Annotated in this window: 45 protein-coding genes, 2 tRNA genes, 1 other RNA gene and 5 pseudogenes (2 of these 53 running past the window's edge); 29 read left to right on the forward strand and 24 right to left on the reverse strand. The window is 68.5% G+C overall.

The window, feature by feature from the left end:
- Positions 1–242: the 3' portion of an AzlC family ABC transporter permease gene (locus tag HUJ41_RS05515; protein WP_179873678.1), read on the forward strand. The gene continues 526 nt to the left of window position 1, outside the view; the window shows 242 of its 768 coding nt (coding positions 527–768); its start codon lies beyond the left edge, outside the window; the stop codon is at positions 240–242.
- Positions 239–553: an AzlD domain-containing protein gene (locus tag HUJ41_RS05520; RefSeq protein ID WP_179873679.1), complete on the forward strand. Its 315-nt coding sequence runs from the start codon at positions 239–241 to the stop codon at positions 551–553. Before HUJ41_RS05515 ends, HUJ41_RS05520 begins: the two co-directional genes overlap by 4 nt.
- Positions 554–590: 37 nt before the next feature.
- Here the strand turns inward: HUJ41_RS05520 and def are convergent, their stop codons facing one another.
- A complete protein-coding gene (gene def, locus HUJ41_RS05525) occupies positions 591–1,157 on the reverse strand; it encodes a peptide deformylase (protein ID WP_179873680.1) in 567 nt (188 codons plus the stop codon).
- Positions 1,158–1,198: 41 nt separating this feature from the next.
- On the opposite strand from def, the gene HUJ41_RS05530 reads away from it, so the two are divergent.
- The 6 genes from HUJ41_RS05530 (at position 1,199) to HUJ41_RS05555 (ending at position 7,220) form a co-directional block, all read left to right on the forward strand.
- The gene (locus HUJ41_RS05530) at positions 1,199–2,116 is read left to right on the forward strand and encodes a DMT family transporter (RefSeq protein ID WP_179873681.1); all 918 of its coding nucleotides are present in this window, start codon (positions 1,199–1,201) and stop codon (positions 2,114–2,116) included.
- A 106-nt stretch (positions 2,117–2,222) separates the two neighbouring features.
- Positions 2,223–3,488: a glycosyltransferase gene (locus HUJ41_RS05535; protein WP_246299335.1), complete on the forward strand. Its 1,266-nt coding sequence runs from the start codon at positions 2,223–2,225 to the stop codon at positions 3,486–3,488.
- Between the two features lie 55 nt (positions 3,489–3,543).
- Positions 3,544–3,617: transfer RNA gene (locus HUJ41_RS05540), tRNA-Ile, on the forward strand.
- Positions 3,618–3,644: 27 nt separating this feature from the next.
- Positions 3,645–4,415: a hypothetical protein gene (locus HUJ41_RS05545; protein WP_179873682.1), complete on the forward strand. Its 771-nt coding sequence runs from the start codon at positions 3,645–3,647 to the stop codon at positions 4,413–4,415.
- Between the two features lie 53 nt (positions 4,416–4,468).
- Complete coding sequence (locus HUJ41_RS05550) at positions 4,469–5,293, forward strand: DUF1684 domain-containing protein (RefSeq protein ID WP_179873683.1); 825 nt, start codon at positions 4,469–4,471, stop codon at positions 5,291–5,293.
- Between the two features lie 217 nt (positions 5,294–5,510).
- Positions 5,511–7,220 (forward strand): bifunctional 3'-5' exonuclease/DNA polymerase, encoded by a 1,710-nt coding sequence (locus tag HUJ41_RS05555; protein ID WP_179873684.1) that lies wholly within the window; start codon positions 5,511–5,513, stop codon positions 7,218–7,220.
- A 12-nt stretch (positions 7,221–7,232) separates the two neighbouring features.
- Here the strand turns inward: HUJ41_RS05555 and HUJ41_RS05560 are convergent, their stop codons facing one another.
- Positions 7,233–7,787 (reverse strand): PadR family transcriptional regulator, encoded by a 555-nt coding sequence (locus tag HUJ41_RS05560; RefSeq protein ID WP_179873685.1) that lies wholly within the window; start codon positions 7,785–7,787, stop codon positions 7,233–7,235.
- A 175-nt stretch (positions 7,788–7,962) separates the two neighbouring features.
- Here HUJ41_RS05560 and HUJ41_RS05565 point away from each other — a divergent pair, with 175 nt between their 5' ends.
- Entirely contained in the window at positions 7,963–8,472 is a 510-nt protein-coding gene (locus tag HUJ41_RS05565; protein ID WP_179873686.1) for a DUF3145 domain-containing protein, read from the forward strand.
- A 211-nt stretch (positions 8,473–8,683) separates the two neighbouring features.
- Here HUJ41_RS05565 and HUJ41_RS05570 read toward each other — a convergent pair whose 3' ends face one another.
- From HUJ41_RS05570 to aceE, 6 genes are all read right to left on the reverse strand, one after another.
- Entirely contained in the window at positions 8,684–9,916 is a 1,233-nt protein-coding gene (locus tag HUJ41_RS05570) for a beta-ketoacyl-[acyl-carrier-protein] synthase family protein (RefSeq protein WP_179873687.1), read from the reverse strand.
- A gap of 98 nt (positions 9,917–10,014) precedes the next feature.
- The gene (locus HUJ41_RS05575) at positions 10,015–10,263 is read right to left on the reverse strand and encodes an acyl carrier protein (RefSeq protein WP_152584058.1); all 249 of its coding nucleotides are present in this window, start codon (positions 10,261–10,263) and stop codon (positions 10,015–10,017) included.
- A gap of 82 nt (positions 10,264–10,345) precedes the next feature.
- Positions 10,346–11,353, reverse strand: coding sequence for a beta-ketoacyl-ACP synthase III (locus HUJ41_RS05580; RefSeq protein ID WP_179873688.1), 1,008 nt, complete (start codon positions 11,351–11,353; stop codon positions 10,346–10,348).
- Positions 11,350–12,264, reverse strand: a complete 915-nt coding sequence (locus HUJ41_RS05585) for an ACP S-malonyltransferase (RefSeq protein WP_179873689.1) — start codon at positions 12,262–12,264, stop codon at positions 11,350–11,352. Before HUJ41_RS05585 ends, HUJ41_RS05580 begins: the two co-directional genes overlap by 4 nt.
- A gap of 112 nt (positions 12,265–12,376) precedes the next feature.
- Entirely contained in the window at positions 12,377–13,552 is a 1,176-nt protein-coding gene (locus HUJ41_RS05590) for a PucR family transcriptional regulator (protein WP_179873888.1), read from the reverse strand.
- A gap of 73 nt (positions 13,553–13,625) precedes the next feature.
- Complete coding sequence (aceE, locus tag HUJ41_RS05595; RefSeq protein WP_179873690.1) at positions 13,626–16,352, reverse strand: pyruvate dehydrogenase (acetyl-transferring), homodimeric type; 2,727 nt, start codon at positions 16,350–16,352, stop codon at positions 13,626–13,628.
- A gap of 168 nt (positions 16,353–16,520) precedes the next feature.
- Here aceE and HUJ41_RS05600 point away from each other — a divergent pair.
- Positions 16,521–16,593, forward strand: a tRNA-Val gene (locus HUJ41_RS05600).
- On the opposite strand, the gene HUJ41_RS05605 is transcribed toward HUJ41_RS05600, so the two are convergent.
- Both HUJ41_RS05605 and HUJ41_RS05610 read right to left on the reverse strand, forming a co-directional pair.
- Positions 16,553–18,253, reverse strand: coding sequence for a recombinase family protein (locus tag HUJ41_RS05605; protein ID WP_179873889.1), 1,701 nt, complete (start codon positions 18,251–18,253; stop codon positions 16,553–16,555). The genes HUJ41_RS05600 and HUJ41_RS05605 overlap by 41 nt on opposite strands.
- 193 nt (positions 18,254–18,446) lie before the next feature.
- A protein-coding gene (locus tag HUJ41_RS05610; protein WP_179873113.1) for an IS3 family transposase occupies positions 18,447–19,612 on the reverse strand; the annotation gives its coding sequence in 2 pieces (ribosomal slippage) (positions 18,447–19,325 and positions 19,328–19,612; 1,164 coding nt in all).
- Positions 19,613–19,814: 202 nt separating this feature from the next.
- Here HUJ41_RS05610 and mobF point away from each other — a divergent pair.
- Positions 19,815–21,635: pseudogene (mobF, locus tag HUJ41_RS05615) on the forward strand (MobF family relaxase); the annotation flags it as partial.
- Positions 21,636–21,651: 16 nt separating this feature from the next.
- Here the strand turns inward: mobF and HUJ41_RS05620 are convergent.
- A pseudogene (locus HUJ41_RS05620) lies at positions 21,652–22,797 on the reverse strand (IS3 family transposase); the annotation flags it as partial.
- A gap of 60 nt (positions 22,798–22,857) precedes the next feature.
- Here HUJ41_RS05620 and HUJ41_RS05625 point away from each other — a divergent pair.
- The 4 genes and pseudogenes from HUJ41_RS05625 to HUJ41_RS05640 form a co-directional block, all read left to right on the forward strand.
- A pseudogene (locus tag HUJ41_RS05625) lies at positions 22,858–23,271 on the forward strand (AAA family ATPase); the annotation flags it as partial.
- Between the two features lie 121 nt (positions 23,272–23,392).
- Positions 23,393–24,640, forward strand: a complete 1,248-nt coding sequence (locus HUJ41_RS05630) for an IS256 family transposase (protein WP_179872331.1) — start codon at positions 23,393–23,395, stop codon at positions 24,638–24,640.
- 84 nt (positions 24,641–24,724) lie between these two features.
- Positions 24,725–26,017, forward strand: a complete 1,293-nt coding sequence (locus HUJ41_RS05635) for a TrwC relaxase (protein ID WP_179873692.1) — start codon at positions 24,725–24,727, stop codon at positions 26,015–26,017.
- Between the two features lie 152 nt (positions 26,018–26,169).
- Positions 26,170–26,397: pseudogene (locus HUJ41_RS05640) on the forward strand (sulfate permease); the annotation flags it as partial.
- Here HUJ41_RS05640 and HUJ41_RS05645 read toward each other — a convergent pair.
- From HUJ41_RS05645 to HUJ41_RS12900, 4 genes and pseudogenes are all read right to left on the reverse strand, one after another.
- Positions 26,369–27,559 (reverse strand): annotated as a pseudogene (locus tag HUJ41_RS05645) (IS3 family transposase). The pseudogenes HUJ41_RS05640 and HUJ41_RS05645 sit on opposite strands and share 29 nt — an antisense overlap.
- Before the next feature lie 341 nt (positions 27,560–27,900).
- Positions 27,901–30,417, reverse strand: coding sequence for a S8 family peptidase (locus HUJ41_RS05650; RefSeq protein WP_179873694.1), 2,517 nt, complete (start codon positions 30,415–30,417; stop codon positions 27,901–27,903).
- Positions 30,417–31,394, reverse strand: a complete 978-nt coding sequence (locus HUJ41_RS05655) for an AAA family ATPase (protein ID WP_179873695.1) — start codon at positions 31,392–31,394, stop codon at positions 30,417–30,419. Before HUJ41_RS05655 ends, HUJ41_RS05650 begins: the two co-directional genes overlap by 1 nt.
- Before the next feature lie 276 nt (positions 31,395–31,670).
- Positions 31,671–32,168, reverse strand: coding sequence for a helix-turn-helix domain-containing protein (locus HUJ41_RS12900; protein ID WP_348531843.1), 498 nt, complete (start codon positions 32,166–32,168; stop codon positions 31,671–31,673).
- Between the two features lie 92 nt (positions 32,169–32,260).
- On the opposite strand from HUJ41_RS12900, the gene HUJ41_RS05660 reads away from it, so the two are divergent.
- Positions 32,261–33,202: a hypothetical protein gene (locus tag HUJ41_RS05660; protein WP_179873696.1), complete on the forward strand. Its 942-nt coding sequence runs from the start codon at positions 32,261–32,263 to the stop codon at positions 33,200–33,202.
- 247 nt (positions 33,203–33,449) lie between these two features.
- Here HUJ41_RS05660 and HUJ41_RS05665 read toward each other — a convergent pair whose 3' ends face one another.
- The gene (locus HUJ41_RS05665) at positions 33,450–34,946 is read right to left on the reverse strand and encodes an IS1182 family transposase (RefSeq protein WP_179873697.1); all 1,497 of its coding nucleotides are present in this window, start codon (positions 34,944–34,946) and stop codon (positions 33,450–33,452) included.
- Positions 34,947–35,018: 72 nt separating this feature from the next.
- Here HUJ41_RS05665 and HUJ41_RS05670 point away from each other — a divergent pair.
- Positions 35,019–36,271 (forward strand): IS3 family transposase gene (locus HUJ41_RS05670; RefSeq protein WP_179872076.1). Its coding sequence is split into 2 segments (ribosomal slippage): positions 35,019–35,301 and positions 35,301–36,271, totalling 1,254 coding nucleotides; the frame shifts between segments, so codons are not numbered across the junction.
- Between the two features lie 154 nt (positions 36,272–36,425).
- Here the strand turns inward: HUJ41_RS05670 and HUJ41_RS05675 are convergent.
- Positions 36,426–36,797, reverse strand: coding sequence for a hypothetical protein (locus HUJ41_RS05675; protein WP_179873698.1), 372 nt, complete (start codon positions 36,795–36,797; stop codon positions 36,426–36,428).
- Between the two features lie 49 nt (positions 36,798–36,846).
- On the opposite strand from HUJ41_RS05675, the gene HUJ41_RS05680 reads away from it, so the two are divergent.
- The 7 genes from HUJ41_RS05680 to HUJ41_RS05705 all read left to right on the forward strand — a co-directional run bounded on the left by HUJ41_RS05680 (position 36,847) and on the right by HUJ41_RS05705 (position 44,608).
- Positions 36,847–37,737 carry a DMT family transporter gene (locus HUJ41_RS05680; RefSeq protein ID WP_179873699.1) on the forward strand — a complete coding sequence of 297 codons (891 nt, stop codon included), beginning with the start codon at positions 36,847–36,849 and terminating at the stop codon, positions 37,735–37,737.
- Positions 37,738–38,397: 660 nt separating this feature from the next.
- The gene (locus HUJ41_RS12755; protein ID WP_246299337.1) at positions 38,398–40,884 is read left to right on the forward strand and encodes a purine-cytosine permease family protein; all 2,487 of its coding nucleotides are present in this window, start codon (positions 38,398–38,400) and stop codon (positions 40,882–40,884) included.
- Positions 40,881–41,738, forward strand: coding sequence for a Nif3-like dinuclear metal center hexameric protein (locus tag HUJ41_RS05685; RefSeq protein WP_246299338.1), 858 nt, complete (start codon positions 40,881–40,883; stop codon positions 41,736–41,738). The genes HUJ41_RS12755 and HUJ41_RS05685 overlap by 4 nt, the downstream gene beginning before the upstream one ends.
- Positions 41,739–41,742: 4 nt before the next feature.
- Positions 41,743–42,483 (forward strand): zinc ribbon domain-containing protein, encoded by a 741-nt coding sequence (locus HUJ41_RS05690; RefSeq protein ID WP_179873701.1) that lies wholly within the window; start codon positions 41,743–41,745, stop codon positions 42,481–42,483.
- Positions 42,480–42,902: a reverse transcriptase-like protein gene (locus HUJ41_RS05695; RefSeq protein ID WP_179873702.1), complete on the forward strand. Its 423-nt coding sequence runs from the start codon at positions 42,480–42,482 to the stop codon at positions 42,900–42,902. Before HUJ41_RS05690 ends, HUJ41_RS05695 begins: the two co-directional genes overlap by 4 nt.
- 64 nt (positions 42,903–42,966) lie before the next feature.
- Positions 42,967–43,349: RNase P RNA component class A (gene rnpB, locus HUJ41_RS05700), an RNA gene on the forward strand.
- 155 nt (positions 43,350–43,504) lie between these two features.
- The gene (locus tag HUJ41_RS05705; RefSeq protein WP_179873703.1) at positions 43,505–44,608 is read left to right on the forward strand and encodes a fatty acid desaturase family protein; all 1,104 of its coding nucleotides are present in this window, start codon (positions 43,505–43,507) and stop codon (positions 44,606–44,608) included.
- 37 nt (positions 44,609–44,645) lie between these two features.
- Here the strand turns inward: HUJ41_RS05705 and ppgK are convergent, their stop codons facing one another.
- Together ppgK and map are read right to left on the reverse strand one after the other, a co-directional pair.
- Complete coding sequence (gene ppgK, locus HUJ41_RS05710) at positions 44,646–45,398, reverse strand: polyphosphate--glucose phosphotransferase (RefSeq protein ID WP_179873704.1); 753 nt, start codon at positions 45,396–45,398, stop codon at positions 44,646–44,648.
- Between the two features lie 31 nt (positions 45,399–45,429).
- Complete coding sequence (gene map / locus HUJ41_RS05715; protein WP_179873705.1) at positions 45,430–46,296, reverse strand: type I methionyl aminopeptidase; 867 nt, start codon at positions 46,294–46,296, stop codon at positions 45,430–45,432.
- 33 nt (positions 46,297–46,329) lie between these two features.
- Here map and HUJ41_RS05720 point away from each other — a divergent pair, with 33 nt between their 5' ends.
- Entirely contained in the window at positions 46,330–46,518 is a 189-nt protein-coding gene (locus HUJ41_RS05720) for a methionine aminopeptidase (protein ID WP_179873706.1), read from the forward strand.
- Positions 46,519–46,612: 94 nt separating this feature from the next.
- Here the strand turns inward: HUJ41_RS05720 and panB are convergent, their stop codons facing one another.
- Together panB and HUJ41_RS05730 are read right to left on the reverse strand one after the other, a co-directional pair.
- Positions 46,613–47,464: a 3-methyl-2-oxobutanoate hydroxymethyltransferase gene (panB, locus tag HUJ41_RS05725; protein WP_179873707.1), complete on the reverse strand. Its 852-nt coding sequence runs from the start codon at positions 47,462–47,464 to the stop codon at positions 46,613–46,615.
- A gap of 75 nt (positions 47,465–47,539) precedes the next feature.
- Positions 47,540–49,273, reverse strand: a complete 1,734-nt coding sequence (locus HUJ41_RS05730) for an NAD+ synthase (protein ID WP_179873708.1) — start codon at positions 49,271–49,273, stop codon at positions 47,540–47,542.
- 57 nt (positions 49,274–49,330) lie between these two features.
- On the opposite strand from HUJ41_RS05730, the gene HUJ41_RS05735 reads away from it, so the two are divergent.
- Positions 49,331–50,668: a glutamine synthetase family protein gene (locus HUJ41_RS05735; protein ID WP_179873709.1), complete on the forward strand. Its 1,338-nt coding sequence runs from the start codon at positions 49,331–49,333 to the stop codon at positions 50,666–50,668.
- An 18-nt stretch (positions 50,669–50,686) separates the two neighbouring features.
- Positions 50,687–53,605 carry a bifunctional [glutamine synthetase] adenylyltransferase/[glutamine synthetase]-adenylyl-L-tyrosine phosphorylase gene (locus HUJ41_RS05740; RefSeq protein ID WP_179873710.1) on the forward strand — a complete coding sequence of 973 codons (2,919 nt, stop codon included), beginning with the start codon at positions 50,687–50,689 and terminating at the stop codon, positions 53,603–53,605.
- Between the two features lie 143 nt (positions 53,606–53,748).
- Here the strand turns inward: HUJ41_RS05740 and HUJ41_RS05745 are convergent, their stop codons facing one another.
- Positions 53,749–54,171 (reverse strand): DoxX family protein, encoded by a 423-nt coding sequence (locus HUJ41_RS05745; protein WP_179873711.1) that lies wholly within the window; start codon positions 54,169–54,171, stop codon positions 53,749–53,751.
- A 189-nt stretch (positions 54,172–54,360) separates the two neighbouring features.
- On the opposite strand from HUJ41_RS05745, the gene HUJ41_RS05750 reads away from it, so the two are divergent.
- Both HUJ41_RS05750 and HUJ41_RS05755 read left to right on the forward strand, forming a co-directional pair.
- Positions 54,361–54,702: a winged helix-turn-helix transcriptional regulator gene (locus HUJ41_RS05750; RefSeq protein ID WP_224744598.1), complete on the forward strand. Its 342-nt coding sequence runs from the start codon at positions 54,361–54,363 to the stop codon at positions 54,700–54,702.
- A gap of 287 nt (positions 54,703–54,989) precedes the next feature.
- Positions 54,990–55,388: a hypothetical protein gene (locus HUJ41_RS05755; protein WP_179873713.1), complete on the forward strand. Its 399-nt coding sequence runs from the start codon at positions 54,990–54,992 to the stop codon at positions 55,386–55,388.
- Between the two features lie 390 nt (positions 55,389–55,778).
- Here the strand turns inward: HUJ41_RS05755 and glnA are convergent, their stop codons facing one another.
- The gene (gene glnA / locus HUJ41_RS05760; protein WP_179873714.1) at positions 55,779–57,203 is read right to left on the reverse strand and encodes a type I glutamate--ammonia ligase; all 1,425 of its coding nucleotides are present in this window, start codon (positions 57,201–57,203) and stop codon (positions 55,779–55,781) included.
- A 153-nt stretch (positions 57,204–57,356) separates the two neighbouring features.
- On the reverse strand, positions 57,357–57,671 hold the end of the coding sequence (lipA, locus tag HUJ41_RS05765) for a lipoyl synthase (RefSeq protein WP_179873715.1). Its footprint extends 687 nt past the window's final position; the window shows 315 of its 1,002 coding nt (coding positions 688–1,002); its start codon lies beyond the right edge, outside the window; it ends in the stop codon at positions 57,357–57,359.

Raw genomic sequence — 57,671 nt, forward strand, 5'->3', positions numbered from 1 at the left:
GGCCGCGCCTGAGCGCTCTGCAGCCTGTCGTCGTGGCGGTGGCCGCGGCGGTCGTCGCCGCTGTGGCGATCCCTGTGCTGCCGCCGGGCCTCCCGGTGCTCGTCGCCGCGCTCGTCGCACTCGTGGTGGGCCTGCCCGACCTGTTCGGGCGCCGCCCCGGTGCTGAGCCGCTGCCTGTGCACGATGCGGCGCTCGACGAGCACGGCCCGCCAGCGCCCGATGCGGGGGAGGCCCACCGATGACGCTCTGGCAGATCATCCTGCTCGCCTCGATCGCGGTGCTCGCGCTCAAGCTCGTCGGCTATCTCGTGCCTCCGCGCGTGCTCGAGACCCCGACGGCCGCGCGCACGGCGAATCTCACGACGGTCGCGCTCCTGTCGGCGCTCATCGTCGTCCAGACGGTGAGCGCGGGGCAGCAGCTCGTGCTCGACGCGCGGCTGCCGGCCCTCGTGGTCGCGGCGGGGCTCCTCGCGGTGCGTGCGCCGTTCATCCTCGTCATTCTCGCGGCGGCCCTCGCCGCGGCCCTCCTGCGGATGCTCGGCTGGGCCGCCTGACACGCCCGCGTCTCGGCGGCGCGCGGTGCGGTCTCGCTCAGTCCTCGAGGTGATCGCGGCCGGGCAGCCAGCTCTGCCCCGGCGAGCCCCACGACTGCCTCTTGATGGCCTTGAGAGCGGCCTTGCCGTGCGGATGCGCGAGGCGGTCGACGTACAGGATGCCCTGCAGGTGGTCGTACTCGTGCTGCAGGATGCGGGCGAGCCAGCCCTCCGCCTCGAGCTCGAACCGGCGCCCCTCGAGGTCGGTCGCGCGCAGGAGCGCGTGCTCCGATCGCCGGAGGGGGAACCGCTCGCCGGGCACCGAGAGGCAGCCCTCGGAGTCCTCGTCCTCGTCCGCCTCCCCGAGAGGGGGAGGGCTCACGAGCAGCTCCGGATCGATGGCCGTGCCGTGATGCCGCTCGCCGTTCTCGTCGAGCCAGTCGTAGACGAAGATGCGCGCATCCACCCCCACCTGCGGAGCGGCGAGACCCACGCCGGGAGCGGCCTTCATGGTCTCGATCATGTCGGCGACGAGGGTGCGCACCTCGGCGGTGATGGCGCCCACGGGAGCGGCGGGAGAGTGCAGTACCGGCTCGCCGGTGATGCAGATGGGAAGCACGGCCATGCTGCTCAGAATATCGAGTGCGGGAGCGGTAGATTGACCGGGTGCCGCCCGAGCTGAGTGAGTTGACCGAGCAGATCAGCCTCACCCCTTTTCAGGCCATCGGCATCCCGATCGCGCTCGTCGGCGCCGTGTTCCTCTCGCTCGGCGCGCAGTTTCAGCACCGCGGGGTCGGCAAGGTCGAGGCGATGCACGGCGACGGCACCAAGTCGGGTCTGAGCCTCCGGCAGATTCTGCACCTGCTCGCGCGCCCCTCCTGGGTGCTCGGTTCGCTCATGCTCGCCCTCGCGGTCGTCTTCCAGCTCACGGCTCTCGGTTTCGCGCCGCTCATCGTGGTGCAGCCACTGGGCGTCGTCGCGCTCGTCATCACCGCGATCGTCAACGCCCGGGTGTCGAGAATTCAGCTCGACCGCCGTGCCATCCGGGCCATCGTCCTGTGCGTGGGCGGAGTCGGCGTCTTCGTGACGATCGCGGCGGTGTACGCGGTGGAGCAGGAGATCACGCAGACGCAGCTGCTCATCGTGCTCGGCGTGCTGGGGCTCGTCACGGCAGGGTTCGGCGTCGCTTTCGCGCTCCTGCGCAGAACCGCGACGGCCATGTTCTACATCGTCGGAGCAGGCGTGCTCTACGGCTTCGTCGCGACCCTCGCGAAGGTCGTCCTCAACCGCATCCTCAACGGCAACCTCGATTGGCTCACGGGCGTCGCCGTCATCGCGCTGCTCGCCTCCGCGGTGCTCGGCGGGTACTTCGTGCAGACCGCCTACTCGGTGGGCTCACCCGATCTCGTCATCGCGGGCCTCACGGTCGTCGACCCGCTCGTCGCGGTGCTCATCGGCGTGATCGTGCTCGGCGAGGCGTCGCTCATCCCGCCCGTGGCGGCGATCGCCGCCGTGGTGGTCGGGGTGGTCGCGATCTTCGGCGTCATCCAGCTCGCCAAGCACCACCCGCAGACGCACCGTTGAACTCGCCTGCCCGGGCCCTGTCCTGCGATAGCGTAGGTCGACGGTCCTCTCGCGACCGCGGCGCCCGTGACGGCGTCCGCCGATCACCTCAAGGAACCTCATCGACGTGCCTGACGTACCGCCTACGGGCGCAGCGACCTCCCGCCCGCTCCGCGTCCTCATCGGGGGCGACACCTTCGCGCCCGATGTCAACGGTGCGGCCAAGTTCGCCGAGCGCCTCGCGGCCGGTCTCGTCGAGCGCGGGCACGAGGTGCACGTCGTCGCTCCGGCAGCCGAGTCGGGGCCCAACTCGACCTCCGTGGAGGTGCACGAGGGCCAGCCCATGACCGTGCATCGACTGCGCTCGTGGCGCTGGTACCCGCACCCGTGGCTGCGCTACGCACTGCCGTGGCGCATCGAGCCGAACGCGGCCCGCCTTCTCGACGAGGTCAAGCCCGACGTCGTGCACTTCCAGTCCCACATCGTCGTCGGCCGGGGGCTCGCTCGTGAAGCGGTCAAGCGCGGCATCCGCCTCATCGGCACCAACCACTTCATGCCCGAGAACGGCCTGCAGTTCACGCCCTTCATCGGGCCCTTCCGCGAGCCCGCGATCCGCGCCGCGTGGAACGCGGCCGCCCGCACCTTCGGGCTCGCCGAGGCGGTCACGACGCCCACGCGCAAGGCCGCCGACTACATCGAGCGCTACACGTACCTGAAGGGCGTCTACCCCATCAGCTGCGGCCTGCACATCGACCACTACACGCCCAACCTCGAGCCGCGCAGCGAGAACGTCGTGCTCTTCCTCGGCCGTGTCGAGTCAGAGAAGCACATCGACGAGCTGCTGCGCGCAGCCGCCATGCTCGACCCCGAGCTCGATGTCAAGGTCGAGATCATCGGCGACGGCGAGCAGCGCCCCGCCCTCGAGCGGCTCGCCGCGCAGCTCGGCATCTCGCACCGCGTCCACTTCGCCGGCCACGCGCCCGAGTCGTACCTGAAGCAGCAGCTGACCCGGGCATCCGTCTTCGCCATGCCCTCACGGGCCGAACTGCAGTCGATCGCGACCATGGAGGCCATGGCCTCGGGGCTACCCATCATCGGTGCCAACGCGATGGCCCTGCCGCACCTCATCCACGACGGGGAGAACGGCTACCTCTACGAGCCCGGCGACGTGCCGCGGTTCGCGGAGCTGCTGACGAAGGTGTTCACGATGCCGCACGACGAGCTGCTCGCCCTCAAGCGCGAGAGCCTCTCGATCGTCGCCGACCACGACATCAACCGCACGCTCGACACGTTCGAGGCGCTCTATCGCGGCGAGCACGTGCCCGCACCCGTCGCGAGTGACGCCGACGCGCGCGGTCACGACGCTCGCAGCACGGATTCGTCGCGCGACTGACGTCGGGCACGAGCGCGCGCTCGGTAGAGTGTGAGCGGCCCGCCCGTCGGGCCTCGGGGCGGTAGCTCAGCTGGTTAGAGCAGTGGACTCATAATCCATCGGTCACGGGTTCAAGTCCCGTCCGCCCTACCGCTCAGACTCGCGCCGGGAGGCCTCATGACCATCGCCCACGCTGTGCCCAGCACGGCCGACTCGCGCATCGCCGCGGTCGTTCTGGCCCTGCAGGCGCTCGGCACGCTCGTCGCGCTCGGGCTCACCGAGGCGCGCCTCGACGTGCTCGTCCTCGTCGAGCCTCCCGTCCTGCTGGGGGAGGGCTCGGCTCCGCTCGTCACCGGCGCGCTCCTCACTCCCGAGGCAGTGCGCGGCATGCTCGCGGTGCTGCTCGTGACGGCAGCCCTGCAGGCGTTCCTTGTGCACCGCTCGGCGCGGGGAGCACTCGGCGCCTCGACGGCGTCGACCGCGCACTGGATCGCCGTGTCCCAGTCGCTCGGCATCACGGTCGTCTTCATCGCGCTGCTCAATGGTGCCGCCGCTGCGAGCACGATCGTCCTCGCCTACGCGCTCGCCGCCGGCGGCGGCCTCCTCGGGTGGTTGCAGGATCGCGCACCGCGGCTGACCCAGTCGCGGGCCCACCTGTGGCCATACGCCTTTATCACGGTGCTCGTGATCGTGCCCTGGGGTGTCATCGCGCTCGTGCAGATCACCGGCATCGTGCTCGGCGCGCCGGCGAGCGACGGCGTGCGCGTCACGACGCTCGTCGTGCTCGCGGTGACGGCCGCCTGGGCAGTCGCGGAGTGGGCCATCGCGCGACCCGCGGGCGTGGCGCGCTCGCCCGAGGGCGCCGCACGCCTGCGCGTGATCGCGTCCACCGGCCTCGCGAGCATTCCGGCGGGCGCAGTCCTCGTGCTCGCGCTCCTCGGGGGCTGAGCCTGCCCGCGCGTCGATTGGCGCGCATCCCGTCGCTTGGAGAGGATGAGTGCATGGCTGACACCGCACCCGCCCCTACCGCCCTCGAGCGCTACGCGTCCTTCCGCGAGCGGCGCTCCCTCGCCGCCGTGCAGCCGCAGGGGCCCCTCGCGCTCGTCAACACGCAGTGGGTGGACGGCGAGCAGACCATCTGGGGCGTGCCCGGTCGTTGGGCGACCACGCCCGAGGGCGGGCTGCTTGTGACGGCCTCGCCCGACGACGGCATCACCGTCGACGGCGAGCTCGTCGACGGCACTGTGCGCGTGCGCGGCAAGGACGATGCCGAGCCGAGCAGCATCGTCTTCGACGACCACACGACCGGGTTCGTCATCGCGGGCGAGGGCGGCACCTACGCCTTGCGCGTGTGGGACGCCCGCAGCGAGGCGATCGAGAACTTCGGCGGCATCGATGCCTTCGACTACAACCCCGACTGGGTCGTGACGGGCACCTTCCGCGAGATCGAAGGCGGCACGACGGTCGGCTTCGAGCACCTCAAGGACGAGGGCAAGACGCGCGAGCAGGTCGTGCCCGGCGAGATCCGCTTCACGCACGAGGGCGTCGACTACGACATCGCCGCCTTCAAGGCGGGGCGCGCTCTGCAGCTCGTGTTCGCCGATGCGACGAACGGCGAGTCCACCTACAGCGTCGGGCGCTTCCTGTTTCTCGCCCCGAACGCCGACGGCTCGATCACTCTCGACTTCAACCTCGCGATCCTGCCCCCGTGCGCGTTCAGCTACAACTTCAACTGCCCGTTGCCGCCGAAGCAGAACCGCTTCCCGTTCCCCATCGAGGCCGGAGAGAAGAACGTGCTCGCGAAGGACGGCTCGCTCCTGCACTGAGCCGCGTCCCGTGGCGCGGGATGCTGCACTCGCGCCCAGCGCGGCGGCGAGCCGAGCATCCCACCCGCACACCTCCGCAATTCAGGAGTCGAAGCGGTAGCAACCCGTCTCTCGGGGTCGTGCGCGGCGTGTCGCGCGGCTCCGAGCGCGCGAACTCCTGAGTTGTGGAGGTGACCGGGCGGCGGGGCGCGTCGGTGCGACACGGCAGACTGAGCGCATGCCGATCGTAGTCGAGCGCCGGGGCGCGACAGTCGCGCTCGTCGACGTCGACGACTCGGGCGCGGCGCGCGACGATCGCGCGAGCACCCTCACGACCGAGGCCGAACTGCCCGCCCTCGTCGCCGAGCGAGAGGCAGAGCATCCGCGCTGGGTGTGGACCGACACGGCGCAGTGGTACCCGCCGCTGCTCGCCGCGGGCGTGCGCGTCGAGCGCTGCCACGATCTGCGCCTCGTCGACCGCCTGCTCGCGGGCATCGAGGGTCGCGCTCCCCGCACCGACTGGGGCGCACCTGCCGCCACCCGGCAGCGGCACGGCGACACGCTCTTCGACCTCGACAGCGACCTAGACAGCGATCTCCCCAGCGGCCCCGGCAGCGCCCCCGCGCACTCCGTATGGGGGCAGGATGCTCCGCTCGCGCCGCCCGCCGTCGCCACCTATCGCGAGCACCTCGCCGTGATCGCCGCGCACCCCCGGTCCCGTGATCTCACGCTGCTCGCCGCGGCGGAGTCGGCCGGGGCCCTCGCGGCCGCGGAGATGACCCACGTGGGCCTGCCGTGGAGCGAGCGCGACCACGATGCTCTGCTCACCGCCGTTCTCGGGCCTCGCCCTCCGGTGGGTGGGCGCCCGGCGCGTCTCGACGAGCTGGCGGCCGAGGTGACCCGGCGACTCGGCGTCGGCCCCGTGGCGCTCGACTCGCCGACCGAGCTCATCCGGGCGCTGCGCCGCGCGGGCCTCGAGGTGGCGACGACGCAGCAGCGCGAGCTGCAGCGGCTGGCGCACCCGGCGATCGAGCCGCTCCTGCAGTACAAGAGCCTCGCGCGGCTGTGGACGGCGAACGGCTGGGCGTGGCTCGACGAGTGGGTGCACGACGGTCGCTTCCGCCCGGTCTTCCTGCCGGCCGGTGCGAGCAGTGGGCGCTGGGCTTCCGACGGGGGCGGCGCGCTGCAGCTGCCGCGGCAGGTGCGTCCGGCCGTGCGGGCCGACGAGGGGTGGATGCTCGTGGTCGCCGACGCGGCGCAGCTCGAGCCGCGCATCCTCGCCGCTCTCTCCGGTGACGAGGCGATGGCGCGCGCCGGCGCGGGTGTCGATCTGTATGCGGGCATGGTGGAGCGGGGCGTCGTCGATTCTCGCGAGCACGCGAAGCTGGGGATGCTCGGGGCCATGTACGGCGGAACGACCGGTGAGAGCGCCCGCGTGCTGCCGCGCCTCGCCCGCTCGTTCCCGGCCGCGATCGCGTTCGTCGAGGCGGCGGCCCGCACGGGGGAGCGCGGTGGCTCCGTGACGACGCATCTCGGCCGCACCTCTCCGCCGCCGAGCGCGGAGTGGCTCGACCGCCAGTCGCACGCGGCCGCGGAGGGAGCGTCGGAGGGCCTGCGGCGCGCGGCGCGCACCGATGCCCGGTCGTGGGGTCGCTTCACGCGCAACTTCGTCGTGCAGGGCACGGCGGCCGAGTGGGCCCTCGCGTGGCTCGCGGGTGTGCGTCGCAGACTGTGGGCAGCGGAGGGCGGCCCCCTGGAGGGGCAGCCGCACCTCGCGTTCTTCCTCCACGACGAGCTCGTGGTGCACGCTCCTGCGCACCGCGTGAGCGACGTGGAGTCGGCGCTGCGTGAGGCGGCGGCGGAGGCGGGCCGCATCGTGTTCGGGGCCACGCCGGTGACGTTTCCGGTCACGGTCGCCGCTGTGCAGCGCTACAGCGAAGCGAAGTAGCGCGCGTGACGGTCAGGTCGGCGGATGCACGGTCTCCGCCGCACGGCGGCCACGGCGACGGCGATCCGTGCGCAGCGGCCACGGCTCGATGTCGGGCAGGGAGTCGAGCCACGCGAGCGCGGCGGAGCGCAGCAGTCGTGCTGCGTGCTCGGCGGCGGCCTGGGCCTGACCTCCCGTGGGGTCGAGGGTCTCGCTCGAGGCGCCCGCGTACGGCTCCCACAGGCGGCGGTAGTTGGCGACGAGGGTGTCGTGGTGGCTTCCCGGGAGGGAGAGCGCCAGGAGGATGCGCTCGACCATGTCGTGCCAGTCGGCGATGTCCGGCTCGGTGAGGTGCATGCGCGCCTCGATGATCCCGTCGTCGGTGAGCTCGTAGAGCGGGAGATGGTCGTCGGTGATGCCGGCGGAGGCGATGAGCTCGTCGCGGCGCAGCCGGTCCAGGGTCGAGTAGACCTGCCCGACGTTGAGCGGGGTGTCGCGTCGCGTGCGCTCGACGACCTCGCCGTGCAGCTGATACCCGTAGGCGGGCCCGAGGGTGAGGACGGCGAGGAGGGAGTGTCGCAGCGTCATGGCTTCAGCCTAGGCGAGACGCCGGCCGGGCATCCCGATAATCACACTCTTGTGATTTCTGGCGTGCTGGGTGGATAATGGGCCCTGACGGGCAACCGTTCCAACCGAATACGCTGCACGCTCACTCCGAGCCAGGTCGATGGGGAAGTCGCACCTGAACGAAACGGAGTGAACTGTGGCTACTGCATCGGCTCGCGGAGTGCTGTTCGTGCACTCCGCTCCCCGCGCGCTCTGCCCCCACATCGAGTGGGCTGCAGGTCGCGCCATCGACCGCGCCGTCAACTTCGACTGGATCGAGCAGCCTGTCCTCCCCGGAACCCAGCGCGCCGAGTTCGTCTGGGAGGGCGAGGCGGGCAGCGGTGCGAAGATCGCGAGCGCGTTGCGCGGCTGGGAGCACTTGCGCTTCGAGGTGACCGAGGATGCTGCGCTCGGCTCCGACGGAGGCCGCTGGATGCACACGCCCGACCTCGGCATCTTCTTCGCCCAGACGGATGCCGCGGGCAACACCGTCATCCCCGAAGATCGCGTGCGGTACGCGATGGAGGTCGCCGGCAGCAACGCCCTCGAGCTGCACCGCGAACTGCGTCTGGCCCTGGGTCAGGCGTGGGACGACGAGCTCGAGGCATTCCGCCACGCGGGTGACGAGGGCAGCCGCGTGGTCTGGCTGCGCCACCGCGCCGGCTGACCGGCCCGCCGCGCTCCGCGCCCGCCCACCCGCGCGTCATCTCCACAATTCAGGAGTTGCGCCGGTTTGACGCGTGCTCGGGGCACCTGATCGGCGTGTCGCACGTCCTTCCAGACGCGATCTCCTGAGTTGTGGAGATCGCCCACGCGGATGGAGGCGGCAGCACCGACCGGCGCTGGGCGCGACGCGCGAGCGTCAGTAAGTCAGACGCTCAGACGCTGCGGAACGCGACGACCGAGTTGTGGCCGCCGAAGCCGAACGAGTTCGACAGGGCGAGCAACGGCCCGTCGCCGAGCGCGCGCGGCGACGTCACGACGTCGAGCGGAATCCGCTCGTCCTGGTTGTCGACGTTGATGGTCGGGGGAGCGGTGCGCTCGTGCAGCGCGAGGATCGTGAAGACCGCCTCGAGAGCGCCCGTGCCGCCGAGCAGGTGCCCGGTGGAGGCCTTCGTCGCCGACACGGGGATCGACCCGACCCGGTCACCGAAGACGCGCGCGAGGGCCGCGTACTCGGCGACGTCGCCCACGGGCGTCGAGGTCGCGTGCGCGTTGATGTGCGACACCTCCGACGGCGTGGCGCCGGCCTGCTCGAGAGCGGCGATGACGGCGCGCGCTGCCCCCGAACCCTCGGGGTCGGGCGCGGTGATGTGGAAGGAGTCGGAGGTCACGGAGCCGCCAGCGAGCTCGGCGTAGATGCGAGCGCCACGAGCGAGCGCGTGCTCCTTCGTCTCGAGCACGAGGGCCGCGGCGCCCTCGCCGAGCACGAAGCCGTCGCGGTCGACGTCGTACGGCCGCGAGGCGGCGGCGGGGTCGTCGTTGCGGCGGGAGAGCGCCTGCATGGCCGCGAACGCGGCGATGGGGAGGGGATGCACGACCGCTTCGGTACCGCCGGCGACTACGACATCGGCGAGACCGAGCTGGAGGTGCTCGTAGGCGTTCGCGATCGCCTCGGTGCCCGAGGCGCATGCGGAGACGACCGTGCGCGCGCCGGCACGAGCGCCGAGATCCATGCTGATCGCGGCGGCGGCGGCGTTGGGCATGAGCATGGGGATCGTCATGGGAAGGACCCGGCGCGGGCCCTTCTCCTTGAGCACGTCCCAGGCCTCGAGGAGCGTCCAGAGGCCGCCGATACCGGTCGCGTAGTCGACGAGGATGCGCTCGGGGTCGATGTCGGGGGTACCCGCGTCGGCCCAGGCTTCGCGCGCGGCGATGAGCGCGAATTGGGCCGAGGGGTCGAGTCTCTTGATCTCCTGGCGTTCGAGCACCTCGGAGGGGCGCACGGCGGCCTCGGCGGCGAAGGTGACGGGCAACTCGTGCTGGGCGACCCAGTCGTGCTCGAGGGCGCGCACGCCGGATTCGCCGCGCAGCAGGGCATCCCAGCTGTCGCGGGCGGTCCCGCCGAGCGGGGAGGTGGCACCGATTCCGGTGACGACGATGGTGGTCATAGCGTCAACTCTCTGCAGGTGTTTCGGGCGTGTGCGCCGATGCCGGGGCGGCGCCGGGGCGTCCTGGCCCCGGCATCGGCGCGCACTCGCGGGTCAGGTCAGCCCTGGGCGCCCACGATGTAGGTGACGGCGTCACCGACGGTCTTGAGGTTCTTGACCTCTTCGTCGGGGATCTTGACGTCGAACTTCTCTTCCGCGTTCACGACGATCGTCATCATCGAGATCGAGTCGATGTCGAGGTCGTCGGTGAACGACTTGTCGAGAGCGACCGAGTCGGTCGAGATTCCGGTCTCGTCATTGATGAGCTCGGCGAGGCCGGCGAGAACTTCTTCGGTGGACAGTGCCATGGTGTTGTCTCCTAGGGGGTGTGTATGACCGCCTCCCATCCTAGGGCGGGGTGCGGTCGGGGTCGGGGGAGGCCGCGCGGGGCTAGGGCAAGCGCACCACTTGGGCGCCGAAGACGAGGCCGGCTCCGAAGCCGATCTGGAGGGCGAGGCCCCCGCTCAGTTCGGGATGCTCGGCGAGCAGTCGATGCGTCGCGAGCGGTATCGACGCCGCCGAGGTGTTGCCGGTCGTGGCGATGTCTCGCCCGACGACGACGTGCTCGGGCAGAGCGAGCTGCTTGGCGAACTCATCGATGATGCGCATGTTGGCCTGGTGCGGAATGAAGGCGGCGAGGTCGTCGGCCGTCACTCCCGCGGCGTCGAGGGCCTGCTTCGCGACCTTGGCCATCTCCCACACTGCCCAGCGGAAGACCGTCTGGCCTTCCTGGCGCAGGGTGGGGTACTCGCCGTCGGGGTCGTCGAAGGCCTCTTTGAGGGGGCGGTCCATGCCGACGGCGTCCCACTTGGAGCCGTCGGAGCCCCAGACGGTCGCCCCGATGCCGGGCTCGTCGGCGGGACCGACGATCGCGGCCCCGGCGCCGTCCCCGAGCAGGAAGGAGATGGTGCGGTCGGTGGGCTTGGCGAAATCGCTGAGCTTCTCGGCGCCGACCACGAGCACGTAGCGGGCCGCGCCGGCGCGGATGAGGGCATCCGCTTGGGCGATGCCGTAGGCGTAGCCGGCGCACGCGGCGGAGACATCGTAGGCGGGCGCCGGGGTCGCCCCGATGCGCTCGGTGAGGAGCGAGGCCAGGGAGGGCGTCTGCACGGTGTTGCTGATGGTCGAGACGATGACCGCGCCGACGTCGCTCGGGCTGATGCCGGCTTTCTGGATGGCCTCGCGCGAGGCGGCCTCGGCGAGATCGACCGCCTGCACGTTCGCACTCGCGCGGGTGCGGGTGATGACGCCCGTGCGCTGGCGGATCCACTCGTCGGAGGACTCGATCGGCCCGACGATGTCGTCGTTGGGCACGATGACGTCGCCGCGTGCCGCGCCGACAGCGTGGATGCGCGTGTACGGCACGCCCGTGGACTGGGTCAGACTCGCGGGGCTCATGCGTTCTCCAGCATCTCGATCGCGGCGGGAAGGTCGTCGGGGGTCTTGATCGCGACGCTCGGCACGCCACGCAGCCCGCGCTTCGCGAGACCCGTGAGGGCTCCGCCGGGCAGCAGCTCGATGATGCCGGTGACGCCGTCGGCCGCCATCGACTCCATGCAGGAGTCCCACCGCACGGGTGAGGAGATCTGCCCGATGAGCAGGTCGAGGAAGGCCGCGCCGGTCTCGACGACGCTCCCGTTGCGGTTCGTGTAGAGGCGGATGCTGGGGTCGCCCACCGCGATGCCGTCGGCTGCCGTGCGCACGCGCTCCACGGCGTCGCCCATGTAGCTCGTGTGGAAGGCGCCGGCGACCTGGAGCGGGATGACGCGGGTGCCGGGCACGGGGTCGGCGGCGAGAGCCTCGAGGTTCGCGAGCTCGCCCGCGACGACGGTCTGGCCGCCCCCGTTGACGTTGGCCGCCTCGAGGCCGAGTTCGGTGATGCGCGCTGCGAGGGCGTCGGCGTCGCCTCCGATGACGGCGCTCATGCCCGTGGGCACGAGAGCGGCCGCGTCGGCCATCGCGAGCCCGCGCTCGCGGACGAGGCGCAGAGCATCCTCCTCCGAGAGCACGCCCGCGAGGGCGGCGGCGGCGAACTCGCCGACCGAGTGACCCGCGACCGCGCCGACGCGGTGGCGGCGGCCGTCGAGCAGAGCAGAGGCGCTCAGCAGGCTCGCGGCGACGATGAGGGGCTGGGCGACGGCCGTGTCGCGGATGGTGTCGGCGTCGGACTCCGTACCGTGCGCAGCGAGATCGAGGCCGGTCGCGGCGGAGTAGCGGTCGAGGGTCGCACGGTGAGCGGGGTCTTCGAGCCAGGGTGCGAGGAAGCCGGGGGACTGCGAGCCCTGGCCGGGGGCGACGACGACGATCATGAGTTCCATCCTCCCAAAGGGGGTTGCGGTCGGGTGCTGGTGGAGGTCGTGAACAAAGTCGTCACGGTGTTGTCCGGTCTCTACAGTGGCACGCGGCGAGGGTCACGGCGACTCAGCGCCGGGGCCCTCCGGGCTCCGCGATCGAGCCGACGATGAGGGCGCACTGCAGGATGAGCGCCTCCCGCGACCCCGTCGCATCCCATCCGATGACCTCGCTGATGCGCTTGAGGCGGTAGCGGACCGTGTTGGGATGCACGAACAGTTCGCGCGCCGTCGCCTCCAGACTGCGCCCGTTGTCGAGGTACGCCCAGAGGGTCGCGAGCAGTTCTACGTTATGGTTCTTGAGCGGCGTGTAGATGCGGTCGATGAGGGTGCGGCGGGCGATCGGGTCGCCCGCGAGAGCACGTTCAGGCAGCAGATCGTCGGCGTGGGTGGGGCGCGGAGCGTTGCGCCACGAGCGCGCGACGGCGAATCCGGCGAGGGCGGCCTTGGCGCTCTTGCCGGCCTCGACGACGTCGGGGACCTCGGGGCCGAGCACGAGGTGACCCTCTCCGAAACTGGGCTCAAGCGCTTCGGCTATCTGGGCGAAGGTGTGACTCGGCGGGGCGCCGGTGCTCTCCTCGCCGCGCGGAGTAGCGCGACCGATGACGACGACGAGGCGATTGCCCTGCACTCCGATGAGCACGTCGGCGTCCACGTGGCGCGCCACGCGACGAACCTGGTCGACGTCGACGATGCGTGGTGTCGTGCCGACGAGCACGCACACCTCGCCGTGGCCGTTCCAGCCAAGGGCGGCGATGCGGCTGGGCAACTCGTTGTCGTACTCGCCGCTGAGGATCGAGTCGACGACGAGGGCCTCGAGCCGGGCATCCCAGAGTCCGCGCGCCTCCGCGGCGCGCGCGTAGACGTCCGCGGCGGCGAAGGCGATCTCGCGGCTGTAGAGCAGTATCGCCTCGCGCACGCTCTCATCGCGGCCCTTGACGCGCTCCTCGACGACCTCGACCACGACGCGGATGAGCTGCAGGGTCTGCTGGAGGCTCACCGAGCGCAGCAGTTCGCGCGGCGCGGCATCGAAGACATCCGCGGCGATCCAGGGCTGCGAGCTCGGGTCGTCGTACCAGCTGATGAAGGAGGTGATGCCTGCTTGCGCGACGAGTCCGACGGCGGAGCGCCTGCTCGGCGGCATCGTGCCGTACCAGGGCAGTGTGTCGTCGAGTTGCTTGAGCGTCTCCGACGCGAGGTCGCCCGAGATGTTGCGCAACCAGGTGAGCGTCTGAGCCTTCGTCATCGAGGCCACGTGCACCCCTTTCCTCGAGTACCGGGCACGCGCCGGAGCGCGCGACCCGGTGCTGCCGCGTGCGTCAGGCGTCGCCGCCCGCCGCGCCGGTGGTGCCGGCCGTGACGTCGTGCAGTCGGTAGCGCTCGATCGCCTGCCCCACGACCGCGGGGTCGACGGCGCCGCGCCGCGCGAGCTGCTGCAGTGTGCGGACGACGACCGACGGCCCGTCGATCGTGAAGAAGCGCCGCGCGGCGGGCCGCGTGTCGCTGAAGCCGAAGCCGTCGGCGCCGAGCGTGGCGAAATCGCCCGGCACGAACTGCCGAATCTGGTCGGGAACCGCGTGCATGAAGTCGCTCACCGCGACCACGGGGCCCTCGGCGGCCTCGAGCTTCTGCGTCACGTAGGGCACCCGCGGGCGTTCGCCGGGCTGCAGGAAGTTGTGCTCCTCCGCCGCGAGGCCGTCGCGACGCAGTTCGGTCCACGACGTGACGCTCCACACATCGGCGGAGACGTTCCAGTCGTCGGCGAGCAGCTGCTGGGCCTCGAGCGCCCATGGCACCGCGACGCCGGAGGCGAGCAGCTGCGCCTTGGGGCCGATGTTCTCGGCGCGCCGGTACAGGTAGAGCCCGCGCAGCACGCCGTCGACATCGAGGTTCTCGGGCTCGGCCGGCTGCACCTGCGGCTCGTTGTACACCGTGAGGTAGTACATGACGTTCGGGTCGGGGTGCTCGCCGCCGTACATGCGCTCCAGGCCCGCCTTGACGATGTGGCCGAGCTCGAAGCCGAACGCGGGGTCGTAGGACACGACGGCCGGGTTGGTGCTCGCCAGCAGCGGCGAGTGCCCGTCAGCGTGCTGGAGACCCTCTCCGGTCAGGGTCGTGCGACCCGCGGTCGCACCGATGACGAAGCCGCGCGCCATCTGGTCGCCGGCTGCCCAGAAGGCATCGCCCGTGCGCTGGAAGCCGAACATCGAGTAGAAGACGTAGACCGGGATGAGCGGCTCGCCGTGCGTCGCGTAGCTCGTACCGACGGCCGTGAACGCGGCGACCGCGCCCGCCTCATTGATGCCCGTGTGCAGAATCTGACCCTGCGGGCTCTCCTTGTAGGCGAGCAGCTGCTCGCGGTCGACGCTCGTGTAGTGCTGGCCGGCCGGGTTGTAGATCTTCGAGGACGGGAAGTAGGCGTCCATACCGAAGGTGCGCGCCTCATCCGGAATGATCGGCACGATGCGGTGACCGAAGTCCTTCGACCGCAGGAGGTCCTTGAGCAGTCGCGCGAAGGCCATCGTCGTGGCGATCTCCTGCTTGCCCGAGCCCTTCTTCACGATGTCGTACGTCGTCTCGTCGGGGAGCGAGATCTGCGTGTACTTCGTGCGGCGCTCGGGCACGAAGCCGCCGAGCTCGCGCCGGCGCTCGTGCAGGTACTGGATCGCCGGGTCGTCGTTGCCCGGGTGGTAGTAGGGCGGCTGGTACGGGTCCTTCTCGAGCTCGGCGTCGGTGATCGGGATGCGCATCTCGTCACGGAACTGCTTGAGGTTGTCGAGCGTGAGCTTCTTCATCTGGTGCGTCGCGTTGCGGCCCTCGAAGCTCGGGCCGAGCCCGTAGCCCTTGACCGTCTTCGCGAGGATGACCGTCGGCTGGCCGGTGTGCTCGCTCGCAGCCTTGAACGCGGCGTAGACCTTGCGGTAGTCGTGGCCACCGCGCTTGAGGTTCCAGATCTCGTCGTCGCTCATGTGCTCGACCATCGCCGCCGTGCGCGGGTCGCGCCCGAAGAAGTGCTCGCGGATGAACGCACCCGACTCGGCCTTGTACGTCTGGTAGTCGCCGTCGGGGGTGCGGTTCATGAGGTCGCGCAACGCGCCCTCGTGGTCGTTCGCGAGCAGGGCATCCCACTCTCGACCCCAGATGACCTTGATGACGTTCCATCCGGCACCGCGGAAGAAGCTCTCGAGTTCCTGGATGATCTTGCCGTTGCCGCGCACCGGGCCGTCGAGGCGCTGCAGGTTGCAGTTGATGATGAAGTTGAGGTTGTCGAGCCCATCGTTCGCGGCGAGTTGCAGTGCGCCGCGGCTCTCGACCTCGTCCATCTCGCCGTCGCCAAGGAAGGCCCAGACCTGCGAGTCGTCGGCCTCGGCGATGCCGCGATTGGTGACGTACTTGTTGAGCTGCGCCTGGTAGATGGCGTTGATCGGGCCCAGGCCCATCGACACGGTCGGGAACTGCCAGAACGTCGGCATGAGACGCGGGTGCGGGTAGCTCGAGAGGCCGCCGCTGGGGTGCGACTTCTCCTGACGGAAACCGTCGAGCTGGTCTGTCGTGAGGCGGCCCTCGAGGTAGGCGCGCGCGTACATGCCGGGGGAGGCGTGGCCCTGGTAGAAGATCTGGTCGCCGCCCGTGGGGTGCTCGGCGCCGCGGAAGAAGTGGTTGTGCCCGACCTCGTACAGTGCCGCGCTCGACGCGTAGGTGGATATGTGACCGCCGACGGCGATGTTCGGCCGCTGCGCGCGGTGCACAGTGATCGCGGCGTTCCAGCGGATCCACGCGCGGTAGCGGCGCTCGATCTCCTCGTCGCCCGGGAAGGCCGGCTCGTTCTCGGGGGCGATCGTGTTGAGGTAGTCCGTCGTCGGCACCATCGGCACGCCGAGGTGCAGCTCCTTCGAGCGCTTGAGGAGGCTGAGCATGATCTCGCGCCCTCGCTGCGGACCGCGAGCCTGAACGACCGCGTCGAGCGACTCATTCCATTCGCTGGTCTCTTCCGGATCGGAGTCTGTGTGCTTGACCGAGTACGGATCCTGGTCGTTGACCGTCACCCTTGACCTCTTCCTGGTGGTAGACAGAGTGTGTCGTCGGTCGTCAGCACCGGGTTGCGGCGGGAGACCGTTTCGAGCGTGATCGAGTCTAGTCATGCCCACCTGCACCTCCCGTGACCGGTCGGCGTGAGGCGCGGCGGCCCTCGGAGCAGTAGCATTCTCGTCGTCGGGCTCTTAGCTCAGTTGGTAGAGCGCCTCGTTTACACCGAGGATGTCGGCGGTTCGAGTCCGTCAGGGCCCACCCAATAGTCGATGTTCAAACTTGCGACGTCCGCAGGTTTGACATCCTCTCCCGCGCGCACGCTGGCCTGATAGGCCAGCGCTGCCGCGTGGAGGTTCGGGTCGAGCAGCGCATCGAACGGCTCGCCGTGCTCTGCCGTCACAGTGTCGACGTTCTCGATCTCGTAGACGTGGATGCGCTCGAAGAACGCCTGGTTGCAGATGCGTCGGAGTGAGTCGTCAATGCTCATGTAGATCGCATGCATGTCACACGCCAGAGCAAGGCAGTCTTCGAGGTGCGCCTTGGCCTGGTCGTACTCGATCTGCCCCGCGTCGATCTGCGCGTCGAGAAACACCAACCGCCTCGCTATGCGGTCCTGTTCTTCTTTGAGGAGATCAAGCGGGACCGCTCCGGCGTGGTGGGCGTGGAGCAGGCTGCGGCGTTCGTCGCGGAGCTCGTCGCGCTCTGCGGCGAGGGTATGTCGTGCTGCTTTGTTCGCGGTGTGGAGGTCATCGAACTGGCGCACGAGCATCTGCCTGAGCGCGGTGACGATGTGCTCGGGTATCTGCACGCGCCGGTAGTAGTCCTCGACCTGGTGTTCGATGTGCTCGATCGGCATGGCCTGACGGACACAGTTCGTGCGTTTGGAGTGCCGGCCTGCGCAGATAAAATACGGGTAGACGATGCCCTTCCCATTCTTCGCGTGGGTGACCATGAGTCGGGAGCCGCAGTCGCCGCAGTACACGGACCCTTTCAGATAGTGCTCGTGGGTCTGGGTCTTCTCCCCAGAGACTTGGTGCGCGGTGAGGACGTTCTGCACCCGGTACCAGAGCTCCGCGCTCACGAGCCGTTCGTGGAGCCCGTCGTAGCGTGCGCCCCGGAAGATCACGTCGCCCTTGTAGTACGGGTTGGAGAGCATCTGCTGGATCGTGGACAACCCCGGCGCTTTCGCTGGCCGCTTCGGGGTCGGCACGCTCGTGAGGCCGCGGTCGATGAGTTCGCTGTGCAGCATCGAGGTCGAGTAGTTTCCCGTCGCGTACGCCTCGAACGCCCACCGCACCAGCGCCGCGCGCTCCGGGTCAGGAATCACGGTGGGAACGTCGCGGCCGAGCTCGTCACGCTTGTGGACGTTGAGGTACCCGATGGGTGCACGGCCGACAGTACCGCCGGTGGCGGCTTTCTGAGTCATGCCTTTGGCGACCTCGCTGGCGAGGTTTCGGGAGTAGAACTCCGCGATCGTGGACATGATGCCGTGCAACAGCATCCCCGACGGCGTCTCATCGATGTTCTCTGTCGCGGACACGAGGATCACGCCAGCGTCTTTGAGGGCGAGGTGGATCGCGACATCGTCGGCACGGTTACGGGCGAGGCGGTCGACCTTGTGGACGATGCAGTACGCGACCTGGTGGGTCTTGACGTACTCGATCATCCGCATCAGCTCGGGCCGGTCGGCCTTGCGCGCGGACTCTCCCGCGTCGATGAACTCCTCAACCACGATCGCGTTCAGGTCGCGGGCTTTGCGGAGGTTCGCGTCGCGTTGCGCGGGGATGGAGAATCCCTCATCGCGGCCGCCGCGCTCTGCCTGCTCCTTGGTGGAGACACGCAGATAAGAGACAGCGAGGGTGGTGGTCTCGCCAAGTCGGTCGATGCTGGTGGGTGGCGCCGGGGGTGCCAAAGTCATGAGTCGTGCTTCCTCTCACCGATGGGTGGGAGCCAACGTGACGGCGAAGCGTCACGCGGTGCGACTCGTAAACGGGAAACACGTCCGCCGGTAAGAAACCGGGGTAAGCCACAAGGGCAAAGAGACTGCGCACCCGGCCTGTGAAGACCGTGGCGTCGGGTGGGGCTGCTGCACGGATAGGTGACAGTTTCGGTTAGGCCGCGAGGGCCACGGTGTTGGTCATGATTGTCTCGAACTCGATCGGTGTCAATCGACCCAGGCGCGCTTGTCGGCGTCGCCGGTGATAGGTCCTCTCGATCCAGGTGATGATCGCGATGCGCAGGTCGTCACGGGTTGCCCAGGAGCGGCGGTTGAGGACGTTGTTCTGCAGCAGGCTGAAGAAGCTCTCCATGGCTGCGTTGTCGCCGGCAGCTCCGACGCGACCCATCGATCCGATGAGGTTGTGGCGGCGCAGGGTGAGGGCGAATTTCCTGGATCGAAATTGCGATCCTCGATCCGAGTGGACGATGCAGCCAGCGACTTTGCCGCGCCGGGCGACGGCGTTCTCCAACGCTCGTACGGCCAGTGAGGCCTTCATGCGGGAGTCCATGGCGTAGCCCACGATGCGGTTGCTGAAGACATCTTTGATCGCGCAGAGGTAGAGCTTGTTCTGCCTCGTGCGATGTTCGGTGATGTCCACTAGCCACAGCCGGTTGGGTGCATCGGCGGTGAAGTCGCGCAGGACGTGGTCGTCGAACACGGGCGGGCCGGGCCTGCCTGCTTTCCCGTTGCGCTTCTTGCCGAACACCGACCACACCCGATTTTCGGAGCATCGGCGCCACACGGTGCGTTCCGAGACCGCGAAGCCGGCATCTCGCACCTCGTCGGCGATGAGGCGATACCCGAACTCGGGGTCGTCGGCGTGGGCGTCGATGATCGCGTTGACCAGGTGAGCTTGAGTCCACTCGGTGGAGGTGATCGGCTGTCGTAGCCACCGATAGAACGGTTGCCGTGCGATCTTCAGCACCCGACACGTCACCGCGACGGGGATCCCGTCGGCGGCCAGCTCGCGGACGAGCGGGTACATCATTTTGCCGGCAGGTTCGCCTGCGACAAATAGGCGGCCGCTCGGCGCAGCACCTCGTTCTCCTGCTCCAGCAGACGGTTCCGCTTACGCAGTTCACGCAGCTCACCGGCCTCGGTCGCGGTGACTCCTGGACGGCGGGATTCTTCGACGTCGGCTTGGCGCAGCCAGTTCTGCAGACAGGTCTCGCTGATGCCGAAGTCGGCCGCGACCCGTTTCAGGGTCACACCATCTTCACGGCGTCGGGCGACGGCTACGACATCGTCGCGGAACTCACGGGGATAGGGCTTGGGCATGATGACATCCTCCCAGCGGCACCTTCCGGCACCACAGATCAGGTGTCACCTAACCGTGCAGCAGCCCCGGGTGGCTCACAATCAACCGGCGTGGTGCGAGTGGGGTCGAAACAACCGAAGACTGGGAGGACTTCGTTGTCTAGCACGTAGCTACGAATGAGTTCATGCTCGCAATGTCCACCTGGACGGTGTGACGGTTTCGATGCGGGTGATGTCAGCCGGTGACGGCTACAAGTACCTCCTGCGCACGGTCGCCACCGGTGACGTCGACCGCGTGCTCTCCACACCACTCACGAAGTACTACACCGAGGAAGGAACACCGCCCGGGCGGTGGATAGGGTCAGCCGTCACCGCACTCGGTGACGGTTCGATCGCTGTCGGCGATGAGGTTTCCGAGGCGCAGCTTCAACGTCTGATCGGTCAAGGTCGAGACCCGGTCACTGACCAGGCGCTCGGGAGCCCGTATCGGAAGTACCCGACCGTGACCGAGCGGATCGAGCGCCGCACCGCACGCCTTGACATTCACCTCCCCGTGACTGAGCGTGCCGAAGCCGTCGCTGCAATCGAGGTTGAGGAGAGCGCACGGGGCGCGCGGAAGGCGGTTGCGGGGTTCGATTTCACGTTCTCGATTCCGAAGTCCGCGTCGGTGCTGTGGGCTGTGTCGGACGCGGGGACGCAATCGCTGATTGCGGATGCGCATCATGCGGCGGTTGCGGAGATGGTTGCGTTCATCGAGCGCGAGATTGCTGCAACCCGTGTCGGCGCGACAGGACGCAATGGAGCGGTTGCGCAAGCCGATGTCTCCGGGGTGATCGCGACCGCGTTCGATCACTACGACTCACGTGCGGGCGATCCGCACCTGCACACGCATGTGGTGATCTCGAACAAGGTGCAGACCGTCCACGACGGCAAATGGCGCTCCCTCGACGGGCGGCCCCTGCACGCCGCCACCGTTGCGCTCTCCGAACTGCACGAAGCCGTCTTCGCTGACCACCTCACCCGCACGTTCGGGGTCGAGTGGGAAGCCCGAGACATGGGACGCGACCGCAACCCCGCCTGGGCGATCACGAAGGTGCCGGAGATGCTGGTGGCCGAGTTCTCGTCCCGGTCCCGGCAGATAGACGAGGAGAAGAACCGTCTCATCGCCGAGTACGTCGCCCGCCACGGCAGACAACCATCACTCGCAACAATCATCAAACTGCGTGCTCAAGCGACATTGGCGACGCGCCCCGAGAAACAGGTCCGGTCCCTCGCGCACCTCACCGGTGAGTGGCGGAAACGGGCGTCGCACCTCCTCGATGAAGACGCCACCCGCTGGGCCCGCACCGTCACCGCAAACGACACACCACTGCTGCTGCGCGCGGACGACATGCCGGTGGACATGATCGACTCGCTAGGGCGCAGCGTGGTCGAGGCGGTCGGTGAGAAGCGGTCGACCTGGCGGAAGTGGAACCTCACCGCCGAGGCCGCACGCCAGACCATGCCTTACAGATTCGCGACCACGCAAGATCGTGAGGCGATCGTCGGGATGGTCGTCGATGCCGCGGAACGCGCGTCGATTCGGCTGACACCGCCGGAACTGGCCTCGAGTCCTGCCGTGTTCCGCAGGTCCGATGACACCAGCAGGTTCCGACCAGTGGGATCAACGGTCTACTCATCACCGGGCATCCTCGCCGCAGAAGATCGGCTCCTCGACCGCGCCCGCAGCACCACTGCACCCGCGGTTCCGATGGAGACCATCGAGAAGGTCACCCGGCGCCCGGATCGTGAGGGACGCTTCCTCAGCGATGATCAGGCCACAGCACTTACCGGGGTGGCAATCTCCGGTCGGGCTGTCGATGTGCTCGTCGGCCCGGCCGGTGCCGGGAAGACTACGGCGATGCGCGCCTTGCGCACCGCGTGGGAGCGTGAGCATAGGCGTGGCAGCGTCGTCGGCCTCGCACCGTCGGCGGTGGCCGCGCAGGTCCTTGCCGATGATCTCGGTATCCGGACGGAGAACACCGCGAAGTGGTGGCAAGACCACTGGCCTGACCCCGTGTTTCGGTCCACGCCGTTTGGGAGTCGTCACGGGTTTCGATGCGTGCAGTCCCGAGCATAGGCCGCCGGGGTCCGGTAGCCGAGCGCGGAGTGGCGACGGCCATGGTTGTAGTCCCTTTTCCAGTCGCCGATCACGACCCGGGCATGGTGCAGGCTGTAGAAACTGTTCAGGTTCAAACACTCGTCGCGAATGCGGGAGTTGAACGATTCCACGTAGCCGTTGCGCCACGGCTGGCCCGGCGGAATGTAGGAGATCCCCACCGAGTCGTTCGCCCAGTCGGCGAGGGTTTGGGAGACGAACTCGGGCCCGTTGTCGCACCGCAACACAGTCGGCAGGCCACGGTGGGCGACGATGCGCTCCAGTTCGTCCACGAGCCGGTCGGCGGTGATCGAGCGCTCCACGAGCCCGCCGACGCATTCGCGGGTGTGCTCATCGATGATCGAGGCGATCTTCAGGTTGCGACCGTTCTCGGTGGCATCGAACTGGAAATCCACCGCCCACACCGTGTTAGGCGCGTCAGCCGGGATAGGTTCAGCGGTGGAGGCGCCGACGCGTTTGCGGCGACGACGCACGATCACCCGCAGGCCTTCCTCACGCCAGAGCCGTTGGATCTTCTTGACGTTCACCACCCAGCCCTCACCGACGGCGTCGGCGTGGGCGTTGCGGTAGCCGCGCCGAGGATGAGTCTTCGCCCACGCTCGCAGCCACGTCCGCAATGCAGCGTCTGGGTCGGCGCAGGTCTCCGAGACCAAGGGTCGGCGCCAGGCCGATCTGCTCAGCCCGACCAGACGACACGCCATCCGCTCACTGATGTCGAACACGCTCAGCAAGTGACGGATCGCGGCGCGGCGTCTGCCCGGGCCTAAAAGTTTCCCTCTGCCAGCTCCTTCAACGCCGCCTTCTCCAGCTCCGCCTCAGCCAGCAGTCGCTTCAAGGTCGCGTTCTGTTTCTCGAGCTCTTTGAGCCGTTTCGCGTCTTCTGCTTTCAGGCCGCCGTATTGGTTGCGCCACCGGTAGTAGGTCTGCTCCGACACGCCGAGCTCCCGGCAGGCAGCTGCAACGTCGCCGCCATCGGCCAGGACACGGTCAGCGATGCCGAGCTTGCGAACGATCTGTTCCGGCGTGTGCCGGCGCCTTCTCGTGGTCATGATGAATCCAGTCTTCCTCCCCGACGAGCGGGGCAACAAGACGACTCTCATAACGAACGGACCGAAAATCTGGGGTCAGGCCACCACCAGAACGCCGGCGCGTCGTTCCGTAATGGGCAGCTCGTGATCGTGGACGAAGCATCTCTCGCCGGCGCCCTTTCGCTCGACCGGATCACGGCGCACGCGGTAGAGGTCGGGGCGAAGGTGCTGCTCGTGGGTGACTGGGCGCAACTGCAATCCGTCACCGTCGGCGGCGCATTCTCCCTCCTCGTGCACGACCGCGACGATGCCCCGGAACTGGTCGATGTCCACCGCTTCGTCAACGCATGGGAGAAGACGGCCACCCTTGATCTCCGCCACGGTCACCCAGAAGCCATAGATGCCTACGCCGAACATGGCCGCATCACCGGCGGCGACACTGAGGCGATGATTGACGCCGCCTACACTGCCTGGCGCGACGACACCCTCAGCGGAAAGTGGAGTCCCACATAGTGGTGTAACGCACGGTGGTCGCGCACGTCGTTGCTGACGTGGACGCGGTCACCGTGTGATCCTTCGAGAAGTCTCTTACCTCCACTCGAAAGGCATCAACACGATGACCGCTCCACACATTGTCGACCCTGCGACCGTTCTGGGTGAAGCCCTCTCGGAGGCGTCGCCGGATTTGATGAGGCATTTGCTGCAGACCATGATCAACGCCCTGCTGTCCGCTGATGCCGACGCTGTGGTCGGCGCCGAGTGGGGCAAGCCCAGCCCTGATCGGGTGACGCACCGCAACGGCTACCGGCACCGTGACCTGGACACTCGCATCGGCACGATCGATGTCGCGATCCCGAAACTACGATCGGGCACCTACTTTCCGGAGTGGCTGCTGGAGCGCAGGAAACGCTCCGAGGCGGCTCTGATCACCGTGATTGCCGACTGCTACCTCGCCGGGGTGAGCACCCGGCGGATGGACAAGCTGGTGAAGACTCTCGGCATCAACGCTCTATCGAAGTCGCAGGTCTCGCGGATGGCTGCCGAGCTCGACGAGCAGGTTGCCGACTTCCGGCACCGGTCTTTGGTCGAGGCGGGCCCGTTCACGTTCGTGGCTGCCGACGCTCTCACGATGAAGGTTCGCGAGGGCGGCCGGGTGGTGAACACGGTCGTGCTGATCGCCACCGGGGTCAACGGCGACGGCCGCCGGGAAGTCCTCGGCCTGCAGACGGCCACGAGCGAGACCGGGTCGGCGTGGAATGCGTTCTTCGCCGACCTCGTCGCCCGCGGGCTCACCGGCGTGCAGCTCGTCACCAGTGACGCGCACGCCGGCTTAAAGGACGCGATCGCAGCGAACCTGCCCGGCGCCACCTGGCAACGCTGCCGCACCCACTACGCGGCGAACCTGATGAGCGTGACCCCGAAGAGCATGTGGCCGGCGGTGAAGGCGATGCTGCACTCCGTCTATGACCAGCCCACCGCCTCCGACGTCCACGCCCAGTTCGATCGGACCCTGGATTACGTCGCCGAGAAGCTCCCCGCGGTCGCCGAGCACCTCGATACCGCTCGGGCCGACATTCTCGCCTTCACCGAGTTCCCCAAAGATGTCTGGTCGCAGATCTGGTCGAACAATCCCAACGAGCGCCTCAACCGCGAGATCCGCCGCCGCACCGACTCCGTGGGCATCTTCCCCAACCGCGACAGCGTCATCCGCCTGGTCGGCGGCGTTCTGGCCGAGCAGACCGATGAGTGGGCAGAGGGGCGCCGCTACTTGGGCCTGGAGGTCCTGGCACGCTCCCGCATGCGGGTGCTGCCCAACAACGGAGACGAGGTGGTCGCCGACACCTTCATCGCTCTCAGCGCCTAAAGCGAAGGATCAGCCGTTACACCACTTCCAGGGACTTGACCCAGCGGAAATGCGACTGTGTTGATCTCGGACTCAAACGACTCCGTGAACGCGCTGAACCAACGCGCCCGCGCCGACTTCATCCTTTATGGCACCGTGGACGCCCGCCGCGAAGTCGCCCTCCAAGGCGACGCGCGTGCCGGTGTGGGTGACACGATCATCACCCGCAAGAACGACCGCCGGCTCCGCACCCCGCGAGGGTGGGTACGCAATGGTGACCGCTGGATAGTCACCAACATCCGAGACGACGGATCACTCACTGCACGCCGCGCGAACAGTCGCGGCACCGTGATCCTCCCCGCCGACTACGTCTCCGATCACATCGATCTGGGATACGCAGTCACGGCACATAGGGCGCAAGGAATCACGACCGACACCTCGCATGTTCTTGTTGATTCGTCTACGACGCGGGAGAACCTGTATGTCGCGATGACCCGCGGCCGGCACGCGAATCTCGCCTACGTCGCCACCGACCGCCCCGACGACAGTCACACCTCACCGCATCCTGCGGATGATCCGGATTCGACTGCACGGAGCGTGCTCTACGGGGTGCTGCAGCACGTCGGCGCCGAGCTCTCCGCGCACGAAACGATCACCGCCGAACAAGAGGTCTGGGGGTCGGTGGCGCAGCTCGCGGCCGAGTACGAGACAATCGCGCAAGCCGCACAACACGACCGCTTCGCCACCCTCATCCGCGAATCCGGCCTCACTCGGGAGGAAGCAGAAGACACGATCCACTCCGACGCCTTCGGGGCACTCACCGCCGAACTGCGAAGGGCGGAAGCGAACCACCACAGCATCGACGCCCTCATGCCGCGCCTTGTCGCAGCACGCGGCTTCGGCGACGCCGACGACATCGCCTCCGTACTCCATCACCGACTCGCCCGCGCAACCACCAAACCCGCCGGCTCCGGGCGCACCCGCAAGGCACCCCGACTCATCGCCGGCCTCATCCCCGAAGCCACCGGGCCCATGAGTACCGAGATGCGGAAAGCCCTCACAGAACGGCGCGAGCTGATCGAACAACGCGCCGTGGCTGTCCTCGACCAGGCTCTCACCGGGCAGCAGGAATGGGCGCTCGCACTCGTAAGCACGCTGGCTGAGGCGAGAGCCGCGACGACCTGGAAACAGCAGGCGAGAACCGTGGCCGCGTATCGTGACCGCTACGGCATCACCACGCGCACGCCGCTCGGCCCAGCACCCGACAACGACGCGCAGAAGATCGACGCCGCACGAGCGAGAGCCGCTCTCGCAAGGCTCCGCGACCTCGCTGGTGCCGAAGGACACGACGACCCGGCACGGACGGTGCGCCGTGAAGGTGCGAGCCGGGGCCTGTGACCCCGTTGCCCTTCCGAATGTCGCCGGTGCGTCGTACCCTTGGGGTGAGGCGGATTTCTCCTTGATATGACGCTCCCCGGGCCAGGCCGCAAGGCCACTCACACACGCACCGCCTCCGACACTTCGTCGTGCATGTGAGAGGAAACCCCGTCATGATCCGCCAGCTCTGGACCCTCAGCGTCCACATCCGCGCATTCCTGCGCCGTTACATGCCCACCAACATCCTCCTCGACGCCATCCGCACAAGGCGAGGCCTGAAATGGGGCGTGCCAGCGATACTCCTCGCCGCGCCCTACCTCCTGGCCGCGAGCACCTTCACCACCCTCATCGCAGACGGCGGCCCCGGATGGCTCAACCTCCTCGTCCTGCTCTGCCTGTGGTGGCCTGACCCCGTGTTTCGGTCCACGCCGTTTGGGAGTCGTCACGGGTTTCGATGCGTGCAGTCCCGAGCATAGGCCGCCGGGGTCCGGTAGCCGAGCGCGGAGTGGCGACGGCCATGGTTGTAGTCCCTTTTCCAGTCGCCGATCACGACCCGGGCATGGTGCAGGCTGTAGAAACTGTTCAGGTTCAAACACTCGTCGCGAATGCGGGAGTTGAACGATTCCACGTAGCCGTTGCGCCACGGCTGGCCCGGCGGAATGTAGGAGATCCCCACCGAGTCGTTCGCCCAGTCGGCGAGGGTTTGGGAGACGAACTCGGGCCCGTTGTCGCACCGCAACACAGTCGGCAGGCCACGGTGGGCGACGATGCGCTCCAGTTCGTCCACGAGCCGGTCGGCGGTGATCGAGCGCTCCACGAGCCCGCCGACGCATTCGCGGGTGTGCTCATCGATGATCGAGGCGATCTTCAGGTTGCGACCGTTCTCGGTGGCATCGAACTGGAAATCCACCGCCCACACCGTGTTAGGCGCGTCAGCCGGGATAGGTTCAGCGGTGGAGGCGCCGACGCGTTTGCGGCGACGACGCACGATCACCCGCAGGCCTTCCTCACGCCAGAGCCGTTGGATCTTCTTGACGTTCACCACCCAGCCCTCACCGACGGCGTCGGCGTGGGCGTTGCGGTAGCCGCGCCGAGGATGAGTCTTCGCCCACGCTCGCAGCCACGTCCGCAATGCAGCGTCTGGGTCGGCGCAGGTCTCCGAGACCAAGGGTCGGCGCCAGGCCGATCTGCTCAGCCCGACCAGACGACACGCCATCCGCTCACTGATGTCGAACACGCTCAGCAAGTGACGGATCGCGGCGCGGCGTCTGCCCGGGCCTAAAAGTTTCCCTCTGCCAGCTCCTTCAACGCCGCCTTCTCCAGCTCCGCCTCAGCCAGCAGTCGCTTCAAGGTCGCGTTCTGTTTCTCGAGCTCTTTGAGCCGTTTCGCGTCTTCTGCTTTCAGGCCGCCGTATTGGTTGCGCCACCGGTAGTAGGTCTGCTCCGACACGCCGAGCTCCCGGCAGGCAGCTGCAACGTCGCCGCCATCGGCCAGGACACGGTCAGCGATGCCGAGCTTGCGAACGATCTGTTCCGGCGTGTGCCGGCGCCTTCTCGTGGTCATGATGAATCCAGTCTTCCTCCCCGACGAGCGGGGCAACAAGACGACTCTCATAACGAACGGACCGAAAATCTGGGGTCAGGCCAGTGGAACACGATGAAATTCATCGTGATGGGACCGGTCAGCCTGGTCCTGCTCGCCCGCGCCCGCGTGCGTGAGGGCGTTGCCCGGCGTGCGCAACGGCGCGCTACGACCGATCTGGCAGAACAGACTGCTTGAAGGTCAAGCGTGGCCTCGCTCACTTCATCAGGGAGTTGCGCAGAGATTCTGGCACCGCAATAGTCGCCGACAATGCGCGGTCTCTGGTGAATCTCGACGCAGAGTTGCCTGCGCAACAGCCATGCTTATCCTTGGGGCTGGATAGTGACTCTGGAACGAACCTGAGTTCGCACTTGGTTGTACACGTCGACGTTGAGTGCAGGTGCGACCCAGAGGGAGAGCGCGACGGCGAAGTCAACCCTCTCGCCGAGTAGTCCGCCGGCCTGCTCGTAGCATTTGACGCGTACCGTCATGTTTGACCCTTGCCCGGTTGCGAATGTGCTCTGCAACTCCCATGACTGACGTTGCAGGGTTGTCGCTCCACGCGTAGTGGCGTCTGAGCTGAGTCCGGTTGGTGTTCCGAGTCTCGGAATGGCACCCTCGGGCTTGACGAAGGACAACGCAGCTTTTCGGTACTGCCGATGCTGCCAGTTGACAGGAGTGAGCCAAGCGAGGGTCGCTTCGATACGTTTGGTCTCGCGTACGTTGAGGCCATCGGGCAGCGGGAAGAGCAGTTCTTGCTCCTCGTTCGCGCCGATTGAACCGATGAAGAGCACGACTGCCTCATTCGAAGCGCAGCCATCCGAGTAGTCGCGTATCGCGGCGCCGTTACCGAAGGCACTCTCACCAGGGATCGGATCATGTTCCGAATGGTCCGGGGCTGCTGCTCCGTGCACTAGAAGTGCTTTGATAGCAGACGCTCGTTGTCTTGCGCTGATGGGCAGCCCGGCGGTGATGTCGGAGACAACGTCGTGCAGCCGCGCCGCTCTTCTGGCGACGAGTGCCGCAGCCGGGCTCGTACCGGAGATGTGTGTTTCTTGGAACTGGCTCGGAGTCGCAACCCTGATGCCTGGTCCTAGCGCCGAGATACCAGCGAATGAAATCGTTTCCTGCGCGGTGATGCCGTCCCTAAAGAACACGCGACCACCGTTGGCTGCGAGGTCTGGCTTAACGCTTCGACGGTATCCACTGCCAGTCGGAGATATGGGGCTGATGGCCGGAAGCCCATCGGTGGGATCGATGGCATATCCCTGCGGATCGGCTGTCGATGCGTCGCCATGAATCGCGCCGACGCTGATCGCGTTCACCGATTCCGCGGGGGCAAGGAGTCGTCGCTTGTTCTGTTGGCGGGCGATCGCATCGAGGGTCGCCCGTCGTCGGTCATCGCCTTGGAGGGCGGCGATCTCGGTCGAGGATGCCGGGCTGAGAACGAGACTCTGGTGATTTCCCGCTGAGACGATGATGAGCACGCCGTACTGATAGCTGAGCCAGTCGATGATGCGCGCCCAAGACGACAGGATGGTTTCGAATGGCGATGCCGGGTCACCCACCGAGATGTTGACGATCGCGATTGTCTCACCTGCTGCCGGCTGCGCGTCTGTCCCGTCGAACAGTTCCCGGAACGCCCGCCACATGAGATCCGGCACGAGTTCCTCGGCCGGGAGCTCTTCGATCCTGTTCTCAGTATCATCGGCAGGGGTCAGGATCGGGCGGACGAGCACCGGTCGCACCGCGGGGGACTCGTCGAGGCCGCGGTCTCCCCAGACGGCCACTGACGACATCCACGTGCCGTGTCGGAGTTCATCCACGGTTGCCTTTTCGAGCAGGTCGTCGGGATCGTAAACCTCCACGCGTCCGCGCAGCAACGGGTGGTTGGCCGCGGGGGCTCCATCAAGCAGGCAGAGAACTGGATCGCCCGTGGGCAGGTCGCCATCGATCTGCCCTTGTGCTTCGGTTGGTGGGCCGACTACCGGGAGGGCTTGCCCCGACACGCGCAGATACATGACATTTGCGGAGCGGACTATACGAACCGCATCGTGGTGTCCGGAAGCCAGATCGCGCAGTACCTGATTCGGCACGGTGCACTTGAGTCCGTGATAGCCGATCTGGTCAATGATCGCCGATGCAGTGACCTGACCACCGGCCTGTTCGACCAGGGCGGTCACTTCCTGCTGACTCTGTCGCCTCTTCTGATCGCTCCGGCGGTACCACAATTCGATCTCGATACTCTGTGGGCGATCGTCAATGTGCCCGGCGAAGTACTCATCCCAGTCGATGGCCCGCAGCCGATCTTGCGGCCCCCACGGTCGGAGGTCTTTCAAGTGGGCGAAGAGGTCCCGAAGCTTCGAGTATCCGTAGGGAAGACCTTCCGTGGCTCTCCACGTCCGCCAGAGCGAAAGCAGATTGTCGAACGCGGTCTGATTCGTGCACACGGCATGCAGGCACGAACCGATGTACGGGTTCCTTGGTTCCTCGCTGACGAGCTCGAACTCATCGGTGGGCGTGATCGCGCTCTCAGCCTCGATGAGGATTTCGATACCAAGGTTGGTGGCCACAGCGGACAAATCGATCTGCTCATCGAGCGCTTCGAAAACGAGCACGAGCTGAGGGTCAGCGGCATGGATCGAGTTCGAAATCTGAATCTGATCGCCGATCGCGGCTATCGCCTCATCAAAACGTGCATCGATCCGCCGCGAGCGCTCTTCCGGGTCGGTGAACCGAGCTCGTTCACCACCACCACGTCGCCCTGGAATCGTGCGCGGCGAGGTAACTCGTCCCAGAATGACGGGCCGCTCTGTCGAGGCCCGATCCTCCGGAGGCACTACTCCTCGCTAACGTGGGCGCGACTGGACCACTGCTTGAGTAGCTGCTGCACGACCGTCGTCGAGTCGGGCTCAGGCCCCGAGAGGATAGAACGCCTCTGAACGTCCAGGGCGAACTCTTCGAGCTCGGCGAAGCTGACCCGGCCGAGACGGTCGGCAATCGTCCGCGGAGAGAGCCCCAGGGGCACCCCGTTCCGAGCCGACCATGCTTGCAGCCACTCGATCTTTCCGGCTCGTGTGGGGTTCGGCAAGTCGAGTCGAAGTTGCATGCGTCGCCAGACCGCGCGGTCCAGGAGCTCGGCATGATTGGTGGCTGCAATGACGATGACGTGACTCGGAAGCCTGTCCACTTGCAGCAGCAATGAACTCACGACCCGCTTGATCTCGCCGGTCTCGTGAGTGTCGCCACGCTCTTTGGCGACAACATCGAACTCGTCGAAGAAGAGCACGCACGGCCTGACTCTCACCGCGTCGAACAACGCCTCCATGCGAGACGCGGTCTCACCGAGGAAGCTGCCGATCAGACCTTCATAGCGAACGCTCAACAATGGAACGGCCAACTCAGTCGCGACCGCTTCAGCCAGTGAGGTCTTACCGCCGCCGGGCGGCCCGACGAACAGGAGGCGATGACGAGGCTCGACACCGTGACTGCGCAGAAGATCACGGCGGTGATGCTCTTCGATGAGCTGACTCACTGCTTGGCGGGCCTCGACGGGAAGAACCAGCTCTGACAGTCGCCGTTCGGGTTCCTGCTCGTAGAACAGCCCGCGAACAGCGTCATTCCGTGCTAGCGAGGTGACGTTGGCAGCCGGGGTGGATCGCCGAGTGCGCAACGCGTCCGTCAGTTGCGAGGCAAGCACGTTGTGCTTCTTGTTCTCTTCCTCGGCGATGATAGCCTCGGCTGCGCGTCGGAAGGCGAGGTCGTCACCTCCGGCGCCGGACTGAACGAGAGCCAAGAGCAGGTCTCCACGTGCCATGCTTCACTCTCCTCTGCGTTCGTTCAGTCGACATCCCTGATCTATCGTACCGAGTAGCCATAGGGGACCATCCGTGTGCCGCGCCGTCGGCGAGTATCTGTTGCCCTGGGCGGTCGTTGTTGCGAGCGCGGTGATCTTCTGGTTCGGTCATGCATTGTTCATCCCAGACCGCTCCGAGCCGACCAACTGGCTTCCCCCGCTCTGGCAATCCTCGCGCTCGGTCTCGCCCTCGCTTCCATCCTTGTATGGCTTAGGTCCCTGCACTCGCCCCTCGCACTACACCTGCCGTTCTACTTCATGTTCGCGTGAGTCAGCCGGCCGGCGACCTTGCGGACGCAACCTGCCACCTTCGTGGACCACGGCATTGCGAACCGTCTTATCGTCAACACCAAGCCTCGCGGCGACCTCCTTCAGGGTGAGCCCATCCGCATAGAGAGCAGCTGCGTGGACACGGCCAGCTTCACTGAGGCCAGGAGTCCGCAGAGCGCCACCAGACTCAAGCACGAACTTCGGGATCGTGCCGCGATGAACTCCGTACTTTGCGGCTATCGTGCGAACGGGTATCCCAGCCTTGTAGTCGGCGACGAGTTCGGCCCGCCGCTCAGCGGTCAATCGTGTTTGAGACTTCGCCGGATTTTTCGCGACCACGCCCCGTGTGTCGCGCCTTTCCGGGGTTCGAGTCCGAGGCCCGTGCCCATCAGTACCCTTGAGAACACGGCGAATCAACGATTTCAGCGCCGGACGCTTGTTTGAGAATCGCCTGGGAAGGCCCACCCTCGATACCCCCGCTCGTGCGCGGTCCCGTCCGCGCCCTTCGCGTCACGGTTCGCCGCCGCAATGTCGGGGCCCGCGCTTAGCGTGGACGCGTGCCGGTGAGTGTGGAGCAGTGGTGGGCGCGCCGCCAATGGGTGACCGGTCGCGACGTGCCGCATCCGATTGGAGAATTCCGGGATGCCTGGGCCGCCTTCCCGAGACTCGTCGATCAGTTCCACCCCGACCGCAATCACGAGCTCGTGCTGAGCCAGATCCCGCCCGCCGCCGACGTGTGGCTGCTGTGGGTCTGCGGCATCGGGCACGACTTCGTCGCGACGCCCGCCGAGCAGCGCGCCCGCCCCGCGCGCTCGCGTCGCTCGTGGTGCCCCGTGTGCGCGACCCCCTCCGCCTTGCCGCCCGCGCCCAAGTGGCCACGTGGCATCCCGCGCCCCGCCCCGCACCTCGACCTCCACAATTCAGGAGTCGGCGAGGTGGGCGGCCTGGTCTCGGCCGCGGAAATACAGGGTTCTCGCCCCTCACGTCGGCGTGTCGCGCACGTCCCGGCCGCACGAACTCCTGAGTTGTGGAGGGAGGCGGGGGAGGTAGCGCCGGGCGAGGCGTTCGTCAGCGGGGCGGCGTCGCGCGCGTCGTCATCGGCTCAGGAGCGGCTGCGGATGCTCGTGTCCGAGCGACTCGACGTCGACCTGAGCCCCAACGCCGTGCGGGTGCGCACCCCGTTCTTCGGCAAGCTCGAGGTCTGGCCAGATCTCGTGCTGCCCGAGCTCGCGATCGCCGTCGAGTTCGACACGATCGGGCGCGCGGCCGACGAGCACGTGGGGGAGCGCGAGCGCGTCGACCGGCGCAAGGACAGGCTGCTCGCCGAGGTGGGCTGGGTCGTCATCCGGATGCGCTGCCGCCCCCTTCAAGCGCTAGGGCCGCACGACCTCGTCGTGCCGGGGGTCTCGGCGCGCGCGGCGGACGAACTCGTCGATCGCATGGCCGACGCGCGCGGCGAGCTCATGGTCGCGGCCTACCGCTCCACGCCCGGAGGCTGAGGGCGCCGCACCAGGATGAGACCCGGCCGAGCATGCCGACGCACGGCGCGCCTGCCGCGATCTAGGAGACTGCTGAACAAGGGGTCTTGACCGTGGTCGGCTGGGCCGTGTCGGTTCTCTGGGCGGGCGTCGGTGGCTCGGTTCTTGGTCTGCCGTGCCAATAGTTGTCTGCCCGGAAGGCGGCGTTGCGGCACTGTTGGCGGGGGTTCCGCCGAGCTGCGACCGTGATTGGGCGCACTGGCTGGCTCTATCCGAGCGCCCAGTTCCCGTTGTGGAAGGTGAGGCCGAGGTTGAGAAGTCGTTTGAGGTTGATTCCGGCGGCGCGGGTGACCCACCAGGCGTTGTTCTTCGCGACGCCACGGAACGGCACGCGTCTGGCGTCGCGGGTGAGCCACGCGATTGAGCGTTCGACCATTGGCCGGTGTTGCCGGTAATCGGCTTGGAAGCCAGGATCCGCGGCTCGGGCCCGGTGTTCGCGTTTGATCCGGTCATGCGCAGTCACGGTCATCTTCCGTCCTCGCGCCGCCGTGGTGCATCGAAGCTTCAACGGACAGGAGGAGCAGACGCTGCCGAAGGTCACTGTTCCCTTGGCGGCGATCGGTCGGGTGACTCCGGCCGGGCAGGTCATCGTTCCCGCGGTGTCATCGACGGTGAAGTCATCGATGGTGAACCCGTCAGGAACCGCCCGGGCCAGCGGCATCGGCTTGATAATCGCGGTGTGACCGGCGGTTCCGATCTGGTCGAGCAGCTCACCGCTGCCGTAGGCCGAATCGGCCAGCACGTCGACCGGTTCCTCGCCGATGCTGGTATCGGCGGTGAGCAGCTCCGCCCCGCGGGCCGCGTCGCTGTTCGCCGCCCCGGACGCCTTCGTGAGGGCGGCAGCGGTGACCAGACCGGTGTCCGGCTCGATCACAACGTGGGCTTTGAAGCCGTCCTGCTTCTTCTCCCGCGACTTGTGCGCATGCCGGGTGTCCGGATCAACGGTTGAGATCATCCGCTCCGGGGCGACCTTCCGGGCGATCCGCCACCGCCCATCGGTGCCATCGGAATCCTCCGCCGGCTCAACGTCCTGCCCTGCGACCAGTGCCAGCAACGCCACCGTTTCCTGCTCCTTCTCGCTCAGTTCGACACCGTCGAGCTCCGCCAGCAGCGTCAACGCGTCGTTCACCAACGCTGAGACGAGCAGATCGCGGGCGGCCGGGTCATCCCAGGCAATGTCCGGCTTCCCAGGCGTGGAGTAGTCATGCCCGGGCAGGCCCGCGATGAGCTCCGCCGTTGCGGGGACCTCCCGCCCGACTCGGCGGATCTGCGCGATCAGCTGGGTCACCGTGTCCTGCCGGGCAACCGCATCGTCGAGGATCGTGGAATCGATCGCCCGTCGCCGTCGACCGGTCAACGCCCCCGACTGAGCGATGACCTCGGCCACGGCATCGAAGATGCGATGCGGCCGCTCACTGCCAGCCAGACGGCGCCGCCAATACGTCAACACCGACGGGTGGAACGCTGTCTGGGCCACCGCGAACCCACAGGCCGCTTTCCAGCGCAGATCAAACGTGACCGCCTCCGCAGTCTCCCGATCGGAGAGGTTATGAATCGTCTGCAACACCAACACCGACGCGATCACATCCGCCGGGATCGAGGGACGACCCCGCCCGGACGGGAACAGATCCGCGAACGCGTCATCCGGGAACAGTTGCCTCCGGTGAGCGGCCAGGAACGCGAACACCGACCCCCGCGGGAGCAAATGACCCGCCCAGGACTGAACTGAATCCCCCCGGCGTGTTCGGAGACTCGATTCCTTGGAAGGATCAGTCTCATGGCACGACCCAACAAGTATCCGCGCGAGCTTCGTGAGCGCGCAGTCCGCATGGTCGCCGAGGTGCGGCCTGACTATCCCAGCGAGCACGCCGCGATCACCGCGGTCGCCGGCATGCTCGGCATCGGCTCGCCCGAAACGGTCCGAACCTGGATTCGGCGGCAGCAGGTCGATGTCGGCCAACGGCCGGGGGTGACCACCGAGGCGCAGGCGGAGATCAAGAAGCTCAAACGAGAGAACGCCGAGTTGCGGCGGGCGAACGAGATATTGAAGGCGGCTTCGGCTTTCTTCGCGGCCGAACTCGACCGGCCAGCGAAGCGATAGTCGCGTTCATCACCGACCACAAGGACCGCAATGATGGTGGCCTGCGATGGGGTGTCGAGTCGATCTGCGCCGTGCTCACCCAGCATGAGGTGAAGATCGCCCCATCGACCTACTATGACGCCCGCAAGCGTCGACCCTCAGCGCGGCAGGTGTCCGATGAGCGGTGGAAGCCGATCGTGCTGGGCTGCTGGCAGCGGCAACGGCGCGTGCTGGGCGCTCGGAAGCTCTGGTTGCGTCTGCGCCGCGAGGGCCACGACATTGCCCGTTGCACGGTGGAGCGCCTCATGCGCGAGCTCGGCATCGCTGGCGTGCGACGTGGGAAACGCACCAATCCGGTCGATGCTGACCCGCGCGAGACCAGACCTGCCGACCTTGTCGATCGGCATTTCGCCAGGTTCCGCACGAACCAACTCTGGGTCGCTGACTTCACCTACGTGTGGTCGTGGTCCGGATGGGTTTACGTCGCGTTCGTGTTCGATGTTCACTCCCGCCGCATCCTGGGCTGGCGGGCGGCGACGAGAATGACGACGCCGCTGGTGCTCGACTGCCTGGAGATGGCGTTCTGGACCAGGCGCCGCGAGGGCGTCGCCGACTTCGCCGGACTGACGCATCACACCGATGCCGGCAGCGTCTATACGTCCATTGCCTTCACCGACCGCCTGATCGAGGAAGGCATCGACCCCTCGGTTGGATCCGTCGGCGACGCCTACGACAACTCCCTCGCGGAGTCCCAGATCGGACTCTATAAGACCGAGTTGATCCATCACGAAGGGCCCTGGCGAAACGTCGATCAGGTCGAGGCCGCGACCGCGGACTGGGTGCAGTGGTTTAACACCGAACGCATCCACAGTTCGATCGATGACCTCACCCCGATCGAACTGGAGCAGCTCGAATATGCTCTGACCGAGCCCCTCGAACAAGCGGGCTGACACCAGCAATACGCTCTCCGAACACGCCGGGGGGATTCAAACATCCAACAGTTGACGCTGACCATCGTCACTACCCTGCATGAACCAAGTCTTAACCCGCAGCCCGGACCAGTCCGCAGGCGCGCCTTAAACCCCCGAATTGTTCAGCGGTCTCCTAGAGGAACAGCGCCCAGAGCAGCGCGACGAAGACGAGCACGAACACCGCGGGCCCGACGACGCGCACGATCTCGATGCCGCGCGACGTCGCGATGATGCGGTCGGCGATCGCCGAGCGGCTCTCGAGCGCGCGCAACTCGGTCACGACCGCGCGACCCTCGTTGGCCGCGGCGATCTGGGCCGCGGCGCCGAGCAGGCCCGAGGCTAGAAGGATGCCGGCCGCCGCGAGGCGCACGGGCAGGTCGGAGTCGCCGAGGCCCAGGGCGAGCATCCCGACCGTCGCCGTCAGCAGCAGCGTCGGGGCGATCTGCGAGATGATGATGTGCCACCGGGCGCTCGCCCAGTGCGTGAGAAGTTCGCTCTCGGTCATGGCCACACGATAACCCGGCCCGCCGTGAGCACGCGGGGGAGGCTGGGCGGTGGCGGCAGCGATCGGGGCGCTCGTGCTCGCCTCCGTGCTGTGGGGCACCACGGGAACCTCGGCGACGTTCCTGACCGGGGGCGTCAGCCCACTCGCGATCGGCGCGACGACGATGACCCTGGGCGGAGCGCTCCTGTTCGCGACCTCCGCGCGGTCCTCCCTCGCGGTCGTGCGCGACCGTTCCCACCGAGGCTGGCTTCTCGCGGCGGCCGCCGGCATGGTGGTCTACCCGCTGACCTTCTACGCGGCCATGGATCTCGCGGGCGTCGCGATCGGCAACGTCGTCTCCCTCGGCTCCGGCCCGCTCTTCGCGGCGCTGCTGGAATGGCGCGTCGGCCGACAGAGGCTGACGCTGCGCTGGATGCTCAGCACGGCGGTCGCGCTCGTGGGGGTCGCCCTGCTCGTGGGAGGGGGTCACGGCGCGGGCTCTGTCGTCGACCCGGCGACCGTGCCGCTCGGCGTCCTGCTGGGGCTCGCCGCCGGGGCGGGCTATGCGCTCTTCACCTACGCGGCTGGAGTCATCGTGCGCGCGGGGCACGGCGGGCGCGCGACGATGGGAGCGGCGTTCGGTCTCGCCGCCGTGCCGCTCTCCGTCGTCATGCTCGTCACCGCCGCGCCGTTGGTCGCCACGGTCGCCAATGCCGGCATCGCGGTGTACCTCGCCGTGGGCCCGATGTTCCTCGCCTACGTGCTCTTCGCTCGCAGCCTGCGCGAGTTGCGCAGCTCGACCGTGACCGTCGTGACGCTGCTCGAACCCCTCGTCGCGACGCTGCTCGCGGTCGCCGTCGTGGGCGAGCGGCTCGAGGCTGCGGGATGGGTGGGGCTCGCCCTCATCCTCGTCGGAGTAACTGTGCTCTCTACGGCTCGTCACCCGCGACAGAGGGCGTGACCGCCCTATCATCAGGGCATGGTCGACGAGCAGCAGCCGCCCGAGGACGACGCGACGTCGATGGAGCCACCCGGACCCCGGCGCTCGACGTACACGCCGCCCCCCACTGACGCCCAGTACGATGCGAGCGCGACCGACGACGACGCGCTCGCGGGAGCGCTCGCGCAGGAGTTCCGTCGGTGGACGCCGCCGCCGCGCCGCACGGAGAGCACGCCCGAGACGGGCCGCGAACCGGCCTCCCCGGCAGCGGCACCCGCGACACCGGCACCGCCCCCCTCGGAGCCCGCGCCGGTCGAATCATCCCCGGTGGAGTCATCCCCGGTCGAGTCCGTGCCCCCGCCTCCCGCGTATCGCGCGCCGACTGAGCCGGCACCGGCTGAGCCGTCTCATCCCGCTCCGTCGACCTGGTGGTCGGCTCCTCCCGTACCGCCTCAGCCTGCCCCTCCGATCGCGGAGCAGCCAAGCGACGAGCCAGCGGCGACCGCCCCGCACAGCGAACCCGCCTACTCGCCCTCGCGCGCCGTCCCCGCAGAGCCACTGCCTCCCGCCGCACCGCAGCCCCCGGCAGCGTCGCCCGCAGCCGCAACGCCCGCAGCCGCAACGCCCGCAGCGTCAGACGGTCCGCCCCCGGGCATCCCCGCTCCGCCGCGCCGTGAGTCGATGACGGACGAGCAGCTTCTCGCCGCCGCAGACCTCGATGCTCCCGACCACGACACGAGCGCACTCCTCGACCTCCTCGAACAGCAGCTGCTTCTGCGCGAGGCCGAGGTGGCCCGTCTGGGGGAGTGGGAGCGCCACGTGCGCGAGACCGCCGGCCCCGCGGCCGAGCCGCTCGTCGCCGAGGTGCGCGCGCAGTTCACGGGGTCGATTCCCATCGTCGGCGGCATCGCGGCCCCGCAGCGCGCGCCCGAACCTGCCCCGGCAGAGCCCGGGCCGACGGAGCCAGCACCGACAGAGCCAGCGCCGCCGGAGCCCTCCCGGTCAGAGGAACCGCAGTCGGAGCATCACGCATCCGCCCCGACGGCGGAGGCCGAGCCGATGCCCTCGGAGCAGTCTCCGGCCGCTCCGGCGTCGGTGGAGTCCGCCTCGGCGCCGCCGAGCGGCCCCGAGCTCGACCTCGCGCTCGCGGATGCCCCGCCGCCCTTCGGCGCGACGGCAGCCGACGTGCCGCCACCCCCCTCGGCCGCTGCTGATGACGACGCACCTCCGCCGCTCGTGGAGCCCGAGACCTCGGCGCCTGGGTCGCTCGACCCTGAGGTGCTCACGGGGCCGACGAGTCTCGAGGCGATCTTCGGCGCAGCCGTGGCTGCCGAGAACGCCGAGCCGACGACTGATGAGAGCGCGCTCGGCGAGCCATCGCCCGCCACCGTCGTCGACGACGCGCCGCTCGAGGAACCCGCTGCGAGCGACACCGACCCGGCGGCCGCGTTCGGCTTCGAGGACCTGCTGCGCGAGCCCGAGCCCGAGCCTGACCAGGAACTCCGAGCCGCCGAGGCGACCGCCGCGGGAGCTGCCGTCGCGGCCACGGCCACGACGGTGCCTCCCGCGGAGGCGGCTCTGCGGTCGGACACGATCGAGCCGGCCACGCCCCCGGCCGCCCGCGTCGAGTCGACGAGTCTCGAACCGACGCCGGCCGAGCAGCGCGCAGGAGCCTCGGTGCGCCTGTTCTGGCTGTGGTTCGCGGTCAACGCCTCCGTCGTGAGCATCGGCCTGGGCGCGGTCGTGTTCTCGCTCGGCATGAGCCTCCGGCAGGCGATTCTCGCGACTCTCATCGGTGTGGCGATGTCGTTCCTGCCGCTGGGTCTCGGCACTCTCGCGAGCAAATGGAGCGGCCAGCCGACGATGGTCGTCTCCCGGGCAACGTTCGGCACGGCCGGCAACGTCCTGCCGGCACTCGTCGCCCTCGTGAGCCGCGCGCTGTGGGCGTCGGCCCTGCTCTGGATGCTCGCCGCAGGTGTCGCGGAGATCCTGGTCGGCGGGCAGGTCGTGACGACGCTCGGCCGGCTCGAGCTCTCCCTCATCGCCGCGGGTCTCGCTCTCATCCTGTCGGCGCTCATCGCCGGATTCGGTTTCGGCATGATCGCTGTCGTGAGCGCTGTCGTGAGCGCGCTCGCGGGCATCCTCGTCGTGGGCATCATCGTCCTCACGGTCGAGTACGTCGATCTCGATCTGGCGCTCTCCGTCGCGGATGGACCGTGGGCGCTGCTCGCGACCGGTGCGATTCTCGTGTTCAGCGTCGTCGGGCTCGCGTGGGCGCACGGCAGCGGCGACGTCGCGCGCTATCAGGCGCAGGGCACGAGCGGCGCCGCTGCCGTGCTGTGGGCGACGTTCGGGGCGACGATCCCCTCCTTCCTGCTCATCGGGTGGGGCACCGTGCTCGCCGCCTCGAACCCGTTCATCGCCGAGGGCCTCGTGGCGAACCCGGTCGACCTGATCTCACGACTGCTGCCGCTCTGGTACCCGGTGCCGCTCATCGCGGCGGTCGCGCTGAGTCTCATCACCGCCGCAGCGCTCGCCCTGTACTCGGGCGGGTTCGCGCTGCAGGCCCTCGGCGCGCGACTGCCGCGCCCGATGGCCGTCCTCGTGACGGTCGTCGTGTCCGGCGCCCTCCTCGCCGTGCTGCTGCTCGCCGTGACCGACCTCGACAGCCTGTTCCGCGATGTGCTCACGACCCTCGCCGTGCCGATCGCGGCCTGGGCGGGCATCTTCGGGGCGGAGGTCAGCCTCCGCGCGGCGACCCGTTCGGGCCGCCTCCACGCGCCCTCGCTCCTTCGCTCCGGCGGCGTCTACCCGGCGATCCGCTGGGTCAACCTCTCCATGCTCCTCGTCGCGACCGCTGTCGGCTGGGGATTCACGACCGCCACGGTGGTGGGGCTGCAATGGCAGGGCTACCTGTGGGGCGTCGTGGAGCTGCCGGCGGACGGCGCGCTCGTGTCGAGCGACGTCGGTGTCGCGGTCGCGCTCGGACTCGGGCTGCTCACGCCGCTCGTGGCGGGCATCCCGGGCCTGCGTCGACTCCAGCGCGCGGAGCGCGCTGCATCCGGCACCACGGTGCCGCAGGCGAGCCTCATCGGCGAGAACGCGGGGGCGGCGACCGCGACAGGGACGACCTCGACGATCGTCACCGCTGCGGAGCGCGCCCCGTGACGACGCTGCAGAACGTGCTCGACGCGATCGAGAGCCTGTGGCCCGCACGTGGCGCTGAAGGGTGGGATGCGCCCGGCCTCCTGAGCGGCGACCCCGCCGCGGGCGTCTCGCGCATCCTGCTCGCCGTGGATGCTGTCGCCGCGACCGTCGACGAGGCCATCGAGGGCGACCACGACCTCCTGCTCGTGCATCACCCGCTGCTCATGCGCGGCGTCACGACGGTCGCGGAGTCGACGGCGAAGGGCGCGATGCTCGCTCGGCTCATCCGCGGCGAGTGCGCCCTCGTCGCCGCCCACACGAACGCGGACATCGTCGAGACGGGCACGAGCGGGCGACTCGCGGAGCTCCTGCAGCTGCGCGAGGTCGCGGCGATCGCCGAGGGCCCCACCAGCAACGGCCATGGCGGCGACGGGCGCGCCGGTGACGGGCACGGGGTCACCGGACTCGGCCGCACCGGCGTCCTTCCCGAGGCGACGACCCTCGGCGAGCTCGCACGCACGCTCGCGCAGCTGCTGCCGGCGACGGCGGGGGGCGTGCGCGTCGGCGGCGAGTACGACCGCCGCGTCGCCAGGATCGCCCTGTGCGGGGGAGCGGGCGACTCCCTGCTCGCCGAGCCGGCCGTGCGCGACAGCGACGTGTACATCACCTCAGACCTGCGGCATCACCCCGCGAGCGAGGCGCTCGAGACTGCCCGAGTCGCCGGGGGTCCCGCGCTCATCGACGTCTCCCACTGGGCGAGCGAGTGGCTGTGGCTCGACACCGCCGCTGCCGAGCTGCGCACGGCGCTTCCGGGTGTGGAGGTGGTCGTGAGCGAGCTGCGCACCGACCCGTGGGACTTCGTTGTGGTTCAGTAGTCACATGGCCCTCACCGCACCCCCCGAGACGCAGGCGCTCCTGCTCGACCTGCAGGCTCTCGACACCCACCTGCAGCAGCTCGCGCACCGCGAGAAGACCCTTCCCGAGCACGAGACCCTCACGGCCATCACCGCGGAATCCGAGTCGGTGCGCGCGACGCTCGTCGATGCGCGCGGCGACCTCGACGACTCCCGCACCGAGCTAGGTCGTGTGGAGTCCGACGTCGACCTGGTCGAGAAGCGCATCGCGCGCGACACCGACCGACTGCAGTCGAGCTCCTCCGTCAAAGACATCCAGGGGCTCGAGCACGAGGTCGCCTCGCTGCGCACGAGGCTGAACGACCTGGAGGAGATCCAGCTCGCCGTCATGGAGCGCGTCGAGGTCCTCGAGCTCACGGTCGAGGCTGCCGAATCGCAGCACCGGGATCACGCCGCACGTCTCTCCGCCGCGCAGGAGGCGTACGACGCTGCTCTGGCGGCGCTCCGCGAGGAGCGGGCCGGAGTGCTCGCGCAGCGAGAGACTCTGTCGGCGAGCATCCCCGATGATCTTCTGGCCCTCTACGAGAAGCAGCGCGAGCGCTACGGCGTGGGGGCCTCGCATCTGCGCGCCCGCGTCTCGAGCGCGAGCGGGGTCGAGCTGACCGGCAGCGATCTGGAGACCGTGCGCTCCGCGGCTCCCGACGCCGTCGTCATGTGCCCTGACTCGAACGCGATCCTCGTGCGCACCGGGGAGTCGGGCCTGTGACGCGAGAGCTGCTCGTCGAGGCCGACGGCGGCTCGCGCGGCAACCCCGGCCCCGCCGCGGGTGGCGCCGTCGTGATCGATCCGGCAAGCGGCGAGGTGCTCGCCGAGGTCGGCGTCTGGGTGGGCACGGCGACCAACAACGTGGCCGAGTACTCGGGAATGCTCGCCGGGGTGCGCCGCGCTCTCGCGATCGCTCCGGATGCTGAGCTCACGATCCGCATGGACTCCAAGCTCGTCGTCGAGCAGATGATGGGCCGCTGGAAGATCAAGCACCCCGCCATGGCCGAGCTCGCCGCCGAAGCGCGGCGGGTGCTCTCCGGCACACCCGTGCGCTTCGAGTGGGTGCCGCGCCTGCAGAACTCGCGCGCCGACAAGTGCGCGAACGACGCGATGGACGCTCGGGCCTCGTTCGAGCGCTGAGCGGTGCACGACCGAGAGGATACCCGCGGCGAGCATCCCGCACGCGGTAGCCTGGGAGCGCAAGTGGGCCGGCCAGACGGTCGCGTCGGAGGCACGCCCCGCGAGGGGAACGACTCCGCCGAGGAACGTCCGGGCTCCGCAGAGCAGGGCGGTGGGTAACACCCACCCGGAGAAATCCGCGAGAACAGTGCAACAGAGAGCAGACCGCCGTCGGCTTCGGCCGACGGTAAGGGTGAAACGGTGGTGTAAGAGACCACCAGGGGCCCGAGTGATCGGGCGCGCTGGGCAAACCTCGCCCGGAGCAAGGTCAGACAGGCACCGATGAAGCTGCTCGCTGAGGTGTCGGGTAGACCGCTAGAGGGCTGCGGCAACGTAGTCCCGAGAGAGATGGCCGTCGAAGGGGAGAGATCCCTGGAACAGAACCCGGCGTATCGGCCGACCCACTTGCCCTATGCACACCCCACATGCCCTAATCGGCATGCACAACACGCCGATCGCGGCATGAAACGCCAAGGTTCGGCGCCTAGGGTGAACAGCATCCACCGGGCAACCGCCCGTTCTTCTGTCGGCTGGGAAGTCGCGTTTCGACTCCAAAGGCCGTCATGACCAGTTCTTCCTCGTCCGCGCCCGGCACCATCCGTCGCACGTCTCCGCGGGATCCGGGGTCCGTGGGGCCCACGAGCACCTACAGCGCCCTCATGCGCACCGTCCGCGACAGCGGTCTGCTGCGTCGGCGTCGTGGCTTCTACTACGCGGTGTTCGCGGGTCTCGCCCTCGCGCTCGGCGGCCTCACCACGGGCTTCGTGCTGCTCGGCGACAGCTGGTACCAGCTCCTCATCGCGGCAGGCCTCGGTCTCGTCCTCACGCAGATCGCCTTCGTCACCCACGAGGCCTCGCACCGGCAGATCTTCACCTCGGGTGTCGCCAACGATCGACTCGGCCGCATCCTCGCCGCTGGCGTCGTGGGCATCAGCTACCACTGGTGGATGCACAAGCACTCGCGTCACCACGCGAAGCCCAACCAGAAGGGCGCCGACCCCGACATCGCTCCCGACACGATCACGTTCATGCCGGAGGATGCCGCGAAGTCGACGGGCGCGATGGCGCTCATCACCCGCAAGCAGGGCTATCTGTTCTTCCCGCTTCTCACGCTCGAGGGCATCAACCTCCACCTGCGCTCCATCATCACGCTCTTCGACCGCGGACGCGTCGAGGGTCGCTTCCTCGAGCTCGGGCTCATCACAGCGCGCTTGAGCCTCTACATCGCCGTTGTCTTCTGGGCCCTGCCGCTGGGCATGGCCTTCGCGTTCCTCGGTGTGCAGCTCGCCGTCTTCGGCGTCTACATGGGCGCCTCCTTCGCGCCCAACCACAAGGGCATGCCGATCCTCCCCGCCGACACCGACCTCGACTTCCTCACGCGCCAGGTCATGACCTCGCGCAACCTGCGCGGCGGATGGTGGTCGACGGCGATGTTCGGTGGCCTCAACTACCAGATCGAACACCACCTCTTCCCGAACATGCCCCGCCCCGCGCTGCGGCACGCGGCGCAGATCGTGCGGGAGCACTCGCGCACGCTCGGCATCCCCTACACCGAGGCGGGCATCCTCGAGTCGTACCGCATCGTCATCCGCTATCTCAACGAGGTCGGTCTCGCCGCGCGCGACCCCTTCGACTGCCCGATGGTGAACCGCTTCCGCCGAACATGACGGCCGGGCGGACACCGCAGCGCCCTCCCGCCTCGGGCTAGTCGGCGGCGAGGGCTGCGGCGCCGATGATGCCTGCATTGTTGCGCAGTTCGGCTGGAACGATCGGCGCGCGCAGGTCGAGCAGGGGCAGGAACTCCTCGTGACTCTTGGAGATACCCCCTCCGACGACGAAGAGGCTCGGCGAGAAGAGGAACTCGACGTGGCTGTAGAAGCGCTGCAGGCGCTCCGCCCACTCCGCGAAGCTCAGCTCCTCCCGCTCGCGCGCGGAGTTCGCCGCGCGGCTCTCGGCGTCGGCGCCATCGATCTCGAGGTGGCCGAGCTCGCTGTTCGGGATGAGCGTGCCGCGGTGGATGAGCGCGCTGCCGATGCCCGTGCCGAGAGTCGTCATGATCACGAGCCCGCGCACGTCGCGGGCGGCGCCGAACCTCGCCTCGGCGAACCCGGCCGCATCCGCGTCGTTGACGAAGTGCATGTCGCGGCCGAGCGCCTCCCCGAACGCAGCGTCGGCATCGAGCCCGATCCAGGCATCGCTCACGTTGGCGGCCGACATGGTGCGGCCCTCGAGCACGATCGCGGGGAAGCAGACGCCGAGGTGCGCAGCGTCACCGCCGCCGGCCTCCACCTCGAGCTCGTGCACGATCTCGCGCACCGTCTCGATGATGCCGGCCGGCTCGCCGTTCTCCGGGGTGGAGCGCTTGACGCGGTCGCTCGCGAGCTCACCAGAGTCGAGGTCGACGAGGGCTCCCTTGATGCCGGTGCCGCCGATGTCGATGCCGATCGCGTGGCTCATGGTGGGGCTCCTTCGGTCGGTGAGGCGGGTCTCACGGCAGCGTGAGAATCTCCGCGCCGCGCTCGGTGACGACGAGCGTGTGCTCGAACTGCGCCGTCAGCTGCTTGTCCTTGGTCGTGACCGTCCAGTCGTCGGCCCACAGATCCCACTCGATCGTGCCGAGGGTGAGCATGGGCTCGATCGTGAAGACCATGCCGGGCTCCATGACGGTCGCGTACTGGGGTGCAGCGTCGTAGTGCGGCACGATGAGTCCGCTGTGGAACGAGCGGCCCACGCCGTGGCCGGTGAAGTCGCGCACGACGCCGTAGCCGAAGCGCTTCGCGTACGCCTCGATCGCGCGGCCGATGACGTTGATCTGACGTCCGGGCGCGACGGCCTTGATGCCGCGCCGCAGAGCCTCCTCGGTGCGCTCGACGAGCAGCCGGGCATCCTCGCTCGCCTCGTCCACCAGGAAGGTGCGGTTCAGGTCGCCGTGCACGCCGTCCTTGAACGCCGTGACGTCGATGTTGACGAGGTCGCCCTCGACGATGACCGTATCGTCGGGGATGCCGTGGCAGATGACCTCGTTGAGGCTCGTGCAGCACGACTTCGGGTAGCCGCGGTAGCCGAGGGTCGAGGGGTAGGCGCCATGGTCGAGCATGAACTCGTGGGCGATGCGGTCGAGCTCGTCGGTCGTGACTCCGGGCGCGATGGCGGCACCGGCGGCCTCTATCGCTCCAGCAGCGATGCGGCCCGCAGTGCGGATGAGCTCGATCGTCTCGGCGTCGTAGACATCGCCGCCGACGTGCGGGCTCGGCTCCGCCTTGCCGACGTACTCGGGGCGCGGGATGCTCGCCGGCACGGCACGCTGCGCTGAGAGTCGCCCGGCGACGAGGTGACCGGAGGCGTCGCGGGGCATAGAGTCGAGTCTACCGATCGGGGGAGGGGCTTCATGGCGCACAACGACGAGCAGCAGTGGTGGTACAACCACAAGACGGACGAGGTCGAGCAGGGCAAGCAATCGCTCGGCTCCGACCGCGACGGCCCGTACGCGACGGAGGCCGAGGCCCGCCGCGCGCCCGAGATCGCGCGTGAGCGCGCCCGCGCGTGGGCAGCCGAGGAGGCCGAGCGAGAGCAGTGACCCCCGCGTCGTGCCAGATCTGGCGCGAAGGGGCGCTCAAGTTCGGCGCACCAACCACTTTGCGGCGAATCTGGGCCGCTCCGCACGCCGTGCGCTAGTTGGCGCGCTCCTGCAGCGCCTGCTCGGCGGTCGCGTCGCTGTAGCTGTGCTGCTCGTCGGGGTAGGCGCCCGACTCGACATCGGCGCGGAACGCGAGAGCGGCATCCGTGAGCACCTGCCGCAGGTTCGCGTACTGCTTGACGAACTTCGGAATGCGGCCGCCGCCGAGCCCCGCCCAGTCGGTCCACACGACGAGCTGGCCGTCGCAGTGCGGGCCGCCGCCAACGGAGATGGTCGGGATGCTCAGCTCGGCCGTCACGCGCTGCGCGGCCTCCGCGGGCACCATCTCGAGCACCACCGCGAAGGCGCCCGCGTCTTCGACCGCGTGCGCGTCCGCGAGCAACTGGTCGGCAGCGTCGCCACGGCCCTGGATGACGTGGCCCCCGAGACCGTGCTCGCTCTGCGGCGTGAAGCCGATGTGCGCCATGACGGGGATGCCCGCCTCGACGATGCGGCGGATCTGCTCGGCCGAGCGCACCCCGCCCTCGAGCTTCACGGCGTGCGCCCCCGTCTCCTTCATGAAGCGGAATGCCGTGTGCAGTGCTTCATCGGGGCCGGTCTCGTACGAGCCGAAGGGCATGTCGGCGACGACGAGCGCGCGCTTCACGCCGCTCACGACGCCGCGCGTGAGGGGGATCAGGTCGTCGATCGTCACGGGCAGGGTCGTGTCGTAGCCGAGCACGGTGTTGCCCGCCGAGTCTCCGACGAGCAGGAAGTCGATGCCGGCCTCGTCGAAGATCTGAGCGGTGAGCACGTCGTAGGACGTGAGGCCCGTGATCTTGATGCCCTGCTCCTTCGCCCGGGCGAAGTGACGGGTGCGGACTCTCTTCGGTGATGCCTCAGCCATGCCGCCCAGCCTAGACCCGGGCTCTACTCGGTCGGCCTGTACGCGCGGGGGTCGGCGGGCCGCCGCGACAGACAGCTACTCGGTGGGTCGATACGTAATCGGCAACCGCCGGTCGCGCCCGAACGCCATTCCCGAGATCTTCGGGCCGATCGCACCCTGGCGGCGCTTCCACTCGGCGCGGTCGACGAGCCGCGTCACGAAGTCGACGGTCTCGCGGTCGAAGCCGAGCGCGACGACGTCGTCGTGGCCGAGCGAGCGCGTCACGTAGGCGTCGAGGATCGCGTCGAGCACCTCATACGGCGGCAGCGTGTCCTGGTCGGTCTGGTCGGGCCGCAGTTCGGCGCTCGGCGGCTTCTCGATCGAGCCGCGGGGGATCGGCGGGGTCTCGCCGCGGGCCTCGGCGTGCGCGTTGCGCCAGCGCGCGAGCTCCCACACGAGCAGCTTCGGCACGTCCTTGATGGGCGCGAACCCGCCGACCGAGTCGCCGTAGATGGTCGAGTATCCGACGGCGAGCTCGGTCTTGTTGCCGGTCGTGAGCACGAGGTGACCGTGCATGTTGGAGAGCCCCATGAGGATGACGCCGCGGATGCGCGCCTGCAGATTCTCGGCGGCGACCCCGTCGAGCTTCAGCTGCGTCTCGACGGGCTCCACGAGCGCGGCGATGGGCTCGACCGAGTAGGGCAGGCCGAGCCGCTCGGCGAGGTCGTCGGCGTCGGAGCGCGAGTGGTCCGAGCTCCACTGCGAGGGCATCGAGACGCCGTGGACGTTCTCGGCGCCGATCGCGTCGGCGGCGATCGCGGCGCACACGCTCGAGTCGATGCCGCCCGAGAGTCCCAGGACGACGCTGCGGAAGCCGTTCTTGCGCACGTAGTCGCGCGTGCCGGTCACGAGAGCGTTCCAGACCTGCTCGCGGTCGTCCGCGAGCTCGGCGATGTCGTTCTCGAGCGGCGATCGGTCGGGGGAGCCCGCCGCGGCGAGCTCGACGCGCCGCACCGCGGGGGGAAGGTCGGCCTGGGCGGCCTCGGCCGCATCCACGTCGACGACGAGAAGGTGCTCGGCGAACTGCGGAGCGCGCGCGAGGATGCGGCCGGTGCCGTCCACCACGACGCTGTCCCCGTCGAAGACGAGGTCGTCTTGACCGCCGACGATGTTCACGTAGGCGACGACTGTGTCCGTCTCGGTCGCGCGCCGGGTCACGAGCGGCAGCCGCACCTCGTCCTTGTCGCGCTCGAAGGGGCTCGCGTTGAGCACGACGAGCACGCCAGCGTCGGCCTCGAGCACGCGGCCGACGGGGCCGCCGTCGCGCCACAGGTCCTCGCACACGATGATGGCGACGTCGACGCCGCGCACCCGCACGACGAGCAGCTCGTCGCCCGGGATGAACACCCGGTACTCGTCGAACACCGAATAGTTGGGCAAGTGGTGCTTCGCGTACAGGGCGAGCACCGTGCCGCCCTGCAGCACGCTCGCGCAGTTCTGCGCGATCGCGGTCGGAGCGTTCGAGGTGCCGAGCAGGCGCGGCTCGAAGGGACCCTCGGGGTGGCCCACGACGACGGCGATATCGCCGAGGCCCTCCGCCTGCAGTCGCTCGGCGAGGGCGGGCACGGCGCGGCTCGCGGCGGCGAGGAACGACGGCCGGGAGGCGAGGTCCTCGATCGGATAGCCGGTGAGAGCCATCTCCCCGGTCACGAGGATGTCCGCACCCTGCCGCACGGCCGCTCGCGCGGCCTCGACGATCTGCTCGGTGTTGCCGAGAAGGTCCCCGACGACGGGGTTCGACTGGGCCAGGGCCAAGCGGAGTCGGGGCATACCCAGTAGCCTAATAGTGGGCCGGAGCGGTCTTTCTGAGCGTCACGAAAGGGCAGCATGGACAAGCAGCGCGACTTCGTTCTCCGCACGATCGAGGAGCGCGGCGTCAAGTTCGTGAGGCTCTGGTTCACCGACGTCGTGGGGGCTCTCAAGAGCGTCGCGATCGCCCCCGCAGAGGTGGAGGGCGCCTTTGCGGAGGGGCTCGGCATCGACGGCTCCTCGATCGAGGGGTTCACGCGCGCCTTCGAGGCCGATGTGCTCGCGCACCCCGACCCGACGACGTTCCAGATCCTTCCGTGGCGGGGCGAGGTCGACCCGACGGCACGCATGTTCTGCGACATCACGACCCCCGACGGCCAGCCGGCCGCCGCCGACCCGCGCAATGTGCTCAAGCGCACGCTCGCGAAGGCCGCCGATCGCGGGTTCACGTTCTACACGCACCCCGAGATCGAGTTCTACCTGCTCAAGAGCGCCTCGTACGGCCCCGAGGGTCCTCAGCCGGTCGACCAGGCCGGTTACTTCGACAACGTGCCGGGCGGCTCGGCCCACGACTTCCGCCGCAGCGCCGTACGCATGCTCGAGGAGCTCGGCATCTCTGTGGAGTTCAGCCACCACGAGGCGGGGCCCGGCCAGAACGAGATCGACCTGCGGTACGCCGACGCGCTCACGACGGCCGACAACATCATGACGTTCCGCACCGTCGTCAAGGAGGTCGCGATCGAGCAGGGCGTGTACGCGACGTTCATGCCGAAGCCGCTCGCGAACCAGCCGGGCTCGGGCATGCACACCCACATGTCGCTCTTCGAGGGCGACACGAACGCCTTCTTCGACGCCTCGGGGGAGTACCAGCTCTCCAAGATCGGCCGCCAGTTCGTCGCGGGCATCCTGCAGCACGCTCCCGAGATCACGGCGGTGACCAACCAGTACGTGAACTCGTACAAGCGCATCTGGGGTGGGGACGAGGCGCCGAGCTATGTCACGTGGGGCCACAACAACCGGTCCGCCCTCATGCGCGTGCCGCTCTACAAGCCCGGCAAGGGGCAGAGCGCGCGCGTCGAGTACCGCGGCGTCGACTCCGCCGCGAACCCCTACCTGGCCTACTCCCTGCTGCTCGCCGCCGGCCTCAAGGGCATCGAGGAGGGCTACGACCTGCCCGCCGAGGCGGAGGACACGGTGTGGGAGCTCAGCGAGTCTGAGCGCCGTGCGCTCGGTTACAAGGCGCTGCCCTCGAGCCTCGACCTCGCGCTCGGGCTCATGGAGGAGAGCGAGCTCGTGGCGGAGACGCTGGGCGAGCAGGTCTTCAACTACGTGCTGCTCAACAAGCGTCGCGAGTGGCGCGAGTACCGGCTGCAGGTGACTCCGTACGAGCTCGAGAGCAACCTGCCGATTCTGTGATCGGGGGCAGCTGACGCCATGACGCGACCGCAGTCCACTCTCACCGAGCTCGCTCGGGTCGGCTTCACCGACCTCAGTGACGTGCGCGCGCTGCTGGAGACCCTCGACATCGCGACGGAGGATGCCGGCGTGTTCGGGCAGGCCGCCGACCCGGATCGCGCGCTGAGGGCGCTCGCGCGGCTGCAGGAGCAGCATCCGGAGGACGTCGCGGCCCTGTCGTCGCACGCCGAGTGGAGCGCTCGAGCCGTGCGCGTCGTCGGTGCCAGCGAAGGGCTCGCCGACTTTCTGCGCCGCCGCCCCCAGCAGCTCGAGGCACTGCGCGAGCGGCCGCCCGGCCCGCTGGGTGCGGCGACCTACCGCGCGGAACTCGCCGCGGCGGTCGAGGCCACCGACGATGTCGAGCAGGGCCGGGTAGCCCTCCGTGTAGCGTACCGGCGCCATCTCATGCTGCTCGCCGCCTGGGATCTCGAGCAGGATGACCCGCTGCAGGCGCAGCCTCTCGTCTCGGAGGGGCTCGCCGACCTCGCCGGGGCGGCACTCGACGCCGCGCTTCTGCTCGCACGCCGCGCCTCGACCTTCCCCGCCGAGGATGTCGAGCGCACGAAGCTCGCGATCATCGGCATGGGCAAGGCGGGGGCTCGCGAGCTCAACTACATCAGCGACGTCGACGTGATCTACGTCGCCGACGCCGCCGAGGGCCTCGAGACCGCACGCGCGGTCGAGATCGCGACGAGGCTCGCGGCGGAGACGGCGCGCGGCATCCAGGACCCGGCGCTCGAGCCCCCTCTGTGGGAGGTCGACGCGAACCTGCGGCCGGAGGGCAAGGACGGCGCGCTCGTCCGCACGCTCGACTCGCATCGCGCGTACTACGAGCGCTGGGCGAAGAGCTGGGAGTTCCAGGCGTTGCTCAAGTCGCGCCCGCTCGCGGGAGACGCCGAGCTGGGGCAGCGCTACTGCGAGACGGTCCACCCCATGGTCTGGTCCATCTCTCAACGGGACGGCTTCGTGGAGTCGGTGCAGCGCATGCGCGAGCGCGTGACCGACCACATCCCCGACGATGAGTTGGATGTTCAGCTCAAGCTCGGCCCTGGTGGGCTTCGCGACATCGAGTTCACCATCCAGCTCCTCCAGCTCGTCCACGGCCTGCACGACGATCGCGTGCGCCAGCCCGACACCCTGGGCGCTCTCGCGTCCCTCGCCGAGCACGGCTACATCGGCCGCGTCGAGGCCGCCGAGTTCTCGACCGACTACCGAACTCTGCGCGTCATGGAGCACCGCGTGCAGCTCGACCAGCTGCGCCGCACCCACCTCATGCCCCGCGACGAGGACCGCCTGCGGGTCCTTGCCCGAGCCACGGGCCTCGCCGGTTCGGCCGACGAGATCGTCGCGCTCTGGCAGAGCACGCGGGCGGCGGTGCGCTCACTGCACGAGAAGCTCTTCTACCGTCCGCTCCTCACCGCGGTGGCCTCCCTCCCGGAGGGCGGGCTCGCACTCACGAGCGACCAGGCCAAGGCGCGACTCGCGGCGATCGGCTTCACCGACCCGGCGGGCGCGCTGCGGCACATCGCCGCGCTCACGAGCGGAGTGTCGCGTCGCGCGGCGATCCAGCGCACGCTCCTGCCGGTCATCCTGCAGTGGCTGGCCGACGGCGCCGACCCCGATTATGGCCTCCTCGCGTTCCGCAAGCTCAGCGAGGCTCTCGGCGAGTCCTACTGGTTCCTGCGCATGCTGCGCGATTCGAGCGGTGCCGCAGAGCGGCTCACGAAGGTGCTCGCCGCCTCGCGGTACGTGGGCGGGCTCTTCGAGCGGAATCCGGAGGGTGCGGCCTGGCTCGAGAACGATGAGGAGCTGCGGCCCCGATCACTGGATGCCCTGCTCGAGGAGACGCGAGCCACGGTCGCCCGGCACGACGGCGACACCGATGCTGCGGCGAAAGCCCTGCGCACCGCCCGCCAGCGCGAGATCCTGCGCATCGCACTCTCGGGGATCCTCGACGTGTCCACGATCCAGGAGGTCGGGCGCGGCCTGACCGCGGTCACGACGGCGCTCTTGACGGGAGTGCTCTCGCTGGCGCACCGGCCCGACGACGGCATCGAGTTCGCGATCATCGGCATGGGGCGCTACGGCGGCGGCGAGCTCGGCTTCGGCAGCGACACCGACGTCATCTACGTGTACCGCGACGCGGGTGCGGGGGACCGCGCGCAGGCGACCGCCGAGGGCATCGTGCGCGAGCTCACCCGCCTCACCGAAGATCTGCGGCTGCCGCTCGACCTGGATGCGGACCTGCGGCCGGAGGGCAAGAACGGCCCCCTCGTGCGCTCGCTCGACGCCTACCGTGCCTACTATGACCGCTGGTCGCTCACGTGGGAGGCGCAAGCTCTCTTGCGTGCGCACGCCGTCGCGGGGGAGGAGTCGCTGCGCGAGGACTTCCTCGCCCTCGCCGACACGGTGCGCTACCCGAAGCAGCTTCCGGCCGCGGACGCGCGCGAGGTGCGGCGCATCAAGGCGCGCGTCGAGTCAGAGCGCCTGCCGCAGGCGGCGGACCCGGCGCGGCACGTCAAGCTCGGTCGAGGCTCGCTGAGCGACGTCGAGTGGTTTGTGCAGCTGCTGCAGCTGCAGCACGCCTCCTCAAGGCCGGCGCTCAAGACGACGTCGACACTCGAGGCGCTCGACGCCGTGGTCGCGGAGGGCCTCGTCACGGAGTCTGACGCGGCCCGGCTGCGCGATGCGTGGATCATCGCCTCACGCGTGCGGTCGGCCCTCACGCTATGGCTCAACAAGACGGTCGACGTGCTGCCCGACGACCGACTGCAGCTCGAGGGCATCGCGCGCCTCATGGGATACCCGGCGGGCTGCGCCTCGCAGCTCGAGGAGGACTACTTGCGCCGCACGCGCCTCGCCCGCCAGGTCTTCGAGCGCGGCTTCTACGACGCCTGAGGTGCTCGCGACGCTGTGCGGCGCACGGCGAGGGCTGGAGCGCTACGAGGTGCGGAACGCCACGAGGGCCCCGCTCCACAACGGAACGAGGCCCTCGTGGTGCCGCGGGCGTGGCCCCGGCCGAGTCGGCAAGCTCGTGAGCGTCACTCGAACAGGCCGCCCAGCAGCGGGCCGGTGATAGTCAGCCCCAGCTCAGGGGTGGTGGCGAAGAAGACGAACAGCATCAGTGCAGCGCCAGCCAGGGCGACGTCCTTGAGGAACTGCGTCTGCTCCATCTGCTTGCTCTGCGGGTCGTCGACGTTCCAGAAGTTGTGCATCACCACGGCGGTCGGGACAAGGAAGACCACCAGCAGGAGTGCACCGAGGTCGGCCCAGACCCCTAGCAGCACCATCAGCGCACCCACCACGATCAGCACACCGGTGCCGATGACCGATCCGCGGGCCAACGGCACGCCCTTGCTTTGGGCGTATCCGGCCATCATCTGAATCTGGGTGAAGTGACCCCATCCGCTGCCCAGGAAGAGCACGGCAAACAACAGCCGCCCTATCAGCACTAGCCACTCCATCACGCCATCCTTCCAGCCGGCTCTTCAGCCAGCACGAATCGATTACTATTAGTAATTACGAAGCATAACCCAACTGCGCCACGCTGTAGATGCGGTCCTGACGAGGTGAGTCTCGTCGGCATCCTTGACATGATGCGCCGCGTTCTGTGATGGCGAGGGACCTTCGTACTGTGATGGTGAGGGAAGATGATGGTGGTGAGGGAAGAGTTGGATGCGCGGCACTGCGCAAGGTTCCAGGAGTCGATCGAGTTCCTCGGGCGTCGGTGGACGGCCTCGATCCTGCGCCCCATGTTCTACGGGCCGGTCCGTTTCAGCGACCTGCTCGACGCGGTTCCGCACCTGTCGTCGCGTCTGCTCAGCCAGCGGCTCGAGGAGCTGTGCCGGGCTGGCGTGGTCATCCACCGGCCCAAGGTCGGCTGCCCGCGCTATGAGCTGACCGACATGGGGCGCGAGCTCGAGCACGTCTTCCTCGCGATCGAACGCTGGAACCGCAGCTGGACCGACGCCGAAGCCGAGGTGGCATCGGCCTGACCCGCTCATCAGGCCCGACCCTGCCAGCCGATCCTCGACCAGCCGGCCACCGGAGTCGATGGCGGCGATGCACTCAGCCGCTGTTCGGTCCAGCCCGCGCACCGGCGGGCACCGGCCCCGCACGATCTCTCGCACTCGGAAGCAGCGCTTCCTGGTAGCGAGGCGCGCCCGCCTGCGGCATCCTGTCCCCGCGCGGCCGCGCGGCCGCAGTGAGGAGCCCCGATGGCAACCCTGCTCAACCCCTATCTCGCCTTCGAACACGAAGCGCGCGAGGCGATGAACTCGAGGTGGGCGCCCGACCCGTTCATCGTGACGCCGAGTACGTCGCCGAGCACGTCGAACTCGGCTACGCCGTCACCGCGTACCGGGCACAAGGGGTCACGATCGAGACCGGGCATACCCTTGTCGAGCCCGGCGGGACGCGAGAGAACTTCTACCTCGCCATGACCCGCGGCCGACTCGGCAACACCGCCTACGTCTCGATCAACCGCCCCGACGACGACCACATCCACCCGCCCACCCAGGACACCGCCGCGGTCGCGGCGCGCAAGGTGCTCGCCGGGGTGCTCCAGCACGTCGGCGCGGAACTCGCCGCCCGCCAGATGATCGCCGCCGAGCAGGACACCTGGGGCTCGGTCGCGCACTTCGCCGCCGAGTACGAGACCATCGCCGCCGCCGCACAATAGGGAGGTGGCAAGCCCTCGTGCGCCACCCGACTCACCGAGGCCGAAGCGGACGCGGCCATCGGATCGACCGCGTTTGGCGCGCTCGTCGCCTCACGCCCGCTCGACGATGCGGACGACGTAACCGCGGTGCTCCACGAACGGATGATCCGAGCCCCGACCCGAACGAACGGTGCCGGGCGCGTGCGCCAGCTCGCCACGCCCATCGCCTTACGTGGCGGGCGGTGGCCTCCCCGCGCTCACCAGCTCCGTCCGAAAACCCGTCCGTTTACCGCCCGTAGCCGTCCGTAAACGTCCAGAGATAGTCTGAGCCCCAGACGGCAGATGCCGCCTGGGGCTCAGTAAATTGCTGGGCTCAGAGACCGGAAGTGTGGCTCTGAGGGCCTCCCGGAATCAGACCCCGAAGTACAACTCGTACTCGAACGGGTGTGGGCGCTGCGCGAAGGGGAGGAGCTCCTTCTCGCGCTTGTACTCGATCCACGCCTCGATGACGTCCTTGGTGAAGACGCCACCCTGCAGCAGGAACTCGTGGTCGGCCTCGAGAGCGTCGAGAGCGGCATCCAGCGAGGCGGGCGCCTGCGGAATGCTCTTGGCCTCCTCGGGCGGCAGCTCGTAGAGGTCCTTGTCGACGGGCTCGTGCGGCTCGATCTTGTTGATGATGCCGTCGATGCCGGCCATCATCTGCGCCGCGAAGGCGAGGTACGGGTTGCCCGAGGCGTCCGGCGCGCGGAACTCGATGCGCTTGGCCTTGGGGTTCGTGCCCGTGATGGGGATGCGGATCGCGGCCGAGCGGTTGCCCGCCGAGTACACGAGGTTGACGGGAGCCTCGAAGCCCGGGATGAGGCGGTGGTAGGAGTTCACCGTGGGGTTGGTGAACGCCATGACCGACTTCGCGTGCTTGAGGAGACCGCCGATGTACCAGCGCGCGATGTCGCTGAGGCCGCCGTAGCCCGCCTCGTCGTAGAAGAGCGGCTCGCTGCCGTTCCACAGCGACTGGTGGGTGTGCATGCCCGAGCCGTTGTCGCCCATGAGGGGCTTCGGCATGAAGGTCGCAACCTTGCCCCACTCGAGGGCCGTGTTCTTGACGATGTACTTGAACTTCAGGATGTCGTCAGCTGCGGAGACCATCGTGTCGAACTTGTAGTTGATCTCGCCCTGACCGGCGGTACCGACCTCGTGGTGGCTGCGCTCGACGTCGAGGCCGACCTCGAGGAGCTTCATGACGATGTCGTCGCGCAGGTCGGCGTGCTGGTCGACGGGGGTGACGGGGAAGTAGCCGCCCTTGTACGGGGTCTTGTTGGCGAGGTTTCCTCCCTCTTCCGTGCGCCCGGTGTTCCAGGCGGCCTCGCTCGAGTCGACCTCGTAGTACGACTTGTTCTGCTTCACCTCGTACTTGACGTCGTCGAAGATGTAGAACTCGGCCTCGGGGGCGAAGAACGCCGTGTCGGCGATGCCCGTCGAGGCGAGGAACTTCTCCGCCTTCTTGGCGACCTGGCGCGGGTCGCGACCGTAGATCTCGCCCGTACGGGGGTTGTAGATGTCGAAGATCATGATGAGCGTGCGCTCGGTGCGGAAGGGGTCGACGTAGCACGTCGAGACGTCCGGGATGAGCTGCAGGTCAGACTCGTGGATCGACTGGAAGCCTCGGATGGACGAACCGTCGAAGAGCTGGCCGACGGTGAAGAAGTCCTCGTCGACCGTCGCGGCGGGGATGTTGAAGTGCTGCTGGACACCGGGAAGGTCGGTGAATCGGATGTCGAGGAACTTGACGTCCGTGTCCTTGATGAACTTCAGCACCTCGGAAGAATCACTGAACATGTGACTGATCTCCTGAGCTTTGGTACGGGAAAGGGGCGCGATCGCGCCGTGTCTCAAACCTAGGGGGCAGGGGTTTCCCTGCAGTGTCCCTCATGTTTCGGGGATGTTACGCCGAGCCTGGTTCACCCTGCGAGCACCTTGGGCCCTGGATGCTCAGCCCACCGCCTGCGCGAACGCCTCCGTCGTCTCGGCGAGCGCGCGCATCGAGTCGGGGATGGGCCGGCCCTTCGCGACCATGGACTGCGCCCAGAGCCGCCCGGCGCGATAGCTGGAGCGCACGAGCGGACCCGCGAGCACGCCGAGGAAGCCGATCTCGTCGGCCTCCTGCTTGATCTCGACGAATTCCTCCGGCTTGACCCAGCGGTCGATCGGGTGGTGGCGCGCCGTCGGCCGCAGGTACTGCGTGATGGTGATGATGTCGGTGCCCGCGGCGTGCAGGTCGCGCAGGGCCTGCGAGACCTCCTCGCG

The organism is Microcella indica (assembly GCF_013414345.1).
GTDB classification, from domain to species: domain Bacteria; phylum Actinomycetota; class Actinomycetes; order Actinomycetales; family Microbacteriaceae; genus Microcella; species Microcella indica.

Excerpts from the sequence above, each read along its gene's own strand:
- HUJ41_RS05520 (WP_179873679.1), top strand. The coding sequence starts at position 239 with ATGACGCTCTGGCAGATCATCCTGCTCGCCTCGATCGCGGTGCTCGCG.
- def (WP_179873680.1), bottom strand. The coding sequence starts at position 1,157 with ATGGCCGTGCTTCCCATCTGCATCACCGGCGAGCCGGTACTGCACTCT.
- HUJ41_RS05545 (WP_179873682.1), top strand. The coding sequence starts at position 3,645 with ATGACCATCGCCCACGCTGTGCCCAGCACGGCCGACTCGCGCATCGCC.
- HUJ41_RS05550 (WP_179873683.1), top strand. The coding sequence starts at position 4,469 with ATGGCTGACACCGCACCCGCCCCTACCGCCCTCGAGCGCTACGCGTCC.
- HUJ41_RS05555 (WP_179873684.1), top strand. The coding sequence starts at position 5,511 with ATGCCGATCGTAGTCGAGCGCCGGGGCGCGACAGTCGCGCTCGTCGAC.
- HUJ41_RS05560 (WP_179873685.1), bottom strand. The coding sequence starts at position 7,787 with ATGACGCTGCGACACTCCCTCCTCGCCGTCCTCACCCTCGGGCCCGCC.
- HUJ41_RS05570 (WP_179873687.1), bottom strand. The coding sequence starts at position 9,916 with ATGACCACCATCGTCGTCACCGGAATCGGTGCCACCTCCCCGCTCGGC.
- HUJ41_RS05575 (WP_152584058.1), bottom strand. The coding sequence starts at position 10,263 with ATGGCACTGTCCACCGAAGAAGTTCTCGCCGGCCTCGCCGAGCTCATC.
- HUJ41_RS05580 (WP_179873688.1), bottom strand. The coding sequence starts at position 11,353 with ATGAGCCCCGCGAGTCTGACCCAGTCCACGGGCGTGCCGTACACGCGC.
- HUJ41_RS05585 (WP_179873689.1), bottom strand. The coding sequence starts at position 12,264 with ATGATCGTCGTCGTCGCCCCCGGCCAGGGCTCGCAGTCCCCCGGCTTC.
- HUJ41_RS05590 (WP_179873888.1), bottom strand. The coding sequence starts at position 13,552 with ATGACGAAGGCTCAGACGCTCACCTGGTTGCGCAACATCTCGGGCGAC.
- HUJ41_RS05605 (WP_179873889.1), bottom strand. The coding sequence starts at position 18,253 with ATGACTTTGGCACCCCCGGCGCCACCCACCAGCATCGACCGACTTGGC.
- HUJ41_RS05630 (WP_179872331.1), top strand. The coding sequence starts at position 23,393 with ATGACCGCTCCACACATTGTCGACCCTGCGACCGTTCTGGGTGAAGCC.
- HUJ41_RS05655 (WP_179873695.1), bottom strand. The coding sequence starts at position 31,394 with ATGGCACGTGGAGACCTGCTCTTGGCTCTCGTTCAGTCCGGCGCCGGA.
- HUJ41_RS05675 (WP_179873698.1), bottom strand. The coding sequence starts at position 36,797 with ATGACCGAGAGCGAACTTCTCACGCACTGGGCGAGCGCCCGGTGGCAC.
- HUJ41_RS12755 (WP_246299337.1), top strand. The coding sequence starts at position 38,398 with ATGACGGACGAGCAGCTTCTCGCCGCCGCAGACCTCGATGCTCCCGAC.
- HUJ41_RS05690 (WP_179873701.1), top strand. The coding sequence starts at position 41,743 with ATGGCCCTCACCGCACCCCCCGAGACGCAGGCGCTCCTGCTCGACCTG.
- HUJ41_RS05705 (WP_179873703.1), top strand. The coding sequence starts at position 43,505 with ATGACCAGTTCTTCCTCGTCCGCGCCCGGCACCATCCGTCGCACGTCT.
- ppgK (WP_179873704.1), bottom strand. The coding sequence starts at position 45,398 with ATGAGCCACGCGATCGGCATCGACATCGGCGGCACCGGCATCAAGGGA.
- map (WP_179873705.1), bottom strand. The coding sequence starts at position 46,296 with ATGCCCCGCGACGCCTCCGGTCACCTCGTCGCCGGGCGACTCTCAGCG.
- HUJ41_RS05720 (WP_179873706.1), top strand. The coding sequence starts at position 46,330 with ATGGCGCACAACGACGAGCAGCAGTGGTGGTACAACCACAAGACGGAC.
- panB (WP_179873707.1), bottom strand. The coding sequence starts at position 47,464 with ATGGCTGAGGCATCACCGAAGAGAGTCCGCACCCGTCACTTCGCCCGG.
- HUJ41_RS05730 (WP_179873708.1), bottom strand. The coding sequence starts at position 49,273 with ATGCCCCGACTCCGCTTGGCCCTGGCCCAGTCGAACCCCGTCGTCGGG.
- HUJ41_RS05735 (WP_179873709.1), top strand. The coding sequence starts at position 49,331 with ATGGACAAGCAGCGCGACTTCGTTCTCCGCACGATCGAGGAGCGCGGC.
- HUJ41_RS05740 (WP_179873710.1), top strand. The coding sequence starts at position 50,687 with ATGACGCGACCGCAGTCCACTCTCACCGAGCTCGCTCGGGTCGGCTTC.
- HUJ41_RS05745 (WP_179873711.1), bottom strand. The coding sequence starts at position 54,171 with ATGGAGTGGCTAGTGCTGATAGGGCGGCTGTTGTTTGCCGTGCTCTTC.
- HUJ41_RS05750 (WP_224744598.1), top strand. The coding sequence starts at position 54,361 with ATGGTGGTGAGGGAAGAGTTGGATGCGCGGCACTGCGCAAGGTTCCAG.
- glnA (WP_179873714.1), bottom strand. The coding sequence starts at position 57,203 with ATGTTCAGTGATTCTTCCGAGGTGCTGAAGTTCATCAAGGACACGGAC.